Source organism: Pradoshia eiseniae (genome assembly GCF_002946355.1).
In the GTDB taxonomy this organism is placed as follows: domain Bacteria; phylum Bacillota; class Bacilli; order Bacillales; family Pradoshiaceae; genus Pradoshia; species Pradoshia eiseniae.
This window is the reverse complement of record NZ_PKOZ01000003.1, coordinates 290,335-333,009: the sequence shown is the minus strand read 5'-3', so window position 1 is coordinate 333,009 and position 42,675 is coordinate 290,335. Positions and strand designations below refer to the sequence as shown.

Genomic DNA, 42,675 nt, shown 5'->3' with positions numbered 1-42,675 from the left:
TTTTTGGGATAAAAAACATTGTTTCCAAGAGTGAATAAAATGACTCTTTTTATTTACACAATTATATGGACTTAATCCCCTTTCCCCAGGCTACGTGTAGGAAAGGTGGGGAAAGGGTGGTAGAAGGATGGGGAAAGCCAGGCAATGCCCATCCTTTTCCCAGTCTATGTGCAGGTAAGGTGGGATAAGGGTGGATGAAGGATGGGAAAAGCCGCCAGGCAACGCCCATCCTTTTCCCAGGCTATGTGTAGGAAAGGTGGGGAAAGGGTGGACGAAAAATGGGGAAAGCCAGGCAATGCCCCCCTCGCCCAGGCTATGTGTAGGAAAGGTGGGTAAAGGGTGGTAGAAGGATGGGGAAAGCCAGGCAAAGCCCACCCCTCGCCCAGGCTATGTGCAGGTAAGGTGGGATAAGGGTGGACAAAGCATGAGAAAAGCCGATGCCCGGCATCAACAAGCAAACCAACAAAAAAATGCCCTCCCGAGGAGCAGGAGGGCATTTTTCTCTATCCGTTCATTATTTCTTCAATGAAAGCACAAGCTCTTCATCTGGTGTCACATAATAGGTTGTTTGGTTGTCATAGGTGACAAATCCAGGTTTGGCGCCGGCTGGTTTTTTGACATGCCTGATTAATGTAGCGTCGACAGGTACTTGGCTTGATTGGCGTGCCTTGCTGAAGTAGGCGGCAAGGATGGCAGCCTCTTTGATGGTTTGGTCGCTTGGGTCTGCATCCCGGATAACGACGTGAGAGCCAGGGATGTCCTTCGTGTGGAACCAAAGGGCGTTTTTTGGCGCAAGGCGGTTGGTTAAGTATTCGTTTTGCTTATTATTCTTGCCGACGAGGATCTCTGTACCGTCGCTTGATAGGTATGTATCAAGCGCTGGCTTCAGGTCTTTTTTCTTTCCGCCTTTTTTGCTTACCCGTTTCTTGACATAGCCGCCTTCCTCAAGCTCTTCGCGAATCTCCTGCAGGTCCTTAGGAGAAGCGGTATTCATTTGATGGATGAGGTTATCGAGATAGTCGATTTCCTTATTGGTGAGCTCGATTTGTTCGTTGACATAGGCAACGGATTTCTTCGCTTTTTGGTATTTAGCGAAGTATTTTTGGGCGTTTTCCGATGGTGTTAGCCGTTCGTTCAGCTCAATCGTCAGGGAAGGCTGGTTCTCATCGTAAAAGTCGATGACCTCTGCTGTTTTCATGCCTTTTTTTAGGGCATAAATATGGCTGGTAATTAGCTCGCCATATTTTTTAAAAATCTCTGCTTTTTCGGAGTCACTAAGAGTCTCCTTTAGCTTGAGCAGTTTTTTCTCGTTTTTCTCTTTTTCATTTTGAAGGAGACGTTCGAGGTCATGGGCCTGCTGTTTGACGCGGTCTCGGTCTGCCTTTTGGAAATAGAAGCGGTCAAGGAGCTCGCTTAAGGTGTCGAAATGCTTCTTTGTTCCTTTTATATGCTCCACATTGAGCAGATAAAAGGCTTCTTTTGATTCGCTGCTGATTAATGTGGGTTCATATTGATGAACGCTTATTTGCTCCATGACAGCCTTGAAGCTTTGAGGGACCGTTTCTCGGTTTACAAGGCCTGCTCTATGCGTAATTTCCTTTGCAAGGAGCGGAGATAGACCCTTGAAGGTCGAAACAAGCTGTTTGTCAATTCTGCCGGCGAAATAATCCAGATGCGTTAATCCCTGCTCAGCATCGTCTAAAGGGTTGAATTTATCCTGTTCCGGCGGGAGCACATAAGGTTGTCCGGGGAGCAAGGTCCGGTAGCTGTTTAAGGCTGGGGGAACATGCTTGATACAATCGATAATCATGTTCTTCTCTTCATCAACAAGGATGATATTGCTGTGTTTCCCCATGATTTCAATAATAAGAAGCTTAGGAGCCAGATCTCCGATTTCGTTGCGGCCATGTACCTTAAAGGTAATGAGCCTCTCGAGTCCAGGCTGCTCGATTTTCTCTATAAAATAACCTTCCAAATGTTTGCGGAGCAGCATGCAAAACATTGGCGCATCTGTTGGGTTCTCGTAACTTTCCTTGGTAAGCTGTACACGCGCATAGCTTGGGTGAGCAGAGAGGAGCAGCTTGTGATTCTCTCTGCCAGCTCTGACAACGAGAATGAGTTCGTTTTTATAGGGCTGGTGAATCTTCGTGATTCGTCCGCTTTTGAGCGTGGCGGATAGTTCCTCCGTCATAGCTCTTGTGAAAAATCCGTCAAAGGACATGTATAACACCTTCTTCATTATGGCAGATATGAATCTGCCGGTCTCTTTAAATAACTATAGCCTAACAAGTATAGCATTTTTCGGGACAACTCTGAATAAACATGTACCAAAGTAAGTCATTCGGATTGTATGAAGGAGGTTGTACTCGTTACATGAAGTTGGTAGAAATGGACAAAGATCAGTTACAATCCGCTTTTAATGTTGATGCGAAAAAGGGATTGAGCCATCAGGAAGCAAAGAAACGGTTAAAGCAATATGGACATAATGAGCTGGCGGAAGGTGAAAAGCAGTCTGCGCTCCTGCTGTTTTTTAACCAATTCAAGGATTTTATGGTACTGATTCTATTGGCGGCAACGCTGGTCAGCGGTTTGCTTGGGGAATATATTGATGCCATAGCCATCATTATGATTGTATTGGTTAATGGATTTTTGGGATTTTTTCAAGAACGCAAGGCAGAAAAATCTTTATCAGCATTGAAGGAAATGGCTGCCCCGCAGATGATGGTGCAAAGGGATGGGTTATGGACTAAAATTCAGGCAAAGGACTGTGTGCCTGGGGATATTGTTAAATTCGCAAGTGGAGACCGGATTGGCGCTGATATAAGAATTACGAAAGCGCATAGCTTAGAGGCCGAGGAGTCTGCTTTGACAGGGGAATCTCTTCCGGTTGTAAAGTCATCGGATGTGATGAAGAAGGAAAGCGCAGGTATAGGTGATCAAGTGAATATGGCCTTCATGGGAACACTTGTGACGAGAGGCTCCGGGGAAGGAGTAGTCGTTGCAACCGGAATGAAAACAGCCATGGGACAGATTGCTGATTTGCTCCAAAATGCGCACAGTCAGCAAACACCTTTGCAGATAAGGCTCGAGCAATTAGGAAAGATTTTGATTGTGGCAGCACTGTTCCTGACTTTATTGGTGGTCGGAATCGGTGTGTTGCAAGGAAATAATTTATATACGATGGTGCTTGCGGGAGTGTCGCTCGCTGTGGCCGCTATTCCAGAGGGGCTTCCCGCCATTGTCACGGTTGCTCTGTCGCTCGGCGTACAGAGGATGATTAGGAAAAATGCCATTGTCCGCAAGCTGCCTGCCGTTGAGACATTAGGCTGTGCATCAGTCATTTGCTCAGATAAGACTGGGACCATGACGGAAAATAAAATGATGGTCACAAGACTCTGGGTAGGGGGAAGGGATTGGACAGTCTCCGGTAAGGGGTTTGAGCCGGCAGGCGAGTTTGAATGTATGCAGGGTCCTTCAGATGACACAGAGGTGCGGCAGCTATTAACCTATGGAATTCTATGCAATAATGCTGAATTGAAATTAAAGAAAAAGAACTATTATATAGAAGGGGATCCGACAGAGGGAGCTATGCTCGTTGCCGCCATGAAAAAGGGAATCGACAGACAGCTTCAGTTTGAGAATTATCAACTCTTAAAGGAATTTCCGTTTGAATCGGAACGGAAGCTGATGAGTGTCATGGTGAAGGATGCAAACGGGAGGCAATTCATCGTTACAAAGGGGGCTCCAGATGTGCTGCTTGGCCGTTGCAGCTCAGTTCAGATGAATGGGCGCAACCAGCGGATGGATGAAAAGATGGTCCATGGAATTATGGCATCAACAGAGCGTATGGCTGAGCAAGCGCTGCGCACAATTGCCGTTGCCTTTAAAAGCGTTCCTGCCAATACGGCCATCCTCGATGAGGGAGATGCGGAATGTGACCTCGTATTCCTTGGATTACAGGGAATGATGGACCCGCCGAGGGCGGAAGTGGCCCAAGCTGTTCAAGAATGCCGGGATGCAGGAATTAAGACTGTGATGATCACGGGAGACCATATGGTGACCGCAAAGGCTATTGGCGAGAAGCTCGGCATCTATCATCAAGGAGACAGAGTTGTATCTGGAGCCGAATTGGACAAAATGTCAGAGGATGAACTCTCGGATATAGTGGATGAAACGTCAGTATTTGCGCGTGTATCCCCGGAACATAAGCTTAAAATCGTATCAGCCTTCCAAGGCAGAGGACATATTGTCGCCATGACTGGGGATGGAGTCAATGATGCACCGGCAATCAAGGCGGCTGATATTGGAATTGCCATGGGAATCTCCGGGACCGATGTCGCCAAGGAGACTTCTGCGTTGATCCTGCTGGATGATAATTTTGCCACGATCAAAGCAGCCATTAAGGAAGGGCGGAACATCTACGAGAATATCCGTAAGTTCATTCGGTACTTGCTTGCCTCGAATGTAGGAGAGATTCTCGTGATGCTGTTTGCGATGATTATCGGCCTTCCGCTGCCGCTATTGCCAATCCAAATTCTATGGGTCAATCTTGTGACAGATGGGCTGCCTGCCATGGCACTTGGGCTTGATAAGCCCGAGGAAAATGTGATGAAACGCCCGCCAAGACATCCGAAGGAAGGGGTTTTCGCCAGGGGGCTGGGCTGGAAAGTCATTTCGAGGGGATTTTTGATTGGCTCGGCAACTCTGCTAGCGTTCATGACCGTCTATAAGTCAAATCCGGATAATCTCCAATATGCCCAGACGGTGGCATTTGCGACATTGGTGCTAGCACAGCTGATCCATGTGTTTGATTGCCGGAGCGAAAAGTCCATCTTTTCACGGAATCCGTTTGGGAATATGTATCTTGTGTGGGCTGTCGTCTCGTCCATCGTTTTGATGGTCATCGCCCTCTATTATCCGCCGCTTCAGCAAGTGTTCCATACAGTCTCGATTGCCCCAAGGGATTGGCTGTTAATCCTTGGTATGGCTTCGATTCCAACTTTTTTACTGGCTGGGACATTTTATGTAAGTAAATCCAAATAAATTGTGATATAATTTTTAAGGTAGTAGAGGGTACTCTATTACCTTTTTATTTTTATATGGTTTCATTTCTTGAATGAAACGATATAGATTGGAGCTGTGGCTAAAATGATCTTAAGCATGACTGGTTATGGAAGAGCAAAAAACGAAGATGAAGCATTGGTTATCACCGTGGAAATGAAAAGTGTGAATCATCGTTTTTTTGAATGCAGTATCCGATCGCCTCGACAATTAATGATGTATGAAGACAGAATTAAAAAGATTATTCAGCAAAAGTTACAAAGGGGTAGAATTGAGGTCTTTATCAGTCTTCAAGGTGAAGGGGCTGTAAAGAGGGTTGTAACGCCTAACTGGGAACTAATGGACCAGATCATGAATATATCAACTGAATTCAACAGCAGATACAGCGCCTTTACGGAAACTCAGCTGACCGATCTTCTGCAGCTTGAACACTTTATTCAGGTAGAGGAGAAAGAGCAGGACAACTCCACTCTTGAGGGGATGCTACTAAAGACGGTGGAGGAAGCGGTCGCTCATCTTTCTTCGATGCGCGAGAAGGAAGGCCAGTTTCTGAAGGAGGATCTTATCGGACATATAGAAAGGCTAAAGGCAGAACTTGAAGCAGTTGAAAAGCTGGCTCCTGCTGTGCCAAAGGCATATGAAGCCCGATTGAAGCAAAAGCTTGAAGAAGCGGTTGGAGATGCTTATGATAAAAATAGACTCCTTACGGAGATTGCCTTATTTACCGATAAAGCGGATATACATGAAGAAATCTCCAGGCTTAAAAGCCATATTGCTCAATTTATGGAGGGGCTCGAGGGATCTGGGCCGACGGGAAGAAAACTTGACTTCATCATCCAAGAGATGAACCGGGAAACCAATACGATTGGTTCAAAGGCAAGTGATTCCGGAATCGCAAAAGAAGTGGTTGAGATGAAGGCCATTCTCGAAAAAATGAAAGAACAAGTCCAAAATGTAGAATAAACAGAGTTTATCACTATACATACAAGCAAACAATAGGGATGGAGGCTAATCAATGTCAATCAAATTAATCAATATCGGTTTTGGGAATATCGTTTCCGCCAATCGTATTGTAACCATTGTTAGTCCGGAGTCAGCGCCTATTAAAAGGATTATCCAGGATGCAAGGGATAAGGGCTCTTTGGTAGATGCTACGTATGGAAGAAGAACGCGCGCAGTTATCATTACAGACAGTGACCATGTTGTCTTATCAGCTGTGCAGCCCGAAACGGTTGCGGCCAGATTGCATGATCGTGATGAAAGTGTGTCAGAAGGATAGGTGAAAGTGTTGGAAGAAAAAGGATTGTTAATTGTGTTATCAGGACCCTCTGGGGTTGGGAAAGGAACGGTCAGGAAAGCTATTTTTGACCAGCCGGATGTCAATTTTGAGTATTCAATCTCGGCAACTTCCCGTAAGCCAAGGGAAGGAGAGGTCCATGGGGTAGATTATTTCTTCAAGTCGCGTGAGCAATTTGAAGATATGATTGCCAATGATGAGCTGCTTGAGCATGCTGAATATGTCGGCAATTACTATGGGACTCCGATTGAGTATGTTAAGAAGACCTTGGAGGAAGGGAAGGATGTCTTCCTTGAGATTGAGGTACAGGGGGCAAAGCAAGTCAGAGATAAATTCCCTGATGGATTGTTTATTTTCCTGGCTCCTCCAAGCTTGAAGGAATTGGAGAATCGTATCGTGACGAGAGGGACAGAAACGGACGAATTAATTCGCAACCGTATGAAAGCGGCTCGGGAAGAAATTGAAATGATGAACTTATATGATTATGTGGTCGAGAATGATCGTGTCGAGCATGCTTGTGAGCGAATCAACGCCATCGTTGTTGCGGAACACCTCAGACGCGAGCGTGTGGAAAAACGATACAGAAAATTATTGGAGGAAGAAAAATAATATGTTATATCCATCTATTGACTCATTGTTAACAAAAATCGATTCGAAGTATTCACTAGTGTCTGTGGCAGCTAAGCGCGCCCGCTTCATGCAAGAATCAGGCGAGCCTAGCAGAATCGCTAAGCCGGTATCTCACAAATATGTCGGCAAAGCACTGGAAGAAATCAATACCGGTGATCTGTCTTACAAAGTTGTTTCAGATGAAATTGTAGAACGCTGATATAATAGAAAGAAAACAACCTTACTGCTTTTGAAGGTTGTTTTTTTTGCTGGCAGTTATACAGTGCACCGTTTATAGTAAAGAATAATAGTACATTTTGCGGGAAAGATATTTCCCGCTTTTTTTAAAAGGCTGTGTCAGTCTTGCTTTAATATTAAACGCACAGTCTCAAGAAAAGATGATGGCGGAGGGAAAGAAATGCTGAAAGATAAGAAAATCCTTTTGTTTGTTACCGGCGGAATTGCCGTTTATAAAGCAGCAAGCCTAACGAGCAAGCTTGTGCAGGCAGGGGCAGAGGTTAAGGTTGTCATGAGTGAATCTGCCATGAAGTTTGTCACACCGCTCACGTTTCAGTCCTTATCCAGAAATGACGTTTTCCATGATACATTTGACGAAAAAATACCAGGAAAGATTGCACATATTGATTTAGCTGATTGGGCCGATGCAGCTGTCATTGCCCCAGCGACAGCCAATGTCATCGGGAAAGTGGCAAATGGCATTGCAGATGATATGATATCCACGATTTTGCTTGCTGTGACGGCTCCCATATTCATTGCTCCTGCGATGAATGTTCATATGTATGAGCATAAAGCAGTACAGCGCAATATGAACCGCTTGCGCGAGGATGGTTATACATTTATTGAACCTAATGAAGGCTATCTTGCATGCGGATATGTTGGGAAAGGCAGGCTCGAGGAGCCGGAGGCTATCGTAGAGGTGCTAAGTGCCCATTTTGATGCTGACAAGCTACCGCTGTCCGGGAAAAAAGTGCTTATTACAGCCGGTCCTACCCGTGAAAGAATCGATCCTGTTCGGTATGTATCTAATTATTCCACCGGAAAAATGGGATATTCACTGGCAGAAGCAGCACTTAAGATGGGGGCAGAGGTCACATTAGTGAGTGGTCCTGTGACCGTTACAGCTCCACCGAACGCGCGTCTCATTTCTGTTGAGAGTGCTTCTGAGATGTATGAGGCTGTCATGGCGGAAATGGGTTCAGCGAATATCATTATCGGAACAGCCGCAGTAGCGGATTATAAACCAGCAGAAGCGGCGACCCAAAAGATCAAGAAGCAGGACGATGATATGAGTCTCGCGATGACAAGAACGAAAGACATTCTTGCTGAAGCCGGGAAGAGGAAAAGCGGACAGATCCTGGTCGGATTTGCCGCAGAAACGAATAATGTGGAAGAGTATGCGAAGAAGAAGCTTGTGAAGAAGAATGCGGATATGATTGTAGCCAATGATGTTATGAAAGAGGGAGCAGGATTTGGCACAGACACGAATATCGTTACACTTTACAAGAAAGATGGTACCTCAGTGGAATTGCCATTAATGAGCAAGCTGCAGACGGCAGAGGCAATCCTGCATGAAGTTGCCAGGATGGAAGCCATCGGGGCGAATGTGTAATGATAGCAGAAGTTATTGTTGATGTGCCGGCCCAGCAAACGGACCGGCCTTTTGATTATCGTGTTCCGGAAAAATGGAGCGGGATGATTCAAGAGGGTATGCGGGTCACCGTCCCGTTTGGTCCGAGGAAGCTGCTTGGGTTTGTCGTCAAGCTGAAGGAGAGCTCTGAATTTAAGTCATTAAAGAATATTAGTGGTCTTTTGGACATGGAGCCAGCCCTAAATGAAGAGCTGCTCGAGCTTGGACATTGGCTGGCCGATGAGACGATGTGCTTTAAGATTTCCGCTTTTCAAGCGATGCTCCCTGCAGCCATGAAGGCCAAGTATGAAAAGCAAATCAGGCTCACAAGGGGTATGGTTGTTTCAGACTTGTTGCCAGAGCTTCAGCCGCTATTTCAAAAGACAGGCACGATGAAATGGGACGATGCCCAAAACAATGAATTACTGCCGCTTGTAAAAAAGGAAATGGACAGGGGAGCCTTGGAGCTTTCCATCAAGGTTAGCAATAAAGGGAATGTGAAAAAAGAAAAATTCATTAAGCCATTGCTGGATAAGGAAGGCCTTATTACCCAGCTGGGAGAAATAAGCAAGACTGCCAAGAATCAAAGATGCATAATAGAATACTTCTTAGAAAATCCGATTGAGTCCCCTCTATCAAAGGTTCTGAAGGATACAGGGTTGTCGGGTTATTCAGTCATCAAGCCCCTGGTCAATAAGGGGATTCTTCATGTGCAAGAGCGTGAATCTTATCGGGACCATTATGAACAGCATGAATTTCAAGCTGATGCCGTCCTGCCTTTAACAGAGGAACAGCGCGGAGCAATGGGGCCGATTGAGCGGGCCGTTGAGGAGAAAAGAAATGAGACCTTCCTGCTTTACGGGGTGACTGGAAGCGGCAAGACAGAAATTTATCTCCAATCGATTAAGCGGATTGTGGATGAGGGGAAGGAAGCTATTGTCCTCGTCCCTGAGATTTCCTTGACGCCAATGATGGTAACCCGGTTTAAGCGGCGTTTCGGCAATTTGGTTGCCGTGTTACATAGCGGGTTATCTACTGGTGAAAAATATGATGAGTGGAGAAAGATTCAGCGGGGTGAGGTGAAGGTGGTTGTCGGGGCAAGATCGGCCGTTTTTGCACCATTTAAGAATATCGGGCTAATCATCATTGATGAGGAGCATGAAGGCAGTTATAAGCAGGAAGAGATGCCGCGCTATCATGCTCGCGATGTCGCCCTAAAGAGGGCAAGCTATCATCATTGCCCCGTCATCTTAGGAAGCGCTACCCCCTCTCTTGAAACCTTTGCCCGGGCCAAGCGGGATGTCTATACACTGTTGACCCTTAAAAGCCGTGTAAACCAGCGTGCCCTTCCGGAAGTATCCATCGTGGATATGAGGGAGGAGATGAGAGGTGGCAATCGTTCGATGTTTTCTGAGCTTCTTTTCGAAAAGCTTAAGGAGCGTGTGGAAAAAGGGGAACAATCCGTTTTGATGCTCAATCGGCGCGGGCATTCATCGTTTGTAATGTGCCGTAATTGCGGATTGGTTGTGACATGTCCTAACTGTGACGTTTCGATGACGTTCCATCGTGTCCAATCACAGATGAAATGCCATTATTGCGGGCTTGAAGAAGGAGTCCCTAATGTATGTCCGGATTGCGGAAGTGACCATATCCGTTATTTTGGAACCGGAACGCAAAAGGTGGAAGAGGAACTTGGCAAGCTCATGCCGCATGCGCGTGTCATCCGGATGGACGTTGATACGACAAGTCGGAAGGGTGCCCATGAAGCCTTATTGAAGAGGTTTGAGGATGGGCAGGCTGATATTCTGCTCGGTACGCAAATGATTGCAAAGGGCTTGGATTTTCCCAAAGTGACACTTGTCGGTGTATTATCTGCCGATACGATGCTTCACCTTCCGGATTTCCGGTCATCTGAGCGGACGTTCCAGCTGCTGACGCAGGTCAGCGGACGTGCGGGAAGGCATGAGCTTCCGGGTGAAGTCGTCATCCAAACCTATACACCTGAACACTACAGCATACAGCTGGCTTCAGAACAGGATTATGAAGGTTTTTTCATGCGGGAGATGTTTCTTCGTAAGCAGAATGATTATCCCCCATACTATTATATAGCCCTCTTAACGGTTTCACATGAGGATGTTCTAAAGGCTATGGATACGGCTGATAAGATTACGACCTATATTAAGAGGCATGTTAGCCCAAGCACGGTTGTATTTGGCCCTTCCGCTTCGCCGATGTCCAGAATCAATAATAGATATAGATACCAATGTCTGTTAAAATACAAGCGGGAACCGAATTTAGCGGTAATATTAAAGAAATTAAATGAAACATATGGACGAAATGCTGCACAATCCGGCTTGCAACTGTCGATTGATGTAAATCCGTTTATTATGATGTAGAAAGAAGGAAGAATGAAATTGGCTGTATTACCAATCGTAAAACATCCAGACAAGAGGCTGGAGTCTAAATGTAAAAAGGTAGAAGTATTTGATAAGAAATTAGCGAAGCTGCTTGATGATATGTACGACACGATGATCGAGGCGGATGGTGTAGGACTTGCTGCTCCTCAAATAGGCAAAAACATTCAAGTTGCCATTGTAGATGTGGATGATGAGTCTGGAACGATTGAGCTCATAAATCCTGAGCTCATTGAAAGCAATGGCAAGGATATCGATATTGAAGGGTGCTTAAGTTTCCCTGGCGTTTATGGTGAAGTCGAGAGGCCTACATTCGTGAAGGTGCAGGCACAGGACCGCTTAGGCAGATGGTGTGTCATTGAAGCGGAGGATTATATGGCACGGGCCATTCTCCATGAAATGGATCACCTAGAGGGTGTCCTTTTCACATCAAAGGTAAGCCGATATGTAAGTGAAGAAGAGTTAGAAGGGTATGAAGCAGAATGACAAGAATCGTATTTATGGGGACACCAGACTTTTCCGTCGGAGTCTTAGAGCGCCTGATTGAAGATGGATATTCGATCGTTGGTGTAGTGACGCAGCCGGACCGGCCAGTAGGGCGCAAGCGCGTGCTGACACCGCCGCCGGTTAAAGTGACGGCACAAAAGCATGGCATCCAAGTTTTGCAGCCTGAGAAAATAAGGCTGGATGAAGAGGTTGATAAGGTATTAGCGCTGGAGCCTGATTTGATTGTGACGGCTGCCTTTGGGCAAATCCTGCCTAAACGCTTGCTTGAGGCGCCTAAATATGGCTGCATCAATGTACATGCTTCCTTGCTCCCAGAACTGCGCGGGGGAGCGCCAATTCACTATGCAATCATGCAAGGGAAAGAAAAGACCGGTGTTACGATTATGTATATGGTCGAAAAGCTTGATGCAGGAGATATGCTCAGTAAAGTGGAGGTGCCAATTGAGGAAACCGACCATACAGGCAGCCTTCATGACAAACTGAGCGCTGCTGGGGCAGAACTGACGTCAAAGACAATCCCTGCTCTTTTGAAGGGTGAGATTACACCAATTAAGCAAAACGAGGAAGAAGCAACTTTCGCGTCCAATATTAAACGTGAGCAGGAACTAATTGATTGGACGAAAACAGGCGAGGAGATTTATAACCATGTACGTGGTTTGCATCCTTGGCCAGTCGCCTATACTTTATTTAACGGGAAAGTAATCAAGGTATGGTGGACAGAGAGGGTTGCCTCATCACAGCCTGGAGAGCCTGGAGAAGTGCTTGCGCTTCTTAAGGATGGCATCCTTGTCAAGTCTGGAAATGATACAGCTATCAAAATAACGGAATTACAGCCTGCCGGCAAGAAACGGATGAGTGCCGAGCAAATGCTTAGGGGCGCACATGACTTTGCGCCAGGAATGAAATTGGGAGAATAGAGAATGCCTCAAAAAAAGAATGTCAGGGAAATTGCCCTGGATATACTAACCGCTGTTCAAAAGAATAAAGCCTATAGCAATCTATCGCTGAACCATGCGATTAAAGAATCGGAGCTGTCCGCAAAGGATATCGGCCTGCTGACCGAGCTCGTATACGGGACCATACAGCGTGATATGACATTGGATTATTATGTGTCTCCGTTCATTAAGAATCCTAAGAAAATCCAGCCGTGGGTTCTTAGCTTATTGAAGATGACGGTTTTTCAAATGCAATTCTTAGACAGGGTGCCAGAGAGAGCCGCTGTTCATGAAGCGGTTGAGATTGCGAAGAAAAGGGGACATCGCGGTGTAGCATCACTCGTTAACGGTGTGCTGCGCACCATTGGGCGTGAGGGAGTGCCGCAAACTTCTGAGATTAAAGATCCTCTTGAGAGAATTTCTATCTCGACAAGCCATCCGCTATGGCTCGTGAAACTTTGGGCAAGCCAATTCGGGATTGAGAAAACCGAGCAAATGTGTATGGAAAACTTAAACGCGCCTGTACAGACCTCAAGGGTCAACCTGCTGAAGACTAGCAGGGAAGAAGTGCTCGAGCTGCTTTCTGACGAAGGATATATGGTCGAACCAAGTACGCTCAATGAGGACGGAATCCGTTGCCTGCGAGGGAATATTGCCTTATCGAACGCCTATAAAAATGGATTAATCAGCATTCAGGACGAGAGCTCCATGCTTGTTGCGCATGCCGTATCCCCGAGTGATGAAGACATGGTCCTAGACAGCTGTGCCGCTCCGGGCGGAAAAACAACCCATATGGGTGAGAGAATGGCTAATCATGGCCGAATCATTGCCCTTGATTTGCATGCTCATAAAACAAAATTGATTGAGGAACAGGCAATGAGGCTTGGATTGTCGAATATAGAGACAAGACAGATGGATGCGCGGAAAATTAGAGAGTGTTTCGAGCCGCAAACATTTGATAAAATATTGGTAGATGCACCATGCTCAGGCCTTGGTGTACTGAAGAGAAAACCTGATGCGAAATATACAAAAACCGAGGCGGACCTTCACTCATTATCGGTCATCCAATTGAATATTCTCGAAAAAGTATCCAGTCTCGTGAAAACGGGCGGAACGATTACGTACAGCACATGTACGGTTGGCAAGGAAGAAAATGAAGCGATTATCGACGCATTTTTGGAGCAAAACAAGGATTTCGAACGAGACCTAAGTCTTGTGGACCGACTGCCTGAAGCCGTCAAGCCCTATGTCAATGGCAACAGTGTACAAATACTACCACAATATTTCGGAAGTGATGGATTCTTCATTGCTTCCATTCGAAGGAAGGCTTAATAATGGAACAATCAAAAGTGAAGAAGGCAGTAATGAAACAGGACCACAAACCGTCGATTTACTCCTTGCAGCTAGATGAATTAAAGGAATGGCTCGAGCAAAATGGTGAGAAAGCGTTTCGGGCAACACAAATATATGAATGGTTATATGAGAAGCGAGTATCCTCCTTCGAAGATATGACCAATCTCTCTAAGGGACTCCGTTCCAAATTAGAGGGTGCATTTACGTTAACGACTTTGAACACGCTTGTACAGCAAACATCCAAGGATGGAACCATCAAGTTCTTGTTTGAACTCCATGACGGATACTCCATTGAAACGGTCCTAATGAGACATGATTACGGCAATTCAGTCTGTGTTACAACCCAGGTGGGCTGCCGCATTGGGTGTACATTCTGTGCATCCACATTGGGCGGGCTAAAGCGAAATCTTGAAGCGGGAGAAATTGTCGCTCAAGTCGTAAAGGTACAGCAGGCCCTGGATGAATTAGGCGAACGCGTAAGCTCTGTCGTTATCATGGGAATCGGAGAGCCTTTCGATAACTACGATAACATGATGTCCTTCCTGCGTATCATCAACCATGATAAAGGATTGAATATCGGCGCACGTCATATTACGGTATCAACGAGCGGGATTGTGCCAAAAATCTATAAATTCGCAGATGAGAAGCTGCAGATTAATTTCGCCATTTCCCTTCATGCCCCGAATACGGAGCTGCGCAGCAAGTTGATGCCAATCAATCGTGCTTATAAGCTCCCGCAGCTTATGGAAGCTGTTAAGTATTATGTGGATAAAACAGGCCGGAGGATAACATTCGAGTATGGCTTGTTTGGCGGAGAAAATGATCAGGTTGAGCATGCCGAGGAATTGGCTAACCTGATCAAGGGACTGAAATGCCATGTAAACTTAATTCCGGTCAACTATGTACCGGAAAGAGATTATGTGCGCACCCCGAAAGAGCAAATCCAGCTATTCGAGGACACGCTTAAAAAGCGTGGTGTGAATGTCACGACAAGAAGAGAACAGGGACATGACATTGATGCCGCATGCGGCCAGCTGCGTGCGAAGGAAAGGAAAGAAGAGACGAGGTGAAGGGATGAAGGCCACATTTAGGACTGACCGGGGAAGGGTTAGAATGCATAATGAGGACCAGGGAGGCATCTTCTTTCGAGAAGATCCTTCCAACATGGCTTTTGCCGTCATAGCAGACGGAATGGGCGGTCATAAGGCAGGGGATGTCGCTAGCGAGATGACTGTCTCTATATTGAAAAGAGCATGGGAAGATACCAATCTCAAGGATACGCCCGCTTCCATCGAATCATTTTTACATGAGCAGATTCAATTTGCGAACTCAGAGCTGTATCAGCACTCTCTTTCTCATACGGAATGTGAAGGAATGGGAACGACGATTGTCGCGGCTCTTTGCACCGAGCGAACCGCTACGATTGTAAACGTAGGGGACTCGAGATGTTATTTGTTCAATGAAGATGGGTTCAAGCAAGTTACGGAGGATCATTCCTTAGTGAATGAACTGGTCCGTTCCGGTCAAATATCTAAAGAAGATGCCGAGCATCATCCAAGAAAGAATGTGATCCTAAGGGCACTTGGCACAGAAGCGAATGTAGAGGTGGATGTCCGCACCATCGTGTTCGAGGAAGGGGACATGATCCTGTTATGTTCAGACGGGCTCTCTGATAAATTATCGGAGACGGAAATAATGGAGATTCTTAAGAGCGGCGCATCGCTTGATGAGATGGCTGACACCTTTATCCAAAGGGCAAATGATAATGGGGGAGAAGATAATATCACTCTAGCAATCCTTCTTCACAACTTTGAAAGTGAAAGAGGGTGAGCTGAATGTTGATAGGGAAAAGAATCAGCGGCCGCTATAAGATCATCCGCATGATTGGCGGAGGCGGCATGGCAAATGTATATCTGGCGAGAGACATGATTCTTGACCGTGATGTGGCAGTGAAGATTCTCCGGATGGATTTTTCCAATGATGATGAATTCATTAAACGGTTCCACCGGGAAGCACAATCGGCAACAAGTCTGACCCATCAGAACATTGTCAGCATATATGATGTAGGGGAAGAGGATGGCATCTATTATATCGTGATGGAATATGTGGACGGCATGACGCTTAAGCAATATATCCAAGCTTTTTCTCCGATACCTGTTGAAAAAGTTCTCGATATCATGACTCAAATCACCTCTGCTCTAGCTCTTGCCCACCAAAATCATATTGTACATAGGGATATCAAGCCTCATAATGTCTTAATCGATCATGAGGATAATGTGAAAATAACGGACTTTGGTATAGCGACGGCATTAAGTGCGACATCCATCACCCAAACAAACTCAGTGCTTGGGTCTGTTCATTATTTATCCCCTGAACAAGCAAGGGGAGGGATGGCAAACAAAAAGTCTGACATTTATTCTCTCGGCATCGTGATGTTTGAGCTGCTGACAGGAAGGCTTCCGTTTTCGGGAGAATCGGCGGTTTCCATTGCTCTGAAGCATTTACAGTCAGATACGCCTTCACCGAAACGCTGGAATCCGGCCATTCCCCAAAGCGTTGAGAATATCGTTTTGAAAGCGACCGCTAAGGATCCTTTTCACCGCTATGCAAGCGTGGAAGAAATGGCGCTGGATATAAGTACTGCGCTTGAGCCGGATCGGCTGAATGAAAGTAAATTCGTGATACCAGAGGATGATGATGTCACAAAGGCAATTCCGATTATCACGAATGATGAATTATTTCAGAATCATGATGACACTAAGGTTATTGCTGAACAGGAGGATACCGTCCCGACCACGGCCTCCTCTAAGAAAAACCATAGCGGGAAGAACAAGAAGGCTAAAAAGCAGAAAAAGAATAAGAAAGCAGATAAAGCAAAGACACCAAAGAAGAAACGAAGCTGGGTGAAGCTTACCGCTATTATCTTCGGCGTTTTAATCGTCTTGGCTGTAGCAGCATTATTGATTCTGCCGGGAATCCTAGCGGCTAAGGATGTGGAAGTACCGGATGTTTCGGATAACCAATTGGACATGGCTCTTGCAAGCATCAGTGCTGCTGGACTTGAGATAGGCGAGGTCATTGAAAAAGAGGATGACGAGATTGAAGAAGGCAATGTCATCAAAACAAAGCCTGAAGCAGGAAGAACTGTTAAAGAAGGTTCTGCTATCGATGTGTACTACAGCATTGGGAAAAAGAAGGTTGAAGTACTGAACTATGTTGGCCGTGATTATGAGGATATTGCAAACCTGCTCGAAAACTTTGGATATAAGGATATAGTCATCAATAAAGTCAATGATAATTCAGACATTGGGACTGTTCTTGATCAGGAGCCAAGAGACGGGGAGAGCGTTATTCCATCTGAAACCGTTCTGACGCTGACAGTGTCTAATGGGCCAGCTAAGGTGAACTTAAAGGATTTAACCGACTATACGAAAAAGGCTCTGGATGATTATGCCGCTGATACAGGTTTGAAAATCACGTTTGGAGAGGAACAGTATAGTGATAGCGTTCCTGCCGGACAGGTTATCTCTCAATCGCCTGCTGCAGGGACGGCCCTTGAGGTAGGATCTGAAGTGAATGTCGTTCTCTCAAAAGGAGCGGAGGAAATACCGCCGAAAGAGGAAACGAAGGAAGTGACGATCACATATGACGAAGAACTTGAAGGGGCACCGCAGACAGTAACGATTTTGATTGAAGATCTCGACAATACGATGACAGAGCCAGTTGAAACCTTTGAAATAACGGAAACTGTCAAGAAAACCTTGCGTTTCAGGGTTCCTCATAATGGACGGGCAGGGTATAAAATCATCAAAGATAATAGTGTGTTTGACGAAGGTGTCATTAACTATTCGGAAAATGATTGAATGAAGGAGTGAATATATGCCTGTAGGCAAAATCATTAAAGCGTTAAGCGGATTTTATTATGTGATGGATGGAGACCAAGTCATCCAATGCAGGGGGCGCGGCGTATTCCGGAAGCAGAAGGTATCCCCTCTGGTGGGGGATATGGTCGACTTCCAGGCTGAAAACCCGACTGATGGGTATATCATGGAAATCAAGGAACGAAAAAATGAACTAGTCCGTCCTCCAATTGCAAATGTGGACCAAGCTATCCTCGTTTTTTCTGCCGTTGAGCCGGATTTTAGTACTGGGTTGCTTGACCGTTTTCTCGTGCTTGTTGAATCAAAGGAGATTGCACCGGTTATTTGCATCAGTAAAGTAGACCTCTTGGATACATCCGGATTATCCCGGATAGAAGAATATGCAGAGCATTACCGGAAAATTGGTTATGAGGTAGTCCTCACTTCCTCCATTGAAGAGACAGGCATAACGGACCTGATGCCGTTCATCAGCGGAAAGACATCTGTTTTTGCCGGTCAGTCTGGTGTTGGAAAATCTTCATTATTGAATGCGCTTGACCCTGAATTGAATTTAAAAACAAGTGAGATTTCCTCCCATCTTGGCAGGGGAAAACATACGACACGACATGTCGAGCTGATCAGTATCGGAGATGGTCTGATTGCTGATACGCCTGGTTTCAGTTCACTCGAATTTACTGAGCTAGAAGCTGTTGAGCTCAGTGATTGCTTCCCTGAGATGCGCGAGAACAGCTCAGAATGCAAGTTTAGGGGATGCATGCATGTGAAGGAACCAAAATGTGCGGTAAAGGAAGCTGTTAGCTCGGGAGCTATTGAATCATATCGATATGATCATTATTTGCAGTTCCTCGAAGAAATCAAAGACAGAAAGCCGAGGTATTGATGTATGGTAAAGATTGCACCATCGATTTTATCAGCTGACTTTTCAAAATTGGGCAGTGAGATTAAGGATGTTGAACGCGGAGGAGCGGATTGGATCCATATCGATGTAATGGATGGCCATTTTGTTCCCAATATCACGATTGGGCCGTTAATTGTCGAAGCGGTCCGGCCGATTACTAAGCTGACTCTTGATGTCCATTTGATGATTGAAAATCCTGACCAATATATTGAAGCATTTGCGAAAGCTGGTGCTGATTACATCACCGTCCATGCAGAGGCATGCACGCATTTGCACAGAACGATTCAGTTAATTAAGTCATTTGGTGTTAAGGCTGGTGTGGTGCTTAATCCAGCAACACCGCCATCCGTGCTTGATTATGTGCTCGAAGATCTTGATTTAGTTCTCTTGATGACAGTGAATCCTGGTTTCGGCGGTCAAGCCTTTATTCCGTCTGTGCTCGATAAGATTGAAAAAGTGCGGAATATGATTGATGAGAAAGGTTTATCCATCGATATTGAGATTGATGGGGGTGTTAATCCAGAAACGGCTAGGCTTTGCGTTGAACGGGGAGCAACTGTGTTGGTTGCAGGTTCAGCCATCTATAATAAGGAAGACCGGAAGCAGGCGATAGCCGATATTCGCGGATGAGAGATAGGGTAGCAGGGCTTTGTGACAGCTAATCATAAAGCCGGCAATGAAAGGGTTATCCAGCCTGAGCCTTCCGGCTTAAGGCGGATAATCCTTTTTCTTTAGAAGGGTGGAATGAGTGTGGATATTAGGATTGTTGCCGGAGGACCCGAGGAGTACCTTCCGGATTTAAAGAAAATCTCGGCTGAGCATGATGATGTACTCTGGTGCGGAGCGGACAGGGGTGCCTTAGTGCTCGCTGAAAAAGGGATTAAAATGGAGGCGGCCTTTGGTGATTTTGATTCAGTTACTGATGAGGAGCTTCGCTTTATCAGGCATTCAGCAAAGGAAGTATATATGTATCCGCCTGAAAAGAATGAAACGGACCTTGAGCATTCTCTTGGTTGGGCTTATGATCAAAAGCCTGATCGGATAACCATTTATGGAGCAACGGGGGGAAGAATGGATCATGCTCTTGGCAATATCATGCTCCTTGCAAGCGATGACCATTTGCGGCAGCCTGTGAAGGCAAAGCTCGAGGATAGACAAAATGAGATTTCCTTTTTCTATCCCGGCAGCTATACGGTTCATGAACAGGAAAAACGTTATATATCCTTCATACCAATCAGTGAAGAAATCACTGGCGTTACGCTCACCGGCTTTCTTTATCCCTTGGAAAATGACATCTTAAAGAGAGGAAGGACGCTGTCAATCAGCAATGAATTAAATTCTGATACCGGTACTTTTTCGTTTTCCTCCGGCATATTAATGATGATAAGAAGCAGAGATTAATATACTCTAGATAGGCTAATAGCATTTATAGATAAGCCATTAATGCAGGTTGGGAATCAGGAGAGAGTCAGTTTCAGGCTAGCATTGAGGAGGGACAGTATGAAATTTTACACGATAAAATTGCCCCGCTTTTTAGGCGGGATTGTCAAGGCAATGTTAGGAGCATTCAAAAAGGGATAAAGAATTGGCAGGTCTTCTTCGCCTGCCATACTTGTATCTTCATACATGCTACCAGGCACTCTGCTCGCTCCCAGAGTGTCTTTTGTTTTGGGCGGAGGACGGCTAATTTCAAAAAAATTAGCCAACCGTCGGGTTAATCTGGTGAATATGGGAAAAATGAAAAAGCATCCTGCCTAGACAGGATGCTTTAGTTTCGCTTGATTAAACGCGTTCAACTTTGCCAGATTTAAGCGCTCTTGCAGAAACGTATACTTTTTTCGGTTTTCCGTTTACAAGAATACGTACTTTTTGAACGTTCGCTTTCCATGTACGTTTGTTAGCGTTCATAGCGTGAGAACGGTGGTTTCCGGAAGATGTTTTTCTACCAGTGATAACACATTTGCGTGCCATAGCCAAATTCCCTCCTTACGTGCGTATGTTAATGAGTTCTTTTAGTCGGTCTCTTCAAAAGATACCTTAATAATTTAACACACCTCTTGATAGATTGCAATACAATTGGAACTGTCTTTCAAGAAAAAAACCTTGACATAAGATTTCAACTTTGATTAATTGGTATAGGTGAAGAATTGGTATTGGAGATAAAGACTTTCCATTCAAAAGTGATTATAGTAAAATGGCTTTAGCTATGGTTAACCTAAAAGGGGGAATTAGTATGTCCATTGAAATGAGCACCAAATTCGGACAAATAGATATTTCGAATGATGTAGTTGCCATTATTGCCGGCGGCGCAGCGGTTGATTGCTACGGTATAGTAGGAATGGCATCAAAGAACCAAATAAAAGACGGACTAAGCGAAATTCTTCGTAAAGAAAACTTCTCTAAAGGAGTAGTGGTCAGACAAGAAGAGGATGAAATACATATCGATATGTATATCATCGTCAGCTATGGAACAAAAATCTCAGAGATTGCTCACAACGTACAATCTAAAGTGAAATATACGTTGAATCAAACTGTAGGCCTTTCGGTTGAATCTGTTAATATTTTTGTTCAAGGGGTTCGTGTGACGAATCCGTAATTTAAGGAGGAAATTTTAGTGGTTATAACATCTATTGACGGCAAAAGATTCGCCGAAATGGTCATACAGGGGGCAAACAGGCTTTCTGCCAACGCAAAATATGTAGATGCGTTGAATGTATTCCCAGTACCGGATGGAGATACAGGGACGAATATGAATTTGTCAATGACCTCTGGCGCGAATGAAGTTAGAAATAATGTGCAAGGCCATATCGGAAAAGTAGGATCTTCCCTTGCGAAGGGCCTTCTTATGGGTGCACGCGGGAACTCAGGTGTTATCCTATCCCAATTATTCCGCGGATTCGCGAAGAACATTGAAGCGAAATCTGCCATCAGCAGCAAAGAGTTTGCGCAAGCCTTCGAAGCAGGCGTAGAAACAGCCTATAAGGCTGTTATGAAGCCGGTTGAGGGAACAATCCTTACAGTAGCAAAGGATGCTGCTAAGGCTGGTGTGGCAGCTGCTGAGACGGAAGAAAGCATTACAGCAGTCATGGAAGCTGTGCTTGCTGAAGCGAAAGCATCCTTGAAACGTACGCCTGACCTATTGCCGGTTCTTAAGGAAGTCGGAGTGGTTGATAGCGGCGGTCAAGGGCTTGTATTCGTATATGAAGGATTCCTGGCAGAATTAAAGGGTGAGAAATTGCCTGAAACGCCGGAAAGCAAGCCGAAAATGGACGAGCTTGTGAATGCTGAACACCATATGAGTGTACAAGGTCATATGAAAACAGAAGATATCGAGTTTGGCTACTGCACAGAGTTCATGGTTCGCTTTGAGCCTGAAAAAGTTGCTGAGAATCCATTTAATGAAGAGCAATTCCGCCAAGATCTTAGTGAATATGGCGACTCTTTGTTAGTCATTTCTGACGATGACATCGTAAAGGTGCATATACATGCTGAAAATCCGGGTAATTGCTTAAATTACGGACAAAGATATGGCAGCTTAATCAAGATTAAAATCGAAAATATGCGCGAGCAGCATTCGACAATCTTAAATGAAACAGATAACCAATTGCGTGAACATGCTGCGCCGGTTTCAACGGAAAAGAAACCATTCGGTGTCGTTGCGATTGCAATGGGCGAAGGAATCGCGGACCTGTTCCGAAGCATTGGTACTGACGTTGTGATTGAAGGCGGTCAAACAATGAACCCGTCTACTGAGGATATCGTAAAAGCGGTTGAATCCATTAACGCAGACCATGTATACATCCTTCCAAATAACAAGAATATCATCATGGCAGCTAACCAAGCCTCTGATGTGAGCGAAAAAGCTGTCACAGTGATTCCGAGCAAAACAATCCCTCAAGGATTGACGGCTCTCCTTTCCTTCAATCCATCTGCAACTGCGGAAGAGAATGAGGAATTAATGAGCGAAGCGCTTCAAAATGTTGTGACTGGACAGATTACATTTGCCGTCCGTGACACAAGCATCGAAGGCCTGGAAATCGAAAAAGACGATTACATGGGTCTAATTGATGGCAAAATCAAAGTGAAAAACAAAGATAGAGTCGAGGCAGCGAAGGAAGTCCTAAGCTCTATGCTCGATGATGCTGAAATCTTGACTATCCTATATGGGGAAGAAACTTCAGAGCAGGAAGTTGATGCCCTAGTTGAATATTGCAGTGAGGAATATCCAGATCTTGAGGTTGAGGTCCATAACGGTAAACAACCGCTATATTCCTATATTTTTGCTGCTGAATAAAAAAGCATACGGTGGAAAACAGAATAGAAGGGGGATTCCCCTTCTATTTCAGTATGTACGGATATTTCTGAAGGAGAGGATACACAAATGAAATATAAAAGTGTCTTTGATATCATTGGTCCCGTTATGATCGGTCCATCCAGCTCCCATACTGCTGGAGCAGCCCGGATTGGAAGAGTCGCCCGCAGTTTGTTTAATCGCAAGCCTGACTGGGCGATTGTTTCTCTATATGGATCATTTGCTAAAACCTATAAAGGTCATGGAACAGATGTCGCCATTATTGCCGGATTACTTGATTTTGACACCTCTGACACCCGCTTGCCCGAAGCGCTTGATATTGCCAAAAAAGAGAATCTGAAAGTGACATTCATTGAAGAAGACGCTGTTGTGGACCATCCTAATACAGCAAGAATCCGAATGGGTGACAGTGAAGGGGAAATGGAGCTTGTTGGGATCTCTATTGGTGGTGGAAAGATAGAAATTCTCGAGTTAAACGGATTTGAGCTGCGTCTTTCCGGCCATCATCCAGCCATACTAGTTGTCCATGATGATAAATTTGGCGCCATTGCCAGTGTGTCTAATGTCTTGGCATCCCATCAGATTAATATTGGTCATATGGAAGTGTCAAGAAAAGAGGTTGGAAGCACAGCCCTCATGACGATTGAAGTAGATCAAAATATTGGTCAGGATATATTGGATGAAATCTCTCAGCTTGCTCATGTTACAAGAGTAACGAAAATTGCTGATTAATGAATAGGTAAGAGGAGGTAGTATCATGTTTCGCAATGTTGCCGAACTTGTGGAATTGGCTGAAACGAGACAAGTGAAAATAGCTGAAGTAATGATACAGCAGGAAATGGAAGTGACAGGAAGAACGCGCGAGGAAGTGATCCAATTCATGGACCGTAACCTAACTGTCATGGAAGAAGCAATTGAAAGAGGACTGAAAGGCGTGAAGTCCCACTCAGGATTAACTGGCGGGGATGCTGTACTGCTTCAGGAGTACATTAAGAAAGGCAAGAGCCTGTCTGGTGAAGTCCTGCTGGATGGCGTAAGCAAAGCGGTGGCAACGAATGAAGTGAATGCTGCCATGGGAACGATATGTGCAACACCGACAGCGGGGTCTGCAGGTGTGGTCCCAGGCACACTATTTGCCGTTAAGGAAAAATTAAATCCCTCCAGACAGGAAATGATTGAATTCCTGTTCACATCAGGGGCATTCGGCTTTGTCGTTGCCAATAACGCTTCCATCTCAGGAGCTGCCGGAGGATGCCAAGCTGAAGTGGGTTCTGCTTCTGGAATGGCTGCGGCAGCGATAGTGGAAATGGCAGGAGGCACTCCGTCTCAATGTGCGGAAGCGATGGCCATCACTCTCAAAAATATGCTTGGTCTTGTATGTGACCCGGTAGCGGGGCTAGTAGAGGTTCCTTGCGTGAAGCGAAATGCGATGGGAGCTGCCAATGCGATGGTGGCAGCTGATATGGCTCTGGCTGGCATTAAAAGCCGCATTCCTTGCGATGAAGTGATTGATGCGATGTATAAAATTGGTCAAACAATGCCGGTTGCCCTCAGGGAAACGGCTCAAGGCGGATTGGCTGCAACACCGACCGCAAGAGAGCTTGAAGCGAAAATATTCGGGATCTCTTTGGAAAAGAAATGAATCCGCTAGCTCAACTTTCAGTTGATGAATTAAAGGGTGTGGGTGCCGAATCAAGGATTCTTTTGGAATCTGTCGGAATTCATACGATCGACGATCTGCTGAATTATTTTCCGTACCGGTATGAAGACTATCGCGTCAAGGACATCGTTGAAGCAGCCCATGATGAGAGAATCACCATCGAAGGAACCATTCAATCTGCGCCTAATCTATCCTACTTCGGGCGAAAGAAATCAAGACTTACGTTTAAGCTTTTGACAGGCCGTCACCTGATTACCGTCCTGTTCTTCAATCAGCCGTATATTAAGAATAAATTGGCATTGAATGAAGTTATCACGGTCACTGGTAAATGGGATAAGAACAGGCTCACGCTGACTGCTTCGGAATACAAACTGAACGCGGTTGCGCGCACCCATGAATTTGAGCCTGTCTACCATACAAGAGGGGATTTGTCGGTTAAAATGCTCCGCAAATGGATTAAGCAGGCATATACGGATTACTATACGGATATACTTGAAATTCTGCCGGAGCGCTATTTGACCCAATATAAGCTTCCTCCTAGAAACATTGCTATGAGATATTTGCATTTCCCAAAAGACAGCCTGGAAGTGAAACAAGCCCATCGCCGCTTTGTATACGAGGAGTTTTTATTATTCCAGCTGAAAATGCAAGCCCTTAGAAAGATTAACAGGGAAAGCTCGAACGGCAAGGCACATGCCTTTGATAACGGGAAGGTAAAGGATTTCATCTCCTCTTTGCCGTTTGAACTGACAGATGCCCAGAAGAAAGTCGTGAATGAAATTCTCGCCGATATGAGGTCACCATATCGAATGAACCGCCTTCTGCAAGGAGATGTCGGCTCCGGGAAAACGGTCGTTGCGGCCATTCTTTTATATGCAGCCGTCACGGCTGGGAGTCAGGGAGCCTTAATGGTACCAACAGAGATATTAGCAGAGCAGCATGCCAACTCGCTTTATGATTTGCTGACACCGTTCGGCGTGAAGGTCGCCCTGCTCACATCAAGCGTGAAAGGGAAAAGGCGGAAGGAAATGATGGAATTATTGGCCGTCGGTGAAATTGATGTTCTGATAGGGACACATGCTTTAATCCAAAAGGATGTTAACTTTAAAGATTTGGGTCTTGTCATCACGGATGAGCAGCACAGATTTGGGGTAAGCCAGCGCCGCATTCTTCGTGATAAAGGCGAAAGCCCGGATGTATTGTTCATGACAGCGACGCCAATTCCCCGTACGCTAGCGATTACCGCTTTTGGAGAGATGGACGTATCCATCATCGACCAGCTCCCATCGGGCAGGAAAGCAATCGAGACATACTGGGCAAAGCATTCAATGCTAAACCGCATTCTTCAATTCATGGAGAAGGAATTGGCGAAAGGACGGCAAGCCTATGTCATCTGTCCGTTGATTGAGGAATCCGAGAAGCTTGATCTTCAAAATGTGCTTGATGTTCATACGGCGATGACCCAATATTTCACGCCGAAATATACGGTCGGCCTCATGCATGGCAAGCTTTCTGCCGATGAGAAGGATGAGGTGATGCGAGGATTTGGGAAAAATGACATTCAAATCCTTGTTTCCACTACGGTCGTTGAAGTTGGTGTAAATGTGCCGAATGCAAGTGTCATGGTCATCTATGACGCGGAAAGGTTCGGGTTATCACAGCTGCACCAGCTTCGGGGCCGGGTCGGGCGCGGTGCTGAACAATCCTATTGCATCTTAATCGCAGATCCGAAAACAGAAGTAGGGATAGAGCGTTTAACCGCGATGTGCGAGACCTCAGACGGCTTCGTTTTGAGCGAGAAGGACCTTGAGCTTCGTGGTCCCGGAGACTTTTTCGGCAGCAAGCAAAGCGGTCTCCCTGAGTTTAAGATGGCCGATATGGTCCATGATTACAGGGCGCTTGAAACAGCGCGCAAGGACGCAGATGAATTGGTGAATTCTCGTGAGTTCTGGGAATCAGAGGAATTTGCTCATTTGCGAGATTACTTGAATGCATCTGGCATTCTTGAAGGAGAAAAGTTAGACTAATGGAACAGATTGCGCTGGAGTATTAGGTTACTCTTGCAATCTGTTTTTTTAGATTATATACTACTATTAGTACCTAGTCATAAACTAATCGGAAGGTGAACCATCTTGAAACGTAATAAAAAAGACAGGCAAGTCTTGCTAACTGACATGATAGAGACAAATCCTTTTATTACGGATGAGGAATTGGCTGATAAGCTTGAGGTCAGCATCCAGACCATTCGATTGGACCGCCTCGAATTATCAATTCCCGAACTGAGGGAGAGAATAAAGACGATGGCGGAAAAGAAGATGACTGATGACATTAAATCGTTGCCGGTTGATGAAATTATCGGTGAGATCATCGATATTGAAATGGATCGAAGCGCCATTTCCTTGCTTGATATCCGCAGGGAGCATGTGTTCAAACGAAATGGCATCGCACGGGGTCATCATTTATTTGCACAGGCCAATTCTCTAGCCGTGGCAGTGACCAATGATGAATTAGCATTGACCGCCAAGGCAAATATTCAATTTACGCAGCCGGTGCATGAAGGTGACCGTGTCATTGCGAAAGCACGAGTGATGGATGTAGATAAAGAAAAGGGGCGGTCGCAGGTAGCCGTCCGCAGCTATGTTGGTACAAGCCTCGTCTTTAAGGGCGAGTTTAATATGTATAGAGCAACTACGATGAAAAAGGATGAATGGACATGATTATTGCATTGGACGCTATGGGTGGAGATCACGGACCGAAGGAATCGGTAAAGGGAGCGGAAAAAGCCTTACAGGCGTTCCCGGATTTAGAAATCTTGCTAATCGGCAATGAAGCTGAAATCAAGAAATATCAAACCGTGACTGAACGAATGACAATTATACATACAGATGAAGTAATTACCGGTGAAGATGAGCCGGTAAGAGCAGTGAGAAGAAAGAAAAATGCGTCGATGGTACTTGCGGCGCAAAGTGTTAAAGACAATAAAGCGGACGCTTGCATCTCTGCCGGCAATACAGGTGCTCTGATGGCAGCGGGATTGTTTGTTGTCGGAAGAATAAAAGGGATTGACCGTCCTGCTTTAAGTCCGACTTTGCCTACTGTTGACGGAAAAGGCTTTGTCCTTCTCGATGTTGGCGCCAATGCGGATGCCAAGCCGGAGCACCTATATCAATATGGTCTGATGGGTTCTGTCTATGCAGAAAAGGTACGCAATATTGAAAAGCCGCGAGTTGGGTTATTGAACATCGGGACAGAGGAAAAGAAGGGCAATGAATTGGCAAAGGCAGCCTTTGACCTGCTAAAAGAGGCTGACTTTAATTTCATTGGCAATGTGGAAGCGCGTGAATTGCTAAACGGAGTAGCAGATGTTGTCGTAACCGATGGGTTTACAGGCAATATGGTCTTGAAAACGACAGAGGGAACAGCAGGGGCTCTTTTCAAAATGATGAAGGAGGCCATGACGGCAGATTTGAAGAGCAAGCTGGCAGCGGCCGTGCTTAAACCGGCCTTGAAGGAACTAAAAAGCCAATTGGATTATTCCGAATACGGCGGAGCTGGTCTGTTCGGCTTGAAAGCGCCGGTCATCAAGGCGCATGGTTCATCTGATGCGAATGCATTTTATAATGCCATTCGCCAGGCTAGAATCATGGTGGAGCATCGCGTGACTGACACGATTCACGAGGCAATCAACCAAGCATAAGGGGGATATGATGACAAAACTTGCTTTTGTTTTTCCGGGTCAAGGTTCACAGGTCATTGGAATGGGACAGGATGTCTATGAACAAGTGGGTTCAGCACGGTCCTTATTTGAGAAAGCAAATGAATGTTTAGAGCATGGCTTCACAAATCTAATCTTCAAGGGAGAACAGGAGACACTGACTCTTACGCAAAATGCTCAGCCGGCTTTGTTAACAACTAGCATGGCGCTCTATAAAACCTTTCTCGAAAGAGGAGGCATGGCACCGGATTTTGCTGCTGGTCATAGCTTAGGTGAATATACCGCATATACGGCTATGGGAGCCCTTTCGTTTGAGGATGCCGTAAAGCTTGTCCGCCAACGGGGGCTCTTCATGGAAGCAGCCGTACCAGCAGGGGAAGGTGCGATGAGCGCCATCCTTGGAATAGAAGAGGCAGCGCTTCTCGATGTTGTCAGTACGATAACCGAGAGTGGTCACCCGGTTCAGCTTGCCAATATCAACAGTCCAGGACAGATTGTTATATCCGGGACGTCAGAAGGAGTAAGGCTTGCCTCAGTACTTGCCAAGGAAAGGGGAGCGAAGAGATGCCTGCCCCTTGTTGTCAGCGGCCCTTTCCATTCATCTCTCATGAAGCCTGCGGCCAGTCAGCTTGAGGAAACCCTTAATGGCATTCAAATTTCCGAGCCCCATTCACCGGTAGTGGCTAATTATACAGCAATGCCTGTTGCACTAAACGAAATAAAAGCAAGTCTTGTTCATCAACTCTATTCTCCGGTCAGATGGCAGCAATCCATTGAATTCATGATCGGTGAAGGCACAGACATATTTGTAGAATTTGGACCAGGAACAGTCTTATCCGGTCTCATCAAGAAGATTAACCGTAAAGTTCGTACATACTCAATCAGAGATTTAGAGACCTGTGATGAAGTTATCGCTCAATTGAAGGGAGAGGTGGCAAATGGATAAGCTATCTGGGAAAACGGCGCTCGTTACGGGAGCTTCAAGAGGGATTGGCAAGGCCATTGCACTTGAACTCGCACGCGAAGGGGCAAATGTAGCGGTTAATTATGCCGGCAGTGCCGATCGGGCTGCGGAGGTTGTCAAGGAAATCCAAGGTCTTGGAGGCAAAGCTGTTGCCATTCAAGGGGATGTCGCAGATGCGAAAAGGGTGGCTGAGATGGTTCAAGAGACTATTCAGGAATTCGGCCGGCTGGATATTCTGGTTAACAATGCAGGCATCACTAGAGATACATTATTGATGCGCATGAAGGAAAGTGATTGGGACGCTGTCATCAATACCAATTTAAAAGGTGTCTTTCTAGGCACGAAGGCTGTCACAAGGCAGATGATGAAGCAGCGAAGCGGGCGCATTATCAACATTGCCTCTGTTGTCGGACTTGCAGGCAATGCCGGTCAAGCCAATTATGTAGCAGCAAAGGCAGGAGTTATTGGTCTGACCAAAACAACCGCCCGCGAGCTTGCGCCAAGAGGAATCACGGTTAATGCCGTTGCCCCGGGCTTCATTGAAACGGATATGACTGGAGCCCTGCCGGAAGGAGTCGCTGGGGAAATGCTTGGTCAAATCCCGCTTGGAAGGTTTGGTGCCCCTGAGGATGTGGCCCGCCTTGTTTGTTTCCTTGCCTCTGATGATGCTTCATATATTACCGGACAGACGCTTAATGTGGACGGCGGAATGGTTATGCAATAAAGGAAGGATTGAAACTGCAAGCCAACAAATGTACAATAGATTGGACAACTTGAAGGGAGGTGAAGTTATGGCTGAAGTATTAGAAAGAGTAACGAAAATAATCGTAGACCGCCTTGGTGTTGAAGAAGCTGAAGTGACACTAGAATCTTCATTCAAAGATGATCTAGGCGCTGATTCACTTGATGTAGTAGAATTGGTGATGGAACTTGAAGATGAATTCGGCATGGAAATCTCTGATGATGATGCTGAAAAGATTTCAACAGTTGGCGACGCGGTGAACTACATAAAGAGCCAAAGCTAATCAGCGATTTTTAAGCCCCGTAATGTGACGGGGCTTTTCGTATGAATATCGGCAAAGATGAATTGGATAACTTTGTATATCCTTTTTAAGAATAGTAAATTCTAATTTGTACCTTTTCCAAATGTATCGATTTATATATACTTAATGTGAGAATCTTTTTTGGGAAGATTTAATCGGGGGGACAATATGCATAAAAATAGAAAAAAAACATATTCAGATAGTCATTTTAAAATGTTTCAGGAAAGAATCGGTTTCACGTTTTCCGATATTTCCCTGCTGAAACAAGCATTCACCCATTCATCTTATGTGAATGAGCATCGTCGAAAACCATATGAAGACAATGAGCGCCTAGAATTTTTAGGTGATGCCGTTCTAGAATTAACTGTCTCTCAATTCCTTTATAAAAACTTCAAAACCATGAGTGAAGGGGAATTGACGAAATTGCGAGCAGCCATCGTTTGCGAGCCTTCATTGGTAAAATTCGCGACTGAGCTCTCCTTTGGTCCCTTAATCTTACTTGGAAAAGGCGAGGAGATGACAGGCGGAAGGGAACGTCCTGCGCTGCTAGCTGATGTATTCGAGGCATTTATCGGTGCGCTTTACCTTGACCAAGGATTAGACGCAGTTATTAAGTTCCTGCAGCAATGGGTATATCCGAAAATTCATGATGGTGCTTTTTCCCATGTGATGGATTATAAGAGCCAATTGCAGGAATTGGTTCAAAAGGATGGAGTAGGTATTCTAGAATACAGAATCCTCCAAGAAAAGGGTCCTGCTCATAACCGGGAATTCGTGGCGAAGGTTTCGCTCAACGGAACAGATCTCGGCACGGGGAAAGGCAAATCAAAAAAAGAAGCAGAACAGCATGCTGCCCAGCAAGCGTTAATTCATTTGCGTAAGAGCAGCAAATCCTGAGAAAAAAAGGCAGTTGGATGACCATGACAGTAGATAATCAATTGTTCCTGAAACGATTGGATGTAATAGGATTCAAATCGTTTGCAGAACGTATTTCAGTAGAGTTTGTTTCTGGCGTGACAGCTGTAGTGGGTCCGAATGGAAGCGGAAAAAGTAATATCACTGATTCGATTCGCTGGGTTCTTGGCGAGCAATCAGCCAAATCGCTAAGAGGAGCGAAGATGGAGGATATCATTTTTGCCGGGAGTGATTCCAGGAAGCCGCTAAACTTCGCAGAGGTCACATTAACCTTAAACAACGAAAGCAAATTTCTTCCGATCGATTTTCATGAAGTTAGTGTCACAAGAAGGGTGACCCGTTCCGGTGACAGTGACTTTTATATTAATAATCAGCCGTGCAGGCTTAAGGATATTATTGATCTTTTCATGGATTCCGGTCTTGGCAAAGAGGCTTTCTCGATTATAAGCCAAGGTAAAGTGGAAGAAATATTAAGCTCAAAGCCAGAAGAGAGAAGAACAATCTTCGAAGAGGCAGCGGGTGTCTTGAAATACAAGACACGGAAGAAGAAGGCAGAAGCCAAGCTTGAGGAGACAAGAGCCAATCTCAATCGAGTTCAGGATATTCTGCATGAGCTCGAAGGACAGGTAGAACCATTAAAGATACAGGCTTCAATTGCGCGAGACTACCTTCATAAGAAAGAGGAGCTTGAGGAATTCGAGGCAGCTCTTCTTGTATATGAAGTTGAAGACCTTCATAGAAAATGGACGTCCCTGAAGAAGCAATTAGAAGGCCATCAAGCGAATGAGGCGGATTTCAATGCACGCATTTCAGCCAAAGAAACTGAAGTAGAGAAGAATCGTGAAAAGCTCGTTGTTCTCGATTCCAAGCTGCAAGAATTGCAGGCAGCCCTATTAAGTGTCAGTGAGGAGCTTGAGAAGGTAGAGGGCCGTAAGCAGGTTCTTAAAGAGCGGATGAAGAATGCGAGCCAGAATAAGAACCAGCTGGAGAAAACGCTGGCTGCTTCCAGAGAGAAGATATCCATCCTCAAAGCGAGTAAAGATGAAAAATCAGAAGCTTTATCTCACTTAAAGCAGGATACGGAAGCTTTGAAGAGGGAACTAAGTCAGAAACAAGGCATTTTGAAAAATTTCGCCGGTGATCTGGAAGCGAAAATAGAAGCCCTTAAGAGTGATTATATTGAGTATTTAAATCGCCAAGCGACCGTTAAGCATGAGCTGATTTACTTGAAACAGCAGCTTGAGCAGCAAACCAATAAGCACGAGAAGCTAGATCATGATAATGAAAAGCTTCTCAAGGCTAGGGAAAGTGTAACAGCCCGTTTGAGTGAGGCAGAAGCAAGATTAAAGGCTGTCCAGCAGGATTTAACGAATCAGGTTCATCGTTACCGGGAAACGGAGCGTACTCACGAAAACCTGAAGAATCAATATGAAAAGCAGGAGAAGACTCTCTACCAAGCCTATCAATATTTGCAAAAAGCAAAATCAAGAAAAGAAATGCTTGAAGAGATGGAGGATGAATACTCTGGTTTTTTCCAAGGCGTAAAGGAAATCCTGAAGGCAAAGGATAAGGAGCTCCCAGGCGTCCATGGTGCTGTGGCAGAACTGATTCAAGTGCCGAAGGATTATGCTCTGGCAATTGAGACCGCCCTTGGAGGTGCTCTGCAAAATATCGTGATGGATCAGGAGAGCGATGCCCGTACCGCAATTACCTTCCTTAAGAAAAATAGGCTTGGAAGAGCCACCTTCCTGCCTTTATCGACCATTAAGGGCAAGTATATTCCTGAACAAACCATTCAATCGATTTCTTCCCACCCAGCCTTTATCGGGGTTGGTGCTGAACTGATTCAATATGACTCTCGTTATAAAGAGATCATGATGAGCTTACTTGGGAATGTCATCATTGTCAGGGATCTCGTCGGTGCCAATGAGATAGCTAAAATGGCAGGGTACCGCTATAGACTCGTAACGCTTGAAGGGGATGTCGTCAGTCCGGGCGGAGCGATGACAGGCGGAGCAAGCAGACAGTCAGGTTCCTCAATCCTCTCAAGAAAAGGGGAAATAGAGGAGCTGACAGAGAAGCTTGGACAAATGGAAGAGCAAACGAGTAAGCTAGAGGCGCATGTGAAAGCCTTAAAAACCGATGTGGCAAGCTCAGAAAAACAGCTGGTACGCCTTCGGGAGGCAGGGGAAACCCTCCGAGTCAACGAGGAAGCCATCAAGGGACAAATACGTGAATGGCAAAACGAACAGCGCAATGTCAATGAGCGCTTAACCATCTATGATATGGAGAAGTCTACACTGGATGAGGAACAAACCTATCGTGAGTCCCGAATTCAGGAGCTTAATCAGGAATTAAGCCGCCTTGAGCATTCTATTATAGAGATAGACCGTGAGATTAATCTGTACACAGAGCAGAAAAAGACAGACCAATCAAATAAGGAAGAGCTGAATGAAGAGGTCAATGAGCTAAAGATTCACCTAGCATCCAAGTCAGAGCAGCTCCAGCACCAGCAAAATGAGGTCGAGCGCTTAGCAGCTGAGATTGCAGCGTTAGAATTAACTGTAAAAGATGCAGAGGAAGACCTAGCTCTCCTAAATGGAGAAATGACATCGAGCTCTACAGGTGAGAATAATCTCGTTGAAATGGCTGCTGAGAAACAGAAGCTAAAAGATGAGACAGTGCATAAGATAGCCGCATTGCAAGCTAGCAGACAAGAGCTGTCTGCTAAAATAGACGAAGCCGACCATATATTGAAGGAATGGAACCGTCAGTATAAAGGATTGTCAGAAACCTTGCGCGATGAGGAAATCAAGCTAAATCGCCTTGATGTAGAGATGGACACGCGCCTGGATATGCTGAGGGAAGAATATATGCTAACCTTTGAGGCAGCGAAAGAAAAGTATCCGCTGACCATTGAAGCCGAGGAAGCTAAGCGGAAGGTGAGATTAATCCGTCTTGCCATCGAAGAGCTTGGCACGGTAAACATTGGCGCAATTGATGAGTATGAGCGTGTATCAGAGCGTTATGAATTCCTTGTCACACAAAGGGATGACCTTAAGGAAGCGAAGGATACCCTCTTTGACGTGATTGATGAGATGGATGAGGAAATGAAGCGCCGCTTTGAGATCACCTTCAATGCAATTAAGAAGGAATTCAACTTCGTATTCCCGTCACTATTCGGCGGAGGAAGAGCAGAACTGAAATTGACAGACCCGGCGGATATCTTGAATACTGGTGTCGATATTATCGCCCAGCCGCCAGGCAAGAAGCTTCAAAACTTAAGCCTGCTTTCAGGGGGAGAACGTGCGTTGACTGCAATAGCCTTGCTGTTTGCTATCTTGCGCGTGCGCCCGGTGCCATTCTGCATCCTTGATGAAGTGGAAGCAGCGCTGGATGAAGCTAATGTGTATCGCTTCAGCCAATATTTGAAGAAATTCAGTAAAGAAACTCAATTCATCGTCATCACTCATCGTAAGGGAACGATGGAGGAAGCGGATGTTCTTTATGGCGTGACCATGCAGGAATCCGGTGTATCAAGGCTAGTATCTGTGAAGCTGGAAGAAACGAAAGAATTGGTTGAATCAAAATAAAGGTGGTAGACTATGAGTTTTTTTAAGAAGCTAAAAGAAAAGTTCAGCGAGCAAACGACAACAACAACCGAGAAGTTTAAACAAGGATTGACCAAGACACGTAACTCTTTTTCGGAGAAAGTGAATGATTTGGTTGCCAGATACAGAGAAGTGGATGAGGACTTCTTTGAAGAGCTCGAAGATGTGATGATTCAAGCGGATATTGGCGTAGAAACAGTTATGGAGCTAATCGACAAACTGAAATTCGAAGTGAAGCGCCGCAATATCAAAGACACATCTGAGGTACAGAGCGTAATCTCCGAAAAGCTCGTTGAAATTTATGAATCTGGCGAGGAAAGCTCTGCTGAGATGAACATCCAGGAGGATGCATTGACAGTCGTGCTCTTTGTCGGTGTAAATGGAGTCGGTAAAACGACCACTATCGGCAAGCTCGCTCATAAATATAAGGCTGAGGGCAAGAAGGTGCTGCTCGCAGCAGGAGATACCTTCCGTGCTGGTGCGATTGAGCAGCTTGAGGTTTGGGGAGAGCGTGTTGGTGTGGAAGTCATCAAGCAAGGGGCCGGCTCTGACCCAGCTGCCGTTATGTATGATGCCGTGCAGGCCGCTAAATCAAGAAAAGCGGATATTCTGCTTTGTGATACGGCTGGCCGCCTTCAAAACAAGGTCAATCTGATGAAAGAGCTTGAGAAGGTAAAGAAAGTAATTGAACGCGAGATTCCAGGAGCTCCGCATGAAGTCTTGCTTGTTCTTGATGCAACGACTGGCCAAAACGCTCTCATGCAGACGAAGACCTTCAAGGAAGCGACTGATGTAAGCGGCATCGTCTTAACGAAGCTCGATGGTACGGCAAAAGGCGGAATTGTCATTGCCATTCGCAACGAGCTTGGGATACCGGTAAAATTCGTCGGTCTTGGCGAGCAGATGGATGATCTGCAAGAGTTTGATTCAGAGCAATTTGTTTATGGCTTATTCGCCGATATGGTTGATAAAACAGAGGAATAAGTCTATAATGACAAGCCAGGAATTGCCTTAGGGGTAATATCCTGGCTTTTTAGTATCTAGAGGGATATGAGGATGGATGAAACGCTGATAAATCAAGCATTTTGTTAAGGAAGGGTTCTTGACATTCTTTGATTTTCCCTTTAGAATAAATTTTTGTAAAGGTATTTCACTTAACACAGTTGGAGGGTCAGTAATGCTCGAGAAAACAATGCGTATGAATTACCTATATGACTTTTATCAATCATTGCTGACACCAAAGCAGAAAAGTTACATGTCTCTTTATTATCTGGACGATTATTCCCTAGGTGAGATCGCTGATGAATATGAGGTGAGCCGCCAGGCCGTTTATGATAATATTAAACGAACAGAAGCGATGCTTGAAGAATATGAGGCGAAGCTGCTGCTTTTTGAAAAAGCGCAGCAAAGAAGCCTTTTACTCAATAAGTTAGGCAATTTAGCGGATGAAGTATCTGATAAACATGTTCAGCAACAACTCATTGAGACAATAGCATCTCTTGAAAAGTTAGATTAGGAGGCGGCAGAATGGCATTTGAAGGTTTAGCCGACCGACTGCAAGGCACACTTCAAAAAATCCGCGGCAAAGGAAAGGTTACGGAGGCTGATGTCAAAGAAATGATGCGCGAGGTTAGACTCGCTCTTCTTGAAGCTGACGTTAACTTTAAGGTTGTAAAGGATTTTATCAAGCGTGTCAATGAAAGGGCCATCGGTCAAGAAGTGTTGAAAAGCTTGACTCCAGGTCAGCAGGTTATCAAGGTCGTCAAGGAAGAATTGACGGAATTAATGGGAGGAGAGCAAAGCAAGATTGCTGTATCCAACCGACCGCCAACCGTGATTTTAATGGTTGGTTTGCAAGGTGCTGGTAAGACAACAACAACCGGTAAGCTTGCTAATCTGCTTCGGAAAAAATATAACCGCAAACCGATGCTTGTTGCTGCGGATATTTATCGTCCGGCAGCCATTAAGCAATTAGAAACACTTGGGAAGCAGCTGAATTTCCCTGTCTTTTCGTTAGGAGATCAGGTCAGCCCAGTTGAGATTGCCAAGCAGGGAGTCGCTAAAGCGAAAGAAGAGCATTGCGACTACGTCTTGGTCGATACGGCAGGACGCTTGCACATTGATGAGAATTTGATGGGGGAACTAGCGGAAATTAAAGAAGCCGTGAAGCCGGATGAAATTTTCCTTGTTGTCGATGCGATGACAGGTCAGGATGCCGTCAATGTGGCAAAGAGTTTTAATGACCAGCTCGATATAACCGGAGTTATTTTAACGAAGCTTGATGGGGATACCCGAGGCGGTGCAGCCCTCTCTATTCGCTCTGTAGCGGAGAAGCCGATTAAATTCGTTGGTATGGGCGAGAAGATGGATGCGCTTGAGCCATTCCATCCGGAACGCATGGCTTCGAGAATTCTCGGCATGGGGGATGTTCTTACCCTTATCGAAAAAGCGCAAACAGATGTCGATGAGGCGAAAGCGCGTGAACTTGAGAAGAAAATGCGCACAGCCACATTTACGTTTGATGATTTTCTTGAACAGCTTAGCCAGGTGAAGAAAATGGGACCATTAGACGATATTCTGAAAATGCTCCCAGGCGCAAATAAAATTAAGGGCATGAATAACCTGTCCATTGATGATAAGCAAATTGCCCATGTAGAGGCAATCATTCAATCAATGACACGAAAAGAGAAAGAGCAGCCTGAGATCATCAACGCCAGCAGGCGCAAACGGATTGCAAAGGGAAGCGGAAGACCGATTCAGGAAGTCAACCGACTGCTCAAGCAATTCGAGGAAATGAAAAAGATGATGAAGCAGATGGCTGGAATGCAACAAAAAGGCAAGAAAAAAGGCGGCTTTAAGTTGCCATTTATGTAAAAAAGTTGTGTGTTAAGAAAAAAGACTTTACAAGGGTATATGGATTTGGTAATATACTTACTTGTGTGATACTATTCGGAGGTGCAATAAAACAATGGCAGTAAAAATTCGTTTAAAACGTATGGGAGCTAAAAAGTCTCCTTTCTATCGTATTGTAGTAGCAGATTCTCGTTCCCCTCGTGACGGTCGTTTCATCGAAACAGTTGGAACTTACAACCCAGTTGCTAACCCAGCTGAAGTGAAAATCGATGAGGAACTAACTTTGAAATGGCTTCAAAATGGTGCTAAACCTTCTGACACAGTTCGTAACTTGTTGTCTAAAGAAGGCATCATGGAAAAATTCCACAACGCTAAACAAGGTAAGTAATATAAAGGTCCGTTATGATAGAGCTTATTAAAACAATCGTAAAGCCTCTCGTCGATCATCCGGATGACGTGACCGTATCAATGGATGAGCATGCCAAGAAAATTATCTATAAACTTTCTGTTAATCAGCAAGATATGGGGAAGGTCATTGGCAAGCAGGGGCGGGTAGCGAAAGCTATTCGGACGGTAGTATATACTGCTGCATCCAAGAGTGACAAAAAAGTCTATTTGGAAATAAGCGATTGAAGCGATGAAAAGGAGGGAATCATTCCCTCCTTTTTCTATTTCATATGAAGAAAAAACGATTGAAACAGATTATGCTTGCCTAGGAAGGCAGTGGGAAATGCCATTTAATGCTTTTTCCGCAATTGAATAATAGGCAGCCTTCGAGTAAAAAACATGCTTTAATTGGACAAAAAAGTTTCCGTTCAAAGGGATTTTGCTTCATAATGAATGGTAAAGAGGAAAAGAGTACATAGTATCATGTTTAATAGGAAGATCCACATAATTTTTTGGTGGGACATTCTGTCGGCCATACAGGAACACAGATATGCTTTCATCAAATACAAGTAACATCTCGGGTGACTAGCAGCATTGTCAGACATAGACTGAATTTTAACAGTTGATATGGCAATACGAAAGAGGTGGCTAATAGTGAAAATTTTGCAAAATGTGATCGTGAAGCAAATATTGACTGAGAAGAGTAAGCTTGAGCTCTTAGACCAATTCAACTCCAAAAAAGCTGTCCTGAAGAAGGAATGTGATCAGCTCCGCTTTGAGCTGAAGAAGCTGGAGAAGACCAAAAAATTTCAGCCTGTCAGCCTGAAGACACATTTCGAAAAGGAAATTGACGTCAGGAAAGAGAAAATTAAGCTGCTTGACTTTCAAATTCAACAGCTCGATATTCTTCCCTACGGAAGCGAATTGAAGGAACGTGAGGTACAAGCCATCGTGGATGTGGAAATCGGGCAGAATTGGGAAGAAATTGTGCAAACTAAGACCATCATCGTAAAAGATGGAGTCGTCGATGAATTTAAATAGAGGTGAACATAAAGAATATGCAAAAATGGTACAAGGTCGGAAAGATTGTTAATACTCATGGTATTAGAGGAGAGGTGCGTGTCGTTTCTTCCACCGATTTTCCTGAGGAACGTTATCAAAAGGGCAGCACTCTTTATATCTTTAAGAATAATGAAAAAGACCCTGTTGAAGTCGTTGTCGCTTCTTCCCGTCAGCATAAGAATTTTTATTTGCTGACCTTTGAGGGCCATGAAAGCATCGAGAAGGTCGAGGGATATAAAGAAGGTGTTCTAAAAGTATCTGAAGAGCAGCTCGGTGCATTGGATGAAGGAGAATATTATTATCATGAAATCATAGGCTGCACAATTTCCACTGCAGAAGGGGAGGAAATTGGCGTTATTAAGGAAATTCTCTCTCCTGGCGCGAACGATGTATGGGTCGTGAAAGGGAAGTCTGGCAAAGAGGTGCTCATTCCTTATATCGATGATGTCGTCAAGAAAATCGATGTTCGGGCAAAGTCCATCATCATTGAGCCAATGGAAGGGTTGCTGGATTAATGAGAATAGATGTGTTGACATTATTCCCTGAGATGTTTGAAGGTGTTTTAGGCTCTTCAATCCTTAAGAAAGCGGCTGAGAAGAAGGCAGCGGAATACCATACCCATAATTTCAGGGAATTCTCCGATAACAAGCATCAATCTGTTGATGATTACCCGTATGGCGGGGGAGCTGGAATGGTCTTGAAGCCGCAGCCAATCTTTGATGCACTTGAACAGATCGCTGCTCCAACATTAGAGGGGAAGAAACCAAGAGTAATCCTCCTTTGTCCACAAGGGGAACGATTCACCCAAAAGAAGGCAGAGGAACTTGCGCGTGAAGAACAGCTTGTCTTTGTGTGTGGCCATTATGAAGGCTATGACGAAAGAATCAGGGAATTTGCCGTTACAGATGAAATCTCGATTGGCGACTTTGTGCTGACTGGCGGGGAGCTGGGTGCGATGGTCATCATCGACAGTGTTGTGCGGCTATTGCCGGGTGTGCTCGGGAATGAGGATTCACCTGTGCTTGATTCATACAGTTCAGGTCTTCTTGAGCATCCTCATTATACAAGGCCAGCTGATTTTAGAGGGATGAAGGTACCAGATGTGCTACTGTCAGGTAATCACAAGCATATAGAGGAGTGGCGGCAGAAAGAGTCTTTAAGAAGAACATTCGAGCGCCGTCCTGATTTGCTCGATAGCTATGAATTATCTCCGGCCGAGAAAAAATGGCTGGATGAAATAAAAAGTGAGAATAGGTAGTTGCAAATACTCCAATTTATATGGTAAGATAGAGCCTGTGAGTTAAGGTGTAAAGCCTTTTCTCTTTATAACAATGTTCCGCTGTCATTCATCAATTAGGGTTGGCAAGAGCATTGCTTGGAAGGAGTTGAATACGATGCATAAATTAATCGAAGAAATCACGAAGGAACAACTTAGAACTGACCTTCCTTCTTTCCGTCCTGGTGATACAGTACGTGTACACGTGAAGGTAGTTGAGGGTACTCGTGAGCGTATTCAGGTATACGAAGGCGTAGTAATCAAGCGTCGCGGAGGCGGAATCAGTGAAACTTTCACAGTCCGCAAAATTTCCTACGGTGTTGGCGTTGAGCGTGCATTCCCATTGCACACACCACGTATCGCTAAATTGGAAGTTATCCGTCGCGGTAAAGTACGTCGTGCTAAACTTTACTACTTGCGTAACCTACGCGGTAAAGCAGCGCGTATCAAAGAAATCCGATAATTACGTGACTAACGTGAGTGGATACAAGGAGCTTGTGCTAACACAAGCTCCTTTTTCACATCATAGAGATTTTGATTGCTTTTTGACTGAAAATCGCTATATTTAAACGTATAAACAGATAGAGATGATACGGGGTGTTAACATGGCAAAAGCCAAGGAAAAAAATGAAATCTTTGAGTGGATTAAGGCATTGGTGATTGCCATTTTACTTGCGGCAATCATTCGCTACTTCTTTTTTGCTCCTATCTTGGTTGATGGATTATCGATGATGCCTACATTGAAAGATCAGGACCGCATGGTTGTAAATAAGATTTCCTACAAAATCGGGGAGCCCGAACGCTTTGATATTGTCGTCTTCCATGCGACGGAAGAAAAGGATTATATTAAACGAGTAATCGGTCTGCCGGGTGACACAATAGAATATAAGGATGATACGCTTTATATAAACGGCACAGCCTATGATGAACCATATTTAGCTGAGTATAAGCAACAGGTGATTGACGGGCCGCTCACAGAGCCGTTCACGCTTGAAGAAATCACGGGCGAGGCAACGGTTCCAGAAGGCGAAGTGTTTGTAATGGGCGATAATAGACGTTACTCCAAAGACAGCCGTCATATCGGTACGGTAAAAATGAGTGAAATACTTGGCAAGACAAGCTTGGTATATTGGCCGTTTGAGGACTTTGGATTAGTCGAATAAGAGTTGAAGGTGAAAGTATGACAATACAATGGTTTCCCGGGCATATGGCGAAAGCCCGCCGTGAAGTGACCGAAAAATTAAAATTAGTAGATATAATCTTTGAGCTGGTTGATGCAAGACTGCCGCAATCCTCAAGAAATCCGATGATTGACGAAATCATTCAGCATAAGCCGCGCCTTGTGATTTTGAATAAGGCGGATATGGCTGATCAGTATAGAACGAATGAATGGCTCGCCTATTTCGCTGATAAGGGTATTAAGGCTGTCGCTGTCAATGCTCATCAGGGGACAGGCCTAAAGAGCATTATGTCAGGGGCGCAAGAGGTGCTCAAGGACAAAATCGATAAAATGAAAGCACGCGGCATCAAACCGCGCGCTATCCGTGCCATGATTGTTGGTATCCCGAATGTTGGGAAATCCACACTCATTAACCGTCTAGCAGGAAAGAATATCGCTAAGACGGGCAATATGCCGGGCGTAACGAAGGCCCAGCAATGGATTAAGGTAGGCAAGGAGCTGGAGCTTCTTGATACTCCAGGAATCCTTTGGCCGAAATTTGAAGATCAAGAGGTAGGGTATAAGCTGGCCGTTACCGGGGCTATTAAGGATACGATCTTAAACTTGCATGATATTGCGATATACGGGCTCCATTTCCTTGAGGAGGCATATCCGTCCCGTCTAAAGGAACGCTATGACCTAGAGGAGATTCCGGAAGAAATTGTGGAGGCCTTCGATCGGATTGGCGCTAAAAGAGGCTGCTTGGCTGGCCGCGGACTCGTGGATTATGATAAGACGGCAGAATTGATCATCCGGGATATTCGTACAGAGAAATTTGGAAGACTCACTTTTGAACGACCAAATGAATCGGATGATGTATAATAGATAAGGAAAAACGAAAGACCCCTTTTTAATGGGGTCTTTATTTTGCGGATAGATAAGCTGAAAGGATTAGAGACATGCTAACGAAGATGACGATTGCAGAAATAAAGGGGAAGCTGAGCCGCATTAAGAGCCTTGAGGATCCATTCGTGACTGAATGCCGCAGCGACAGCCGCAAGGGTATTCAATTGGCCCTTCAAAGCCTAGAGAGGGCGATTGAGAAGGAAAGGATA

The 42,675-nt window shown here is 45.1% G+C and carries 43 protein-coding genes (1 of these 43 only partly in view); 41 read left to right on the top strand and 2 right to left on the bottom strand.

The window, feature by feature from the left end:
- Positions 1-514: 514 nt before the first annotated feature.
- Positions 515-2,221, bottom strand: a complete 1,707-nt coding sequence (locus tag CYL18_RS08545) for an Rqc2 family fibronectin-binding protein (protein WP_104849060.1) — start codon at positions 2,219-2,221, stop codon at positions 515-517.
- A gap of 152 nt (positions 2,222-2,373) precedes the next feature.
- Here CYL18_RS08545 and CYL18_RS08540 point away from each other — a divergent pair, with 152 nt between their 5' ends.
- From CYL18_RS08540 to spoVM, 17 genes are all read left to right on the top strand, one after another.
- Positions 2,374-5,043: a calcium-translocating P-type ATPase, SERCA-type gene (locus CYL18_RS08540; protein WP_104849059.1), complete on the top strand. Its 2,670-nt coding sequence runs from the start codon at positions 2,374-2,376 to the stop codon at positions 5,041-5,043.
- 105 nt (positions 5,044-5,148) lie between these two features.
- On the top strand, positions 5,149-6,024 hold the full coding sequence (locus CYL18_RS08535; RefSeq protein WP_104849058.1) for a YicC/YloC family endoribonuclease: 876 nt from the start codon (positions 5,149-5,151) through the stop codon (positions 6,022-6,024).
- Between the two features lie 52 nt (positions 6,025-6,076).
- Positions 6,077-6,340 carry an extracellular matrix/biofilm regulator RemA gene (gene remA / locus CYL18_RS08530; RefSeq protein WP_049671478.1) on the top strand — a complete coding sequence of 88 codons (264 nt, stop codon included), beginning with the start codon at positions 6,077-6,079 and terminating at the stop codon, positions 6,338-6,340.
- Positions 6,341-6,349: 9 nt separating this feature from the next.
- Positions 6,350-6,967 (top strand): guanylate kinase, encoded by a 618-nt coding sequence (gmk, locus tag CYL18_RS08525; protein ID WP_104849084.1) that lies wholly within the window; start codon positions 6,350-6,352, stop codon positions 6,965-6,967.
- A 1-nt stretch (position 6,968) separates the two neighbouring features.
- On the top strand, positions 6,969-7,187 hold the full coding sequence (gene rpoZ, locus CYL18_RS08520) for a DNA-directed RNA polymerase subunit omega (RefSeq protein ID WP_104849057.1): 219 nt from the start codon (positions 6,969-6,971) through the stop codon (positions 7,185-7,187).
- 198 nt (positions 7,188-7,385) lie between these two features.
- Entirely contained in the window at positions 7,386-8,597 is a 1,212-nt protein-coding gene (gene coaBC / locus CYL18_RS08515) for a bifunctional phosphopantothenoylcysteine decarboxylase/phosphopantothenate--cysteine ligase CoaBC (protein ID WP_104849056.1), read from the top strand.
- Complete coding sequence (gene priA / locus CYL18_RS08510) at positions 8,597-11,011, top strand: primosomal protein N' (RefSeq protein ID WP_104849055.1); 2,415 nt, start codon at positions 8,597-8,599, stop codon at positions 11,009-11,011. Before coaBC ends, priA begins: the two co-directional genes overlap by 1 nt.
- An 18-nt stretch (positions 11,012-11,029) precedes the next feature.
- Positions 11,030-11,515 (top strand): peptide deformylase, encoded by a 486-nt coding sequence (gene def, locus CYL18_RS08505; protein WP_104849054.1) that lies wholly within the window; start codon positions 11,030-11,032, stop codon positions 11,513-11,515.
- Entirely contained in the window at positions 11,512-12,453 is a 942-nt protein-coding gene (gene fmt, locus CYL18_RS08500) for a methionyl-tRNA formyltransferase (RefSeq protein ID WP_104849053.1), read from the top strand. Before def ends, fmt begins: the two co-directional genes overlap by 4 nt.
- A 3-nt stretch (positions 12,454-12,456) precedes the next feature.
- A complete protein-coding gene (gene rsmB / locus CYL18_RS08495) occupies positions 12,457-13,803 on the top strand; it encodes a 16S rRNA (cytosine(967)-C(5))-methyltransferase RsmB (protein ID WP_104849052.1) in 1,347 nt (448 codons plus the stop codon).
- Between the two features lie 2 nt (positions 13,804-13,805).
- Positions 13,806-14,894: a 23S rRNA (adenine(2503)-C(2))-methyltransferase RlmN gene (rlmN, locus tag CYL18_RS08490; RefSeq protein ID WP_104849051.1), complete on the top strand. Its 1,089-nt coding sequence runs from the start codon at positions 13,806-13,808 to the stop codon at positions 14,892-14,894.
- Between the two features lie 4 nt (positions 14,895-14,898).
- Positions 14,899-15,654 (top strand): Stp1/IreP family PP2C-type Ser/Thr phosphatase, encoded by a 756-nt coding sequence (locus CYL18_RS08485; RefSeq protein WP_104849050.1) that lies wholly within the window; start codon positions 14,899-14,901, stop codon positions 15,652-15,654.
- A gap of 5 nt (positions 15,655-15,659) precedes the next feature.
- Complete coding sequence (gene pknB, locus CYL18_RS08480; protein ID WP_104849049.1) at positions 15,660-17,687, top strand: Stk1 family PASTA domain-containing Ser/Thr kinase; 2,028 nt, start codon at positions 15,660-15,662, stop codon at positions 17,685-17,687.
- Positions 17,688-17,703: 16 nt separating this feature from the next.
- On the top strand, positions 17,704-18,585 hold the full coding sequence (rsgA, locus tag CYL18_RS08475) for a ribosome small subunit-dependent GTPase A (protein WP_104849048.1): 882 nt from the start codon (positions 17,704-17,706) through the stop codon (positions 18,583-18,585).
- Between the two features lie 3 nt (positions 18,586-18,588).
- Positions 18,589-19,233: a ribulose-phosphate 3-epimerase gene (gene rpe, locus CYL18_RS08470; RefSeq protein WP_104849047.1), complete on the top strand. Its 645-nt coding sequence runs from the start codon at positions 18,589-18,591 to the stop codon at positions 19,231-19,233.
- 114 nt (positions 19,234-19,347) lie between these two features.
- On the top strand, positions 19,348-20,004 hold the full coding sequence (locus tag CYL18_RS08465; protein ID WP_104849046.1) for a thiamine diphosphokinase: 657 nt from the start codon (positions 19,348-19,350) through the stop codon (positions 20,002-20,004).
- Positions 20,005-20,103: 99 nt separating this feature from the next.
- Positions 20,104-20,184, top strand: coding sequence for a stage V sporulation protein SpoVM (gene spoVM / locus CYL18_RS08460; RefSeq protein WP_049671465.1), 81 nt, complete (start codon positions 20,104-20,106; stop codon positions 20,182-20,184).
- Between the two features lie 201 nt (positions 20,185-20,385).
- Here spoVM and rpmB read toward each other — a convergent pair whose 3' ends face one another.
- On the bottom strand, positions 20,386-20,574 hold the full coding sequence (gene rpmB, locus CYL18_RS08455; RefSeq protein WP_104849045.1) for a 50S ribosomal protein L28: 189 nt from the start codon (positions 20,572-20,574) through the stop codon (positions 20,386-20,388).
- A gap of 262 nt (positions 20,575-20,836) precedes the next feature.
- Here rpmB and CYL18_RS08450 point away from each other — a divergent pair, with 262 nt between their 5' ends.
- The 24 genes from CYL18_RS08450 to CYL18_RS08335 all read left to right on the top strand — a co-directional run.
- Entirely contained in the window at positions 20,837-21,199 is a 363-nt protein-coding gene (locus CYL18_RS08450) for an Asp23/Gls24 family envelope stress response protein (RefSeq protein ID WP_049671463.1), read from the top strand.
- A gap of 18 nt (positions 21,200-21,217) precedes the next feature.
- Positions 21,218-22,897, top strand: coding sequence for a DAK2 domain-containing protein (locus CYL18_RS08445; RefSeq protein WP_201741256.1), 1,680 nt, complete (start codon positions 21,218-21,220; stop codon positions 22,895-22,897).
- An 87-nt stretch (positions 22,898-22,984) separates the two neighbouring features.
- The gene (gene sdaAB / locus CYL18_RS08440; RefSeq protein ID WP_104849044.1) at positions 22,985-23,647 is read left to right on the top strand and encodes an L-serine ammonia-lyase, iron-sulfur-dependent subunit beta; all 663 of its coding nucleotides are present in this window, start codon (positions 22,985-22,987) and stop codon (positions 23,645-23,647) included.
- Positions 23,648-23,672: 25 nt separating this feature from the next.
- Positions 23,673-24,557 carry an L-serine ammonia-lyase, iron-sulfur-dependent, subunit alpha gene (gene sdaAA, locus CYL18_RS08435; protein WP_104849043.1) on the top strand — a complete coding sequence of 295 codons (885 nt, stop codon included), beginning with the start codon at positions 23,673-23,675 and terminating at the stop codon, positions 24,555-24,557.
- On the top strand, positions 24,554-26,602 hold the full coding sequence (recG, locus tag CYL18_RS08430; RefSeq protein WP_104849042.1) for an ATP-dependent DNA helicase RecG: 2,049 nt from the start codon (positions 24,554-24,556) through the stop codon (positions 26,600-26,602). Before sdaAA ends, recG begins: the two co-directional genes overlap by 4 nt.
- Before the next feature lie 105 nt (positions 26,603-26,707).
- A complete protein-coding gene (fapR, locus tag CYL18_RS08425; protein WP_104849041.1) occupies positions 26,708-27,292 on the top strand; it encodes a transcription factor FapR in 585 nt (194 codons plus the stop codon).
- Positions 27,289-28,272, top strand: coding sequence for a phosphate acyltransferase PlsX (gene plsX, locus CYL18_RS08420; protein ID WP_104849040.1), 984 nt, complete (start codon positions 27,289-27,291; stop codon positions 28,270-28,272). Before fapR ends, plsX begins: the two co-directional genes overlap by 4 nt.
- A gap of 10 nt (positions 28,273-28,282) precedes the next feature.
- Positions 28,283-29,236, top strand: coding sequence for an ACP S-malonyltransferase (gene fabD, locus CYL18_RS08415; protein WP_104849039.1), 954 nt, complete (start codon positions 28,283-28,285; stop codon positions 29,234-29,236).
- The gene (gene fabG / locus CYL18_RS08410) at positions 29,229-29,978 is read left to right on the top strand and encodes a 3-oxoacyl-[acyl-carrier-protein] reductase (RefSeq protein ID WP_104849038.1); all 750 of its coding nucleotides are present in this window, start codon (positions 29,229-29,231) and stop codon (positions 29,976-29,978) included. Before fabD ends, fabG begins: the two co-directional genes overlap by 8 nt.
- A 67-nt stretch (positions 29,979-30,045) precedes the next feature.
- The gene (locus tag CYL18_RS08405; RefSeq protein ID WP_104849037.1) at positions 30,046-30,279 is read left to right on the top strand and encodes an acyl carrier protein; all 234 of its coding nucleotides are present in this window, start codon (positions 30,046-30,048) and stop codon (positions 30,277-30,279) included.
- 186 nt (positions 30,280-30,465) lie between these two features.
- Positions 30,466-31,194 (top strand): ribonuclease III, encoded by a 729-nt coding sequence (rnc, locus tag CYL18_RS08400; protein ID WP_104849036.1) that lies wholly within the window; start codon positions 30,466-30,468, stop codon positions 31,192-31,194.
- 41 nt (positions 31,195-31,235) lie between these two features.
- The gene (smc, locus tag CYL18_RS08395; RefSeq protein ID WP_104849082.1) at positions 31,236-34,805 is read left to right on the top strand and encodes a chromosome segregation protein SMC; all 3,570 of its coding nucleotides are present in this window, start codon (positions 31,236-31,238) and stop codon (positions 34,803-34,805) included.
- 12 nt (positions 34,806-34,817) lie between these two features.
- On the top strand, positions 34,818-35,807 hold the full coding sequence (ftsY, locus tag CYL18_RS08390; RefSeq protein WP_104849035.1) for a signal recognition particle-docking protein FtsY: 990 nt from the start codon (positions 34,818-34,820) through the stop codon (positions 35,805-35,807).
- A 193-nt stretch (positions 35,808-36,000) separates the two neighbouring features.
- Positions 36,001-36,339 carry a putative DNA-binding protein gene (locus tag CYL18_RS08385; protein WP_104849034.1) on the top strand — a complete coding sequence of 113 codons (339 nt, stop codon included), beginning with the start codon at positions 36,001-36,003 and terminating at the stop codon, positions 36,337-36,339.
- An 11-nt stretch (positions 36,340-36,350) separates the two neighbouring features.
- Positions 36,351-37,697 (top strand): signal recognition particle protein, encoded by a 1,347-nt coding sequence (ffh, locus tag CYL18_RS08380; protein ID WP_104849033.1) that lies wholly within the window; start codon positions 36,351-36,353, stop codon positions 37,695-37,697.
- 94 nt (positions 37,698-37,791) lie between these two features.
- Positions 37,792-38,064 (top strand): 30S ribosomal protein S16, encoded by a 273-nt coding sequence (rpsP, locus tag CYL18_RS08375; RefSeq protein ID WP_049671449.1) that lies wholly within the window; start codon positions 37,792-37,794, stop codon positions 38,062-38,064.
- Positions 38,065-38,078: 14 nt separating this feature from the next.
- Entirely contained in the window at positions 38,079-38,309 is a 231-nt protein-coding gene (locus CYL18_RS08370; protein WP_104849032.1) for a KH domain-containing protein, read from the top strand.
- A gap of 408 nt (positions 38,310-38,717) precedes the next feature.
- Positions 38,718-39,104 carry a YlqD family protein gene (locus tag CYL18_RS08365; protein WP_104849031.1) on the top strand — a complete coding sequence of 129 codons (387 nt, stop codon included), beginning with the start codon at positions 38,718-38,720 and terminating at the stop codon, positions 39,102-39,104.
- A 17-nt stretch (positions 39,105-39,121) separates the two neighbouring features.
- On the top strand, positions 39,122-39,640 hold the full coding sequence (gene rimM, locus CYL18_RS08360) for a ribosome maturation factor RimM (protein WP_104849030.1): 519 nt from the start codon (positions 39,122-39,124) through the stop codon (positions 39,638-39,640).
- Positions 39,640-40,383, top strand: coding sequence for a tRNA (guanosine(37)-N1)-methyltransferase TrmD (gene trmD / locus CYL18_RS08355; protein ID WP_104849029.1), 744 nt, complete (start codon positions 39,640-39,642; stop codon positions 40,381-40,383). Before rimM ends, trmD begins: the two co-directional genes overlap by 1 nt.
- A 136-nt stretch (positions 40,384-40,519) precedes the next feature.
- Positions 40,520-40,864 (top strand): 50S ribosomal protein L19, encoded by a 345-nt coding sequence (rplS, locus tag CYL18_RS08350; RefSeq protein WP_104849028.1) that lies wholly within the window; start codon positions 40,520-40,522, stop codon positions 40,862-40,864.
- Positions 40,865-41,006: 142 nt separating this feature from the next.
- Positions 41,007-41,564 (top strand): signal peptidase I, encoded by a 558-nt coding sequence (gene lepB / locus CYL18_RS08345; protein ID WP_104849027.1) that lies wholly within the window; start codon positions 41,007-41,009, stop codon positions 41,562-41,564.
- A 17-nt stretch (positions 41,565-41,581) separates the two neighbouring features.
- Positions 41,582-42,442 (top strand): ribosome biogenesis GTPase YlqF, encoded by an 861-nt coding sequence (ylqF, locus tag CYL18_RS08340; RefSeq protein WP_104849026.1) that lies wholly within the window; start codon positions 41,582-41,584, stop codon positions 42,440-42,442.
- Positions 42,443-42,531: 89 nt separating this feature from the next.
- Positions 42,532-42,675, top strand: partial view of a ribonuclease HII gene (locus CYL18_RS08335; RefSeq protein ID WP_104849081.1) — the 5' portion only. Its footprint extends 615 nt past the window's final position; 144 of the gene's 759 nt are visible here — the first part of the coding sequence; its start codon is at positions 42,532-42,534; the stop codon falls past the right edge of the window.

Bases quoted from the DNA above. Each gene is read 5' to 3' on its own strand.
- spoVM (WP_049671465.1), top strand. From the start codon at position 20,104: ATGAAATTTTACACGATAAAATTGCCCCGCTTTTTAGGCGGGATTGTC.
- lepB (WP_104849027.1), top strand. From the start codon at position 41,007: ATGGCAAAAGCCAAGGAAAAAAATGAAATCTTTGAGTGGATTAAGGCA.
- sdaAA (WP_104849043.1), top strand. From the start codon at position 23,673: ATGTTTCGCAATGTTGCCGAACTTGTGGAATTGGCTGAAACGAGACAA.
- CYL18_RS08535 (WP_104849058.1), top strand. From the start codon at position 5,149: ATGATCTTAAGCATGACTGGTTATGGAAGAGCAAAAAACGAAGATGAA.
- fmt (WP_104849053.1), top strand. From the start codon at position 11,512: ATGACAAGAATCGTATTTATGGGGACACCAGACTTTTCCGTCGGAGTC.
- plsX (WP_104849040.1), top strand. From the start codon at position 27,289: ATGATTATTGCATTGGACGCTATGGGTGGAGATCACGGACCGAAGGAA.
- CYL18_RS08385 (WP_104849034.1), top strand. From the start codon at position 36,001: ATGCTCGAGAAAACAATGCGTATGAATTACCTATATGACTTTTATCAA.
- sdaAB (WP_104849044.1), top strand. From the start codon at position 22,985: ATGAAATATAAAAGTGTCTTTGATATCATTGGTCCCGTTATGATCGGT.
- CYL18_RS08465 (WP_104849046.1), top strand. From the start codon at position 19,348: ATGAGTGTGGATATTAGGATTGTTGCCGGAGGACCCGAGGAGTACCTT.
- CYL18_RS08485 (WP_104849050.1), top strand. From the start codon at position 14,899: ATGAAGGCCACATTTAGGACTGACCGGGGAAGGGTTAGAATGCATAAT.
- CYL18_RS08370 (WP_104849032.1), top strand. From the start codon at position 38,079: ATGATAGAGCTTATTAAAACAATCGTAAAGCCTCTCGTCGATCATCCG.
- rsmB (WP_104849052.1), top strand. From the start codon at position 12,457: ATGCCTCAAAAAAAGAATGTCAGGGAAATTGCCCTGGATATACTAACC.
- remA (WP_049671478.1), top strand. From the start codon at position 6,077: ATGTCAATCAAATTAATCAATATCGGTTTTGGGAATATCGTTTCCGCC.
- rpoZ (WP_104849057.1), top strand. From the start codon at position 6,969: ATGTTATATCCATCTATTGACTCATTGTTAACAAAAATCGATTCGAAG.
- ffh (WP_104849033.1), top strand. From the start codon at position 36,351: ATGGCATTTGAAGGTTTAGCCGACCGACTGCAAGGCACACTTCAAAAA.
- rimM (WP_104849030.1), top strand. From the start codon at position 39,122: ATGCAAAAATGGTACAAGGTCGGAAAGATTGTTAATACTCATGGTATT.
- CYL18_RS08545 (WP_104849060.1), bottom strand. From the start codon at position 2,221: ATGTCCTTTGACGGATTTTTCACAAGAGCTATGACGGAGGAACTATCC.
- coaBC (WP_104849056.1), top strand. From the start codon at position 7,386: ATGCTGAAAGATAAGAAAATCCTTTTGTTTGTTACCGGCGGAATTGCC.
- ylqF (WP_104849026.1), top strand. From the start codon at position 41,582: ATGACAATACAATGGTTTCCCGGGCATATGGCGAAAGCCCGCCGTGAA.
- ftsY (WP_104849035.1), top strand. From the start codon at position 34,818: ATGAGTTTTTTTAAGAAGCTAAAAGAAAAGTTCAGCGAGCAAACGACA.
- priA (WP_104849055.1), top strand. From the start codon at position 8,597: ATGATAGCAGAAGTTATTGTTGATGTGCCGGCCCAGCAAACGGACCGG.
- rpsP (WP_049671449.1), top strand. From the start codon at position 37,792: ATGGCAGTAAAAATTCGTTTAAAACGTATGGGAGCTAAAAAGTCTCCT.
- pknB (WP_104849049.1), top strand. From the start codon at position 15,660: ATGTTGATAGGGAAAAGAATCAGCGGCCGCTATAAGATCATCCGCATG.
- rpe (WP_104849047.1), top strand. From the start codon at position 18,589: ATGGTAAAGATTGCACCATCGATTTTATCAGCTGACTTTTCAAAATTG.
- rplS (WP_104849028.1), top strand. From the start codon at position 40,520: ATGCATAAATTAATCGAAGAAATCACGAAGGAACAACTTAGAACTGAC.
- recG (WP_104849042.1), top strand. From the start codon at position 24,554: ATGAATCCGCTAGCTCAACTTTCAGTTGATGAATTAAAGGGTGTGGGT.
- CYL18_RS08540 (WP_104849059.1), top strand. From the start codon at position 2,374: ATGAAGTTGGTAGAAATGGACAAAGATCAGTTACAATCCGCTTTTAAT.
- CYL18_RS08450 (WP_049671463.1), top strand. From the start codon at position 20,837: ATGTCCATTGAAATGAGCACCAAATTCGGACAAATAGATATTTCGAAT.
- rnc (WP_104849036.1), top strand. From the start codon at position 30,466: ATGCATAAAAATAGAAAAAAAACATATTCAGATAGTCATTTTAAAATG.
- fabG (WP_104849038.1), top strand. From the start codon at position 29,229: ATGGATAAGCTATCTGGGAAAACGGCGCTCGTTACGGGAGCTTCAAGA.
- trmD (WP_104849029.1), top strand. From the start codon at position 39,640: ATGAGAATAGATGTGTTGACATTATTCCCTGAGATGTTTGAAGGTGTT.
- fabD (WP_104849039.1), top strand. From the start codon at position 28,283: ATGACAAAACTTGCTTTTGTTTTTCCGGGTCAAGGTTCACAGGTCATT.
- rsgA (WP_104849048.1), top strand. From the start codon at position 17,704: ATGCCTGTAGGCAAAATCATTAAAGCGTTAAGCGGATTTTATTATGTG.
- rpmB (WP_104849045.1), bottom strand. From the start codon at position 20,574: ATGGCACGCAAATGTGTTATCACTGGTAGAAAAACATCTTCCGGAAAC.
- CYL18_RS08405 (WP_104849037.1), top strand. From the start codon at position 30,046: ATGGCTGAAGTATTAGAAAGAGTAACGAAAATAATCGTAGACCGCCTT.
- rlmN (WP_104849051.1), top strand. From the start codon at position 13,806: ATGGAACAATCAAAAGTGAAGAAGGCAGTAATGAAACAGGACCACAAA.